This window comes from Paenibacillus sp. LjRoot153, assembly GCF_964253085.1.
Lineage (GTDB): Bacteria > Bacillota > Bacilli > Paenibacillales > NBRC-103111 > Paenibacillus_E.
In genome coordinates this window covers 6,280,343-6,338,013 of record NZ_CAXUQH020000001.1, presented here as the reverse complement: position 1 = coordinate 6,338,013, position 57,671 = coordinate 6,280,343, and the positions used below count along the sequence as shown (strand labels likewise).

The 57,671-nt window shown below is 44.0% G+C and carries 44 protein-coding genes (1 of these 44 cut by a window edge); 38 read left to right on the top strand and 6 right to left on the bottom strand.

Going from position 1 to position 57,671, the window contains the following annotated elements:
• From ACSQ8P_RS27335 to ACSQ8P_RS27275, 13 genes are all read left to right on the top strand, one after another.
• A protein-coding gene (locus ACSQ8P_RS27335) for a replicative DNA helicase (RefSeq protein WP_436238073.1) crosses the window boundary here: on the top strand, positions 1-1,350 show its 3' portion. It extends 177 nt beyond the left edge of the window; the window shows 1,350 of its 1,527 coding nt (coding positions 178-1,527); its start codon lies off the left edge, out of view; the stop codon is at positions 1,348-1,350.
• Positions 1,334-2,095 carry a DUF6063 family protein gene (locus ACSQ8P_RS27330; protein ID WP_436238072.1) on the top strand — a complete coding sequence of 254 codons (762 nt, stop codon included), beginning with the start codon at positions 1,334-1,336 and terminating at the stop codon, positions 2,093-2,095. The genes ACSQ8P_RS27335 and ACSQ8P_RS27330 overlap by 17 nt, the downstream gene beginning before the upstream one ends.
• Positions 2,079-6,509, top strand: coding sequence for a chromosome segregation ATPase (locus tag ACSQ8P_RS27325; protein ID WP_436238071.1), 4,431 nt, complete (start codon positions 2,079-2,081; stop codon positions 6,507-6,509). Before ACSQ8P_RS27330 ends, ACSQ8P_RS27325 begins: the two co-directional genes overlap by 17 nt.
• Positions 6,510-6,916: 407 nt before the next feature.
• Positions 6,917-7,750 (top strand): (2Fe-2S)-binding protein, encoded by an 834-nt coding sequence (locus ACSQ8P_RS27320; protein ID WP_436238070.1) that lies wholly within the window; start codon positions 6,917-6,919, stop codon positions 7,748-7,750.
• Positions 7,751-7,873: 123 nt separating this feature from the next.
• On the top strand, positions 7,874-10,519 hold the full coding sequence (locus ACSQ8P_RS27315; RefSeq protein WP_436238069.1) for a LuxR C-terminal-related transcriptional regulator: 2,646 nt from the start codon (positions 7,874-7,876) through the stop codon (positions 10,517-10,519).
• Between the two features lie 94 nt (positions 10,520-10,613).
• Positions 10,614-11,861 carry an NAD(P)/FAD-dependent oxidoreductase gene (locus tag ACSQ8P_RS27310; RefSeq protein WP_436238068.1) on the top strand — a complete coding sequence of 416 codons (1,248 nt, stop codon included), beginning with the start codon at positions 10,614-10,616 and terminating at the stop codon, positions 11,859-11,861.
• A 140-nt stretch (positions 11,862-12,001) separates the two neighbouring features.
• A complete protein-coding gene (locus ACSQ8P_RS27305) occupies positions 12,002-13,864 on the top strand; it encodes an FAD-dependent oxidoreductase (RefSeq protein WP_436238067.1) in 1,863 nt (620 codons plus the stop codon).
• 375 nt (positions 13,865-14,239) lie between these two features.
• Positions 14,240-15,709: a methyl-accepting chemotaxis protein gene (locus ACSQ8P_RS27300; RefSeq protein WP_436238066.1), complete on the top strand. Its 1,470-nt coding sequence runs from the start codon at positions 14,240-14,242 to the stop codon at positions 15,707-15,709.
• A gap of 105 nt (positions 15,710-15,814) precedes the next feature.
• Positions 15,815-18,403 carry an EAL domain-containing protein gene (locus ACSQ8P_RS27295; protein WP_436238065.1) on the top strand — a complete coding sequence of 863 codons (2,589 nt, stop codon included), beginning with the start codon at positions 15,815-15,817 and terminating at the stop codon, positions 18,401-18,403.
• A 169-nt stretch (positions 18,404-18,572) separates the two neighbouring features.
• Positions 18,573-19,193, top strand: coding sequence for a hypothetical protein (locus tag ACSQ8P_RS27290; RefSeq protein ID WP_436238064.1), 621 nt, complete (start codon positions 18,573-18,575; stop codon positions 19,191-19,193).
• Between the two features lie 287 nt (positions 19,194-19,480).
• The gene (locus tag ACSQ8P_RS27285; RefSeq protein WP_436238063.1) at positions 19,481-20,839 is read left to right on the top strand and encodes an ABC transporter substrate-binding protein; all 1,359 of its coding nucleotides are present in this window, start codon (positions 19,481-19,483) and stop codon (positions 20,837-20,839) included.
• Between the two features lie 69 nt (positions 20,840-20,908).
• Positions 20,909-21,808: a carbohydrate ABC transporter permease gene (locus ACSQ8P_RS27280; RefSeq protein ID WP_436238062.1), complete on the top strand. Its 900-nt coding sequence runs from the start codon at positions 20,909-20,911 to the stop codon at positions 21,806-21,808.
• Positions 21,805-22,650 (top strand): carbohydrate ABC transporter permease, encoded by an 846-nt coding sequence (locus ACSQ8P_RS27275; RefSeq protein ID WP_436238061.1) that lies wholly within the window; start codon positions 21,805-21,807, stop codon positions 22,648-22,650. The genes ACSQ8P_RS27280 and ACSQ8P_RS27275 overlap by 4 nt, the downstream gene beginning before the upstream one ends.
• 255 nt (positions 22,651-22,905) lie before the next feature.
• On the opposite strand, the gene ACSQ8P_RS27270 is transcribed toward ACSQ8P_RS27275, so the two are convergent.
• Positions 22,906-25,077 (bottom strand): glycoside hydrolase family 88/105 protein, encoded by a 2,172-nt coding sequence (locus ACSQ8P_RS27270; RefSeq protein ID WP_436238060.1) that lies wholly within the window; start codon positions 25,075-25,077, stop codon positions 22,906-22,908.
• 304 nt (positions 25,078-25,381) lie between these two features.
• Between ACSQ8P_RS27270 and ACSQ8P_RS27265 the strand changes: the two genes are divergently transcribed.
• The 3 genes from ACSQ8P_RS27265 (at position 25,382) to ACSQ8P_RS27255 (ending at position 28,965) form a co-directional block, all read left to right on the top strand.
• Positions 25,382-26,140, top strand: coding sequence for a response regulator transcription factor (locus tag ACSQ8P_RS27265; RefSeq protein ID WP_436238059.1), 759 nt, complete (start codon positions 25,382-25,384; stop codon positions 26,138-26,140).
• Positions 26,137-27,933 carry a sensor histidine kinase gene (locus tag ACSQ8P_RS27260; protein ID WP_436238058.1) on the top strand — a complete coding sequence of 599 codons (1,797 nt, stop codon included), beginning with the start codon at positions 26,137-26,139 and terminating at the stop codon, positions 27,931-27,933. Before ACSQ8P_RS27265 ends, ACSQ8P_RS27260 begins: the two co-directional genes overlap by 4 nt.
• A 75-nt stretch (positions 27,934-28,008) precedes the next feature.
• A complete protein-coding gene (locus ACSQ8P_RS27255; protein ID WP_436238057.1) occupies positions 28,009-28,965 on the top strand; it encodes a 3'-5' exoribonuclease YhaM family protein in 957 nt (318 codons plus the stop codon).
• Between the two features lie 391 nt (positions 28,966-29,356).
• On the opposite strand, the gene ACSQ8P_RS27250 is transcribed toward ACSQ8P_RS27255, so the two are convergent.
• Positions 29,357-29,818: an Lrp/AsnC family transcriptional regulator gene (locus ACSQ8P_RS27250; RefSeq protein WP_436238056.1), complete on the bottom strand. Its 462-nt coding sequence runs from the start codon at positions 29,816-29,818 to the stop codon at positions 29,357-29,359.
• Between the two features lie 270 nt (positions 29,819-30,088).
• Between ACSQ8P_RS27250 and ACSQ8P_RS27245 the strand changes: the two genes are divergently transcribed.
• The 11 genes from ACSQ8P_RS27245 to ACSQ8P_RS27195 all read left to right on the top strand — a co-directional run bounded on the left by ACSQ8P_RS27245 (position 30,089) and on the right by ACSQ8P_RS27195 (position 43,286).
• Positions 30,089-31,474 carry an amidohydrolase family protein gene (locus ACSQ8P_RS27245; RefSeq protein WP_436238055.1) on the top strand — a complete coding sequence of 462 codons (1,386 nt, stop codon included), beginning with the start codon at positions 30,089-30,091 and terminating at the stop codon, positions 31,472-31,474.
• 25 nt (positions 31,475-31,499) lie between these two features.
• Complete coding sequence (locus ACSQ8P_RS27240; protein WP_436238054.1) at positions 31,500-32,495, top strand: aromatic ring-hydroxylating dioxygenase subunit alpha; 996 nt, start codon at positions 31,500-31,502, stop codon at positions 32,493-32,495.
• A 208-nt stretch (positions 32,496-32,703) separates the two neighbouring features.
• The gene (locus tag ACSQ8P_RS27235) at positions 32,704-33,789 is read left to right on the top strand and encodes an ABC transporter substrate-binding protein (RefSeq protein WP_436238053.1); all 1,086 of its coding nucleotides are present in this window, start codon (positions 32,704-32,706) and stop codon (positions 33,787-33,789) included.
• A 24-nt stretch (positions 33,790-33,813) separates the two neighbouring features.
• Positions 33,814-35,193 carry an amidohydrolase family protein gene (locus ACSQ8P_RS27230; RefSeq protein WP_436238052.1) on the top strand — a complete coding sequence of 460 codons (1,380 nt, stop codon included), beginning with the start codon at positions 33,814-33,816 and terminating at the stop codon, positions 35,191-35,193.
• A gap of 9 nt (positions 35,194-35,202) precedes the next feature.
• Positions 35,203-35,925: an NAD(P)H-dependent oxidoreductase gene (locus tag ACSQ8P_RS27225; RefSeq protein ID WP_436238051.1), complete on the top strand. Its 723-nt coding sequence runs from the start codon at positions 35,203-35,205 to the stop codon at positions 35,923-35,925.
• 100 nt (positions 35,926-36,025) lie between these two features.
• Positions 36,026-36,838, top strand: coding sequence for a creatininase family protein (locus ACSQ8P_RS27220; RefSeq protein WP_436238050.1), 813 nt, complete (start codon positions 36,026-36,028; stop codon positions 36,836-36,838).
• A 38-nt stretch (positions 36,839-36,876) separates the two neighbouring features.
• Complete coding sequence (locus ACSQ8P_RS27215; RefSeq protein WP_436238049.1) at positions 36,877-37,680, top strand: ABC transporter ATP-binding protein; 804 nt, start codon at positions 36,877-36,879, stop codon at positions 37,678-37,680.
• 20 nt (positions 37,681-37,700) lie between these two features.
• The gene (locus tag ACSQ8P_RS27210) at positions 37,701-39,044 is read left to right on the top strand and encodes an FAD-binding oxidoreductase (protein ID WP_436238048.1); all 1,344 of its coding nucleotides are present in this window, start codon (positions 37,701-37,703) and stop codon (positions 39,042-39,044) included.
• A gap of 99 nt (positions 39,045-39,143) precedes the next feature.
• Positions 39,144-39,959, top strand: coding sequence for an ABC transporter permease (locus ACSQ8P_RS27205; protein ID WP_246320194.1), 816 nt, complete (start codon positions 39,144-39,146; stop codon positions 39,957-39,959).
• Positions 39,960-39,998: 39 nt separating this feature from the next.
• Positions 39,999-41,240 carry an amidohydrolase family protein gene (locus ACSQ8P_RS27200; protein WP_436239615.1) on the top strand — a complete coding sequence of 414 codons (1,242 nt, stop codon included), beginning with the start codon at positions 39,999-40,001 and terminating at the stop codon, positions 41,238-41,240.
• A gap of 138 nt (positions 41,241-41,378) precedes the next feature.
• Positions 41,379-43,286: an ATP-binding protein gene (locus ACSQ8P_RS27195; protein WP_436238047.1), complete on the top strand. Its 1,908-nt coding sequence runs from the start codon at positions 41,379-41,381 to the stop codon at positions 43,284-43,286.
• Positions 43,287-43,326: 40 nt separating this feature from the next.
• Here ACSQ8P_RS27195 and ACSQ8P_RS27190 read toward each other — a convergent pair whose 3' ends face one another.
• The 3 genes from ACSQ8P_RS27190 to ACSQ8P_RS27180 form a co-directional block, all read right to left on the bottom strand.
• Positions 43,327-43,566, bottom strand: coding sequence for an NHLP leader peptide family RiPP precursor (locus ACSQ8P_RS27190; protein ID WP_436238046.1), 240 nt, complete (start codon positions 43,564-43,566; stop codon positions 43,327-43,329).
• Positions 43,567-43,640: 74 nt separating this feature from the next.
• Positions 43,641-44,579 carry a hypothetical protein gene (locus tag ACSQ8P_RS27185; protein ID WP_436238045.1) on the bottom strand — a complete coding sequence of 313 codons (939 nt, stop codon included), beginning with the start codon at positions 44,577-44,579 and terminating at the stop codon, positions 43,641-43,643.
• The gene (locus ACSQ8P_RS27180) at positions 44,576-46,861 is read right to left on the bottom strand and encodes an AraC family transcriptional regulator (RefSeq protein ID WP_436238044.1); all 2,286 of its coding nucleotides are present in this window, start codon (positions 46,859-46,861) and stop codon (positions 44,576-44,578) included. The genes ACSQ8P_RS27185 and ACSQ8P_RS27180 overlap by 4 nt, the downstream gene beginning before the upstream one ends.
• Before the next feature lie 273 nt (positions 46,862-47,134).
• On the opposite strand from ACSQ8P_RS27180, the gene ACSQ8P_RS27175 reads away from it, so the two are divergent.
• The 8 genes from ACSQ8P_RS27175 to ACSQ8P_RS27140 all read left to right on the top strand — a co-directional run bounded on the left by ACSQ8P_RS27175 (position 47,135) and on the right by ACSQ8P_RS27140 (position 55,025).
• Positions 47,135-48,058 carry an ABC transporter permease gene (locus ACSQ8P_RS27175; RefSeq protein ID WP_436238043.1) on the top strand — a complete coding sequence of 308 codons (924 nt, stop codon included), beginning with the start codon at positions 47,135-47,137 and terminating at the stop codon, positions 48,056-48,058.
• A gap of 13 nt (positions 48,059-48,071) precedes the next feature.
• Entirely contained in the window at positions 48,072-48,962 is an 891-nt protein-coding gene (locus tag ACSQ8P_RS27170; protein WP_157257131.1) for a carbohydrate ABC transporter permease, read from the top strand.
• Between the two features lie 79 nt (positions 48,963-49,041).
• Positions 49,042-50,634 (top strand): extracellular solute-binding protein, encoded by a 1,593-nt coding sequence (locus ACSQ8P_RS27165; protein ID WP_436238042.1) that lies wholly within the window; start codon positions 49,042-49,044, stop codon positions 50,632-50,634.
• 135 nt (positions 50,635-50,769) lie between these two features.
• Positions 50,770-51,210: a MarR family winged helix-turn-helix transcriptional regulator gene (locus ACSQ8P_RS27160; RefSeq protein ID WP_436238041.1), complete on the top strand. Its 441-nt coding sequence runs from the start codon at positions 50,770-50,772 to the stop codon at positions 51,208-51,210.
• Between the two features lie 39 nt (positions 51,211-51,249).
• Positions 51,250-52,170, top strand: a complete 921-nt coding sequence (locus ACSQ8P_RS27155) for an AEC family transporter (RefSeq protein WP_436238040.1) — start codon at positions 51,250-51,252, stop codon at positions 52,168-52,170.
• Positions 52,171-52,268: 98 nt separating this feature from the next.
• A complete protein-coding gene (locus tag ACSQ8P_RS27150) occupies positions 52,269-52,571 on the top strand; it encodes a hypothetical protein (RefSeq protein WP_436238039.1) in 303 nt (100 codons plus the stop codon).
• A 35-nt stretch (positions 52,572-52,606) separates the two neighbouring features.
• The gene (locus ACSQ8P_RS27145; protein WP_436239614.1) at positions 52,607-52,975 is read left to right on the top strand and encodes a DUF423 domain-containing protein; all 369 of its coding nucleotides are present in this window, start codon (positions 52,607-52,609) and stop codon (positions 52,973-52,975) included.
• 85 nt (positions 52,976-53,060) lie between these two features.
• A complete protein-coding gene (locus ACSQ8P_RS27140) occupies positions 53,061-55,025 on the top strand; it encodes a putative bifunctional diguanylate cyclase/phosphodiesterase (protein ID WP_436238038.1) in 1,965 nt (654 codons plus the stop codon).
• Positions 55,026-55,068: 43 nt separating this feature from the next.
• On the opposite strand, the gene ACSQ8P_RS27135 is transcribed toward ACSQ8P_RS27140, so the two are convergent.
• Positions 55,069-55,560: a hypothetical protein gene (locus tag ACSQ8P_RS27135; protein WP_436238037.1), complete on the bottom strand. Its 492-nt coding sequence runs from the start codon at positions 55,558-55,560 to the stop codon at positions 55,069-55,071.
• A 143-nt stretch (positions 55,561-55,703) separates the two neighbouring features.
• Between ACSQ8P_RS27135 and ACSQ8P_RS27130 the strand changes: the two genes are divergently transcribed.
• From ACSQ8P_RS27130 to ACSQ8P_RS27120, 3 genes are all read left to right on the top strand, one after another.
• Positions 55,704-55,889, top strand: coding sequence for a hypothetical protein (locus ACSQ8P_RS27130; protein WP_436238036.1), 186 nt, complete (start codon positions 55,704-55,706; stop codon positions 55,887-55,889).
• Positions 55,890-56,323: 434 nt separating this feature from the next.
• Entirely contained in the window at positions 56,324-56,626 is a 303-nt protein-coding gene (locus tag ACSQ8P_RS27125; protein WP_056624253.1) for a YunC family protein, read from the top strand.
• 228 nt (positions 56,627-56,854) lie between these two features.
• Complete coding sequence (locus tag ACSQ8P_RS27120; RefSeq protein WP_436238035.1) at positions 56,855-57,643, top strand: basic amino acid ABC transporter substrate-binding protein; 789 nt, start codon at positions 56,855-56,857, stop codon at positions 57,641-57,643.
• Positions 57,644-57,671 lie beyond the last annotated feature (28 nt).

The window sequence follows — 57,671 nt, the reverse complement described above, 5'->3', positions numbered from 1 at the left end:
TTGATGCGAAATAACAAGGCTGGCGTCAAGGACTTAGCCGAGTTTCTTTTGAAAGTGACGGGGATCTTCATTGATTTGGATGAAGCTGGATTTGAGGACTTAGCTAGGCAGATCACGCAAGTGTTTCGCCCAACGACAGGGAAAAAACGGGATTTCACGTTTATGAACTGGGAATCTGGGGTGGCGGAGCATATTTATATATCGATTCTGAAAGCGAATGCCTTCGACTTAAAAACGAATACGCAGTACTACACGCTCGACGAGGATGGATTGGAGCTTATTTTTGCGACCAAGGAATTCTATACCGAATTCCAATTGTCAATTCATCAGTTAGTATTGCGCAAACAGTTGGAGAAGGGCGAGTTCGAAGGCGCCCTGCGGCAAATTAATGAAATGCGGATCGACGTGGAAGCACTACAGGAGCGGATGGTCAAGCTGGAACATGAGCTGAAAAGAAATATTGTGTCGGAAGAAACATTTGGACGATATAAAGGTCTGCTAGAAGATATATATTTGCGATTGCAAATGGAGAATGAGGAGTTTGAGGAATTACGACAATTCGTGAAAGAGACCAAGGATCGCGTTCAGGCACAGACCGTTAGACAGGTGGATCAACGACCTTATGAGTTAATTTTACGGATATCCAATGAGCTGGAGAAGGTACATGGCGAGCATTCCGTTCTTTTCCATCAGAGTATGGTGTTGAAATCACATGCCTTAGGTGCAGCGCAAGAATCCTTGTATTATACGGGACTCGATTCCTTTAATTTCGATCAGGATATTGCATCTCTTATCTTTAGTACGCCACTGCCTCCGGAGACGATGAAAGGTGTGATAGCCCCGTTCTTACCGGTTCAGGAGACCAAGATGTGGTCGCTTTTGACGGTGTGGGCCGAGCAAAACTTGCTGGAAGACAGCAGCGGACAGGAGCGGGATGATACGTTTCTGGAAATTGGTGGAGACAGCGAAGAATACCGGTACCAGACGATGCAGAAAAAGTTGTACAAACTTCTGATGGAGCAGCTTTTGCAATTGATGGAAGAGCAGGGCTGCGTCGAGTTGAAATCTTTTATCCAACGGTTCGAAGAGAGAGAAAGTGCAAGATTGCTGGGCGAGAGAGCTTTCTATGATTTTTGGATTTTTCTGCATCAAAGAAGCCCCCTTCGGGCGTTGGATCAGGATAAACAGCAAAATGAAGAGCAGGGAACGTTACTGGAAGATATGTATGCACTTCTGGGGAATCGCTGTTTGGTCGTTATTGAACAAAAGGAAATCATTCAAGTGAATGATAGGTTTAGCATACAGAATATGTTGATTTCGTGGGGAGAACAGGATGACAATCGGACTTGAAAATGGAACAGTAATGAAAGCTTTTCGAATCTATACCTTGCTCGCTCGTGATAACGAGGTAGGGAAAGAGTGGCTCCAAGAATACATGGCGGATGATGTGATACGCGGTCTTGTGGATCAATTCGCGCGAGAAGTCGATTGCGTAACGATCATTGCCGGCGAACAGTTGTATATGATTCCGGAGACACGGCTATCGCCTTTTCATATGAATAACGAAGTGATTAAACGAACTTATCTACGCGCGAACGCCGTGAACGCGGATCTTTATCTGATGTATGTCAGCATTATTGTGCTCATTGGCGCCTTCTATGATAGCTACCAAACGATGGAGCCAACGAGAAGTTTTATCGGGATCGAAGAGTGGACAGCGCTTGTGAATGAGCGAATTGCCTTATTGAAGACACATCCGGAAGCGGAATTAAAAGAGATGGAGAAGGAGTTCTCCTATAACTGGATATCTTTGATTGAAAAATGGGATGCCATGGACGATATCAAGGAGACGGCTGCAAGGCAAAGTGGGAATACGATCAGCAGGGTCAGCTTTATGGATTCTGTCCGTAAGTTTCTCATCACGCAAGAACTGGTGACTGACATTGGTAATCAGGAAATTACGTTGACCGAAAAGGCCAAAGTGGTTGTGCAGCGCTATTTTATGGAGTTGGAATATAACCGCGGCATTTTGGAGTTTTTATATCAAAACGATACGTTTGAGGGGGAGGGAAGCGAACATGCCAGCGATCTCTAAAATACGTTTTACGAATGTGGTCTATGAGGACGGAAACAAGCGCTACAACGACGAATTATTTCATTTCGATGGGCATAACGGTGCGATCCTGCTGGAAAATGGAGGAGGCAAGACAGTTTTCATCCAGTCTGCCATTCAAGCCATCCTACCGCATGAGGAGCTTGCCGGACGTAAAATAAAAGACACCTTAAGTCTCGAAAATGGTCCTGCGCATATTGCGATCGAGTGGATTTTAAGCGAACGGCCTCGGCGATATGTAGTGACATGCATCAGTTTATTTTTGACAGCAACAGGAATTGATTCGTATCGGTATGTCTATGACTATCCGGTGCTTGATCCGGATGCCATTGATCGGATTCCTTTTGTTAAGGAAAGCGCCGGCCATCTTCGAGCAGCAGATAGAGGCGAAATTCATGATTATTACCACCAGATGACGTTAAAAAGAATGAACGCGAAACTGCCTCCCACGATGAAAGAATACAAAAAAATATTGGAAAATGATTACCACATTATTGCCTCAGAATGGGAACGTATCGCGAAGATCAATAGCTCAGAGGGCGGTGTGGAAAGCTTTTTTGATGAATGTAAAACGATGAGCCAGTTGTTTGATCGCTTGTTGATCCCGACGGTTGAAGATGCCATGGCTGGATACGAACAAGGCGAATTCGCGAATAATTTTGAAATGCACAGGGACAGCTTCAAAAAATATAAAGAATTAAAAGAAAAAATCGAAGAAAATAAAAAAATTCTCGTTGAATTGGACCAGTATGTTCTTCGTTTTGCCAATATGGATACGAAGCAGATGGCGTATGAAGCCGCTCAAGCTGAAACGAAGGCTTATTGGTTGCTCGTGAATGAACAGAAAAATGAGGAAACTACCAAGCTCTCGCAGTGGCATCAGATGATGTCAGCATGTGACCAGCAATTGCTGGGATTGGCACGGAAGAAGGAATCGCTTCATATTGCGAAGCAAAAGCAGGAACAATCCGTGTTGGAAACAAAACTCAGATTGGTTGAGGAGGACGTTGAGTTTAAAGAAAAGCTTGTACGGAGTGCTAAAGAGAGCTATTATTCTTTGCGTTTGGCCGATTACAGGCAGCAGTGGACCTCTGCCGAGGAGCGCATGAACTATGTGCAGCGCGAACTTGCACAATTCGGTAATACCCAAGAAGAGGATGTTTTGCGGAAAGCATGGATCCAGAATGGCGGGCAAATTCGCAGTATTTACAGCAAGATGGAACAGGAATGGCAAGCTGAAGAAGAGAAACTCAGTCAGGAAGTAGCTGCTCATCAGAATAGGTTGAACCTAGAGGAAACGGTTCTGAATGAGCTTTCAAGTGAACTAGAGCTATTAAACAAACAGCTAATTGAACATAGATCCATTGTGCAAGCACGTGAGAAAGATAAAGACGAGCTGAGAGTCAATGTTCTGGCCAATCCGGCCGTGGAGAGCATGGAAGGCAGCATGACGGAATGGATTCAGCGATACCAGAAGTTGGATGAGGGCAATGTGCAGTTGGTGCAGAAGAATAAGGATTTGGCATTCGGTAAAAAGGAAAGTGAGAGTCAACTAGTAGGTGTGAGTGAAAGTCTTAAGATCGCCTACGTGGAACGTGCCAGTGCAGAGCACAACCTCGAAGCATTTAAAAAAGTGCATCAATCCATGCTTGAAGAAATCGCTTCGTACAAGTCTTCATGGGGGAGACTCTCCTCCGTTTATGAGAAGCAAAGTTCGATTGAAGAACGACTTAGAGAGGATACTGAAAAGCTGCTGCTTGAGAAGGAAGCTTACTTGCTGAAAGAGCGTCTAGCTTTCCGCTATATCGATGATTACAGCGCCCAGCCTACATTTTTTGCGGATGTTTATGTGGCAGGTTTGGTGGACAAGTGGAGAAATCAGTTCGCGTTATTGGAGACAGGTATTCAATATTTGCAGAGTTTGAAGTTAACTGAGCGGGCGATGACTCACCCCCTCTGGTCCGTAACGTTGATTACGACGGAAGGCGAGGTTGGACTAGTCACAAGCAAGCTGCGGCAATATGCCGAAGATATGCAGTTCCCGATTCAAGTGATCTCTTCTCGGGAAGCGGCGTGTTTGGCTAATAGTGATACACCGGTAGCCGCAGAGCATAGCGCGTGGGTTGAACCACAGCATTGGCGTGATAATGTGGAGGATATGGAATTCATCAACTGGAAGCATACGATCTCCCAAAAAGGTGAAGAAGTTCGGGCAGCGCGCAAAGAGAAGGAAAGTGATCTGCAGCGTACTTCTGATCTTCAAGCCGCTTTTGGCCGATTCCTGTTGGTATATCCACTTGAGGTTGTACAAGAAATGGAAAGGCGAGTAGGAATTACACGCGATTCTGTACGTGAGCTAGAGGGCCAAGAGGAGGCCATTAAGAAGTCCATAAGTCAGGTAGAACAGACGATTCAGCAGCATAATGCCGTACTGGACGAGCAAAAAGTGGAAATGGTACAGCTCCAACAATGGATTGAAAAAGGACAAAAATATATCGCTCTGGGCAAAGAAATCGTTACTTTGAATGTGGCCATTGACCAGCTTATAGAGCAGTCTGACGATCAACAAAATAAGCTGGAAAGCAGAAGGCGCTCGATGGAGCAAGTGAAGCTGCAGTGTGATGTTGTGAAAAGCAGAATGGGCGTTGTGAAAACGGAGAAAGCGAGTCTTCAAAGTCAGGATCTGTATATCGAATTAGGGGATGTGCAGCCCATTGAAGCGAATCATAGCTTAGATTGGTTGAAAACAGAAAGAAAAGATTTGCATCTCAAGCTCAATCATATTTCCCAAGGGCGGCAGCAGCTTGAAACGGAGTTAAGCCATGCCAAAGCAAGCAGAATAACGTTGGAGAGGGATATGAGCAAGCTTCGATTGGAACAAGCTGACTTGAATTTGAATGAGGAGCTTGCCTTCTCTGTGACGGGTGAAGATCAGATGTCGCAGCTATTGTCAGAGCTCAAGGAACACGAATCAAGATTGGCTCGCGATAAGGAAGAATTCGTGCGGGTTGAGAAACGATTTGATGAACTAACAACGAGGATTAAGTTACTGATCGAGCAGTATAGAGGCACGCATGCGGAAGAACGGCCTTTCACCTTTACAGAGTCGCTGAGCGTAGTGGATGCCCAAGTCCAGAGTGAGGATGCACGTCTGCAACAGCAGAAGTTGGGCTTACAGCAGCAACACACGCAAATCCAAGCGCAATTAAGTAAAATCGGAGAAGTGATCGATTACTTAAATCAATACAAAATCTTGCACGGGTTTGAAAATCCACTCATTCAGGCAGCTATTATCACGCAGGAGCAGAAAGCGGAATTTCCCAATGACAGAATGAAATCGGTACGGAAATCCGTGACGTCGCTAACTGCCCTGATGAAAGAATTGGAAGCAGAAGAGTCGTCTGTGAAAAAGGCCAGACTGCATTTTATTGATTTTTGCCGGAAACAAATCAAGGATGTCAAAATGAGAGACATGGCTGAGCAAGGTGTCGAGAAAAAGGATAACTATCAGGAACTAACGCAATTTCAGCAGAAAATGCACAGCCGAATCGAACGTGTCAATCATGTAGCTGAAGAGACAATGCGTACACATAATCAACAGCTCGAACAGTATATTATTCATGTGCACAGCCATTTGAAGTTGATCGCATCAGAACTACGAGATATTCCGAATAAAACGAGGGTCAAGGTCGAAGACCAGTGGAAGTTCATTTACTCATTTCTGATTCCAGAATGGGATGAACTTGAGGCTAAAGATCATCTGCGTAAGCATCTGGAATGGATTTTGAGCGAACTGGAAAAAGGACATTACCGCGATGATAACGATCAAGAAGTGAAATCAACGGTTCGCAAAGAGATCGAAAAATGGTTAGATACCAAGCAGCTTCTGCAGATTGTTCTGCAAGAAAAAGTGATGAAAGTATCTTGCCGTAAAGTAACCAATGAGAACAACGTAACGAAGGCTTCCTTCTCTTGGGAACAGTCTAATAATTGGTCTGGCGGGGAAAAATGGAGCAAAAATATGACGTTATTCTTAGGTCTGCTCAACTATGTCGCTGAAAAACGCCAACATATTCAAGCGAACATGAAGCGACATCGCACCGTAATTCTCGATAATCCCTTCGGTAAGGCATCGAGTGATCATGTATTAAGTCCTGTATTTTTTATCGCTGAGCAACTTGGCTTTCAAATTATCGCGCTAACTGCGCATGCAGAAGGAAAATTTCTCAAAGATTATTTCCCAGTTGTCTTTAGCTGTAGACTTAGACAAGCGGCAAATGGTAACAAGCTGGTCATGACGAAAGAAAAGGAAATTAATCAAGCTTATTTTCGTGATCATGCGCCGATTGCGTTAGAGCGTATAGGTGATGTTACGCAGATGGAGTTATTTATTTAGGGTGGGCTTTACTTCGTGAACAAGGCGGGATTGTATGCTGTATTTCCCCGTTTAATGGACATGAACGACGCTATTTCTAAAAAAGCAGACAGTCTCCTCGTGTAACGGACTCCAGCGACGTTATTTACTGTTTTGGAGGCAAAATTATGCCCCAAACAGGGGAATAACGGCCATGTTGTCAGTTAGAATTTGTAATGGCTACTTTGTCGCTTAATAACGTTCGCTGTGTCCGTTAGGCATGGGTTGGCTTTATAGTCCATTGTTTTACAAAAAGTCTGCTTAATCTCCTGTGGCTACGCTTCGGAGAGCAAGCAGACTTTTTAGATACTTCAAAGATGGAAGGAAATGATATACTAGTTCCTAAGAGAATTCGCTGGGTGAAATACGCTAACGACAAGGAGAGGTACATGAGCACATCGGTTCAGGCTTATATAGCTGAGAATTACGGAGTTATGCTGGAGTCCCATACAGATCCGCTTTTCACGATGGCAGGGCAGCTTCTTTTAACGGAAAAAGGGATGCAAGAGCTCATAACTGCTTACTCGCCGCTGATGAAAGCACTCGAACCCGCAGCTGCTGGAGCCTATTTGATCAGCCGTCTCGGAGGTCTGAATGCAGCGATGCAGTACATGATTACACATGATGAATTATTTGATCTTTCTCCTGAGTTATGGTCGCTGCAAATGTATCGAAGTGAGAAGGGGTTCATTGAGTTCCGCATTGTACTTCAAGAATTAAGAAAGCTTAACGGTCCGCCGTGCGGACTTCGAAGTGAATGGCGTGAAGAGCACTTATCCCACTGGTATGCTGGGACGATCCGGCCAATTGCCGAAGCGATCGCCGTCGCTGTTGATATAGATATTAATCATTTGTGGAAAATTATACCTATGCGCCTTCGGTTTATTTTTGGACAATGGAAAGAAGCGAATACATCAGAAGAATGGCATGCTCGTTATGAAGAGGACTATCTATTCGTTACGAAAGAGTTGAAAGGTGAGGTATTCGGCCGACTCCGGAACCCCTTGTATGTCAAGGTTGTGACTTTAGATTACCCTGGTAATCCCGGCGAGCCCGACACGAAAATTAAAATGAAGACGGCCTGTTGTATGTACTACCGAACGGAAGGCGGGCAATATTGCTATACGTGTCCCCGGATGAAACCGCAAGAGCGGGAAGAGCGCAAAGAGCAATTGCGAGTTCAATTCGCTGAAGCGGCAGTTGCTAGAATTGTTGCGAAATAACGCACTCATACACGTCCACTGGAACGGTTACAACAGTTTCCCAAAAGTCTGTCTCTAATCTCCCGCGGCTACGTAGTTGAGATAAGGTAGACTTTTTAGTTACTTCCAAAGGAGGACCTGTGTGTGCGAGGTCAGGAACCAAATGATGAATTGAGTAAGTCTTTATTCGACGACTATCCCCTGCTTACCACGAAATTATATATTCCGCATCAGCCTTCTTATTTTGTTGCCAGAGAACACTTGATGGAGAAGATGTCTAGGGCGATGGATTGCAAAGTGACTGTGGTCACTTCTCCTCCAGGTTTCGGAAAGACGACGATGGTAAGTCAATGGATTCTACAAGGGCAAATACCTGTAAGTTGGGTCTCGTTAGATCAAGGCGAGAATGATTTGCTTCGATTTTGGACGTATGTCATTGCTGCAATTAATCGGATTTGTCCCAGTGTTGGTCATAAATCGTTTTCTTTACTGAAGACAATGTCGTTTTCACCTGAACAAATGATTTCTTGGCTAATCAACGATTTATTTAACATCCCGGATCCAATCCTGCTTGTATTAGATGATTATCATTTGATTGAATCAGATGAGGTACATCGTTTAGTCGCTTTTTTTGTTGAGCGAATGCCCACTCAGATACACTTGTGTATACTCAGTCGTAAACAACCTCCAATCGCTCTTGGCCAATTACGTGTTAAGGGTCAACTCAATGAAATCAACCTCTCGGAATTAAGATTTACGGAACAGGAAATAGCAGCATTCTGGCATCGGCAAACAGGTGTCTTACCTAATGAAACATCACTTCAACTGTTGTCTGAACGTACGGAAGGATGGGTAGCCGGCCTCCAACTAGCTGTATTATCCCATTTATCAGGTCAACAGGATGCCTTGCATCAATTTAAGGGTGACCATCGCTATGTTGTCGATTATTTAATGGAGGAAGTTTTTGAGCACTTACCCGAGGGAACTCGTTCATTTTTATTAAGAACGTCCCTGTTGGAGAGGATGAATGCAGAGCTCTGCGCGGTGTTGACGGGGGAACCTGCTTACAAAGGACGATTGCAAGAAATGGAGAAATCCAACTTGTTTGTCATTCCTTTGGACGCTGAAGGTAAATGGTTCCGATATCATCACTTATTTGCCGATTTTTTACGCTGCCGTCTAAAACAGCATCATGCCGAAGAAGTTATTTCCTTGCACTTAGCAGCTTGCGAATGGTTCGAAAAGCACAATTACTTAGATGAAGCCATTGAACATGCCTTGGCAGCAGGTGCATTCGATAAAGCCTCTGAGATCATACTAACGATTGCGACTGAGTTGTTGAAAAGAAGGGAACTAACCACATTGCATCGTTGGTTGCTTCAATTACCTGTTCCCATCCGAGAACGCCCGGCCATACTGATCATTCAAATATGGACGGAGCTGTTCATGGGTCACCAAGAGCAGATGGATAAGCACGTGAAAACTTTGCAAAAGGAGCTTGACGCACCCACTAGTAGGAAGGATTCGCTTTACATTGGCATACGGGAAGATATGAAGGTTGTTAAAAACTTTCAGGCGATGCTGCATGGTGATTTTAAGCAATGTTATGCCATGTTGCAAGAGATGTATGATGATGAGAATCTCCCCAATATTGAAGGGTTGCCGATGCTATTTGGATTAGGTATGGAGCTGAATGACGGGACAATTCCATTCATCCGAAGTTATTATGGCTTTAACGGACAAATCAAGAAGGCAGAACGATATCACCGATTTTATGGTGAGTTTATTGATAAGAACGGGTTTTATGAGTTTCCGTTCACGGCTTATCAGCGGGCAGCTCTATGTGAGGTTTGTTATGAAAAAAATCAATTACCGGTAGCTTTACGTCTAGCTGAGGATGCCATCCGCATCGCTAAACGGAATAACGTAATCGGGGCTTATGTTCCCGCAATCATTATACAGTCGAAAATACTGTGGGAGAGAGAGGATAAAGAAGAGGCGATAGCCATCATTCACGATGCGTTGGATCATCTTAAATTGACCCATCTTCATCATTCACATTGGCACGGTTTATTGCATGCTTTCCTGACTCGATGTCGACTTGAGAACGAAGAGATGAAGGCGGTGGATCACTGGATGAGAACGTCGCCGTGGAGTAGGCGAATTGAGATTAATGGCGACCAAGACTTTGAACTTCTGGTCTATATACAGGCATTACTAGCCAAAGAAAACTGGGCAGAAGCACTTTCTTGGTGTGAGCAGCTCCTAAAGAAAGCGAGAACCTCCAACCGAATCATGACGGAGCTAGAAGTTCTATTAGTACTCTCGCAGATACATGGGAGAATGAACAACCCTCATACCTGTATGCTTCATCTCCATCAAGCTCTAATCCTGGGTGAAAGGGAGGGCTATCTTCGCATTTTTATCGATAGGGATATTGAACATTTGTTGCGTCAATATGCGGATGTGCGGAAGAACAAGTACATGGTTGAAGTACAAGCAGATGGGGTTTCCATCCACTATCTTCAAGTCGTTCTATCTCTTTCCATGGAGAGAAGACAAACTGAACGAGGAAACCATCGCGAAGCATCTTCCGTGTTTATGTTGACTGTTCGTGAAAAAGAGGTCTTGCAGCTTCTAGTAGAGGGATTGTCCAACAAGGACATTGCTGAGAAATTAGTACTTGCGCAAGGTACGGTAAAGCTTCATCTTCATCGGGTGTACAGTAAGCTCCAAGTAAGCGGGAGAACGCAAGCGATTCAGAAAGCAAATCAACATCGGTTACTTTGAGCACAAGATATAACCATCGTATATATCCTTCGTTGGATGGCTCCCTCCTTTACTTCTGATAAGCTAATAGCATTCAGGGGTAAGGAGGAAGGGAATGTCAGCGAAAAATTATGATGTTATAATAATCGGTGCGCGAGTTGCCGGTTCAACGCTAGCCTATGAGTTATCGAAGGTCGGTTACGAGGTGCTGATTGTGGATCGAAGTACGTTTCCAAGTGATATCCTGTCTACGCATAATTTCTTTAACAATTCAGTAGCCATGCTCCGCGAGATGGGGGTATTGGAGGCATTGCTTCAGACGGGCACTCCCATGTATAAACGGGCTTTTATTCAAATGGACGAAATGGTCGTGGATGGAGCTTTTCCCGAGGTAGACGGGGAAACGCACTGTTTATGCGTGCGACGAAAGTATTTGGATCAAGTTCTATTCCAGCATGCTTGTGCTCAGGAGCGTGTTACCGCTCTAGAGGGATTTCGGGTCACGGAGTTGCTGTATCATCAAGATACGGTGTCGGGGATTACTGGCATGAATCGCGATGGCAGGGCGGAGCAGTTTACGGCCAAGCTTGTTGTCGGTGCCGACGGCCGTAATTCTACGTTACGAAGATTGGTGAACAGTGAAAGGAAAATGGCGGTTCCAACGGATTTCGCCTCGTATGTGGGGTACTTTTCTAATTTCCGCCAAGAGGGCGAGCCCTGTGTGGAATTTTATAAAATCAAAGACAATATAGCTATTGTTTTTCCAACAAGCGATGATCTTTTTGTAATCGGGATTATGTTTCCTTTGCAAAATAAAGAATGGAGCGAGAAATTCCGAAATAATCCAGAAGCGGGGTTGCGTGAGCTGGTAGATAAGGGGTTCGACAGCACGAATTTCCCGGAGCGGCTTCGAGATGCCTCGCTAGAAGAGCCAATTAAAGGGCTGCTCGGTTATGATAATGATTGGTTCCAAGGTATGGGTCCTGGATGGGCTCTCGTTGGGGATAGCCTTTCATTCAAGGATCCTGCGGTTGGGCAAGGTATGCATGATGCGATCTATGGAGCGCGCTTATTGAGGGACACTTTATCAGAAACAAGAGATTGGGAAACCAATTGGAGCCAAATGGCTGATAAATACCAGACTGCTTTGGAGTCGAAAATGATGTCTCGTTATCATCTGGCATGCCAAACGACGAAGAATACACCCGTTACAACGGAACAGTCGTTGGTAAATCAATTAATAGGCAGTAATTCCGAAGCATCGCAGGCTTTTCTTGGCATTTACAATTATGCCAATGAACCCGAATTGTTACAGCAGACAATTATGCGATTACTTCAGGCAGGGGTTGGCTTAGAAGAATGAGCCACTGACAAAAATGGATCATCCCAATTTCGTTAGCGAAATCGGGTGGTCCATTTTTTGTCACTTTTCTGTTGGTTTTTTTCTTTAATATGCATACAATAGGGGAAAGCACTTATTCGATGCAGCAGGGTGATGAACTTTTGAAAAATGGGTTAGCCAGTAATATGAAATCGACAATCTTCTTCGGCATACTCGTACTTATCGTGATAGCTGGCGGGATGTTGGGCTACTTCGGACTGCTCCGAGACAGCGATGGAGGATTTACCTTACATACGCATTCGACCTTTCAACCAGATGTGGTTGTCATGGGAACAGAACTAGAAGGCATGTATCTTGCCCAAAAGGCGAAGAAAGAAGGACTCGACGTATTAATCCTCGAAACGAAAGAGAGATTAGGCGGACAACTCATTCAGGGAGAAATGCTCTATCTCGATGGAACCTACGATGATGAAGGCACTCTGCTCATGCAAGGCGGAATGAAGGAGCTTTTTCAACAGTACACACAAGGAAGTATCCGCACGAAGACGGATTTTGCTCATTATTTTCACAAGCTTATAGAAGGCATTCCTGTTGAGAAAAATATCGTGCTTGACGACTTGAGAGTGACAGGCAATAAGGTCAGTTCTCTTGCCTATACCGACGGTGATGGAAAAAGGCGAATGGTGAAGCCTTCTTATTTTGTTGATAATTCGGATGACGCTGCGTTGATTCGCAAGCTCGATGTGCAGCCGCTTCCTGGGTTGGAAGCGCTATATGGGAGCAAGGAACGCGAATATATGAGTGGCACGTACATGATGAAATTTAAGGGAGTCGACTGGGACAAGTTTCAAACTCAGTTTTGGAAAATGACGAAGGTCGAGCGAGCGCATACATTCGGACCCGAAAGCTATGTGAATTCGCACATTGCTTATGGGTTTCCGCCAATCGTATCTGCCTATGAACTGCACAACAAAAACGAGCTTAATCTCCGAGGATTGAACATTCTTAATCAAGGTAACGGAGAGATCATGATTAACGCGCTTCAGGTATATGGCATCGATCCAAGCCGGGAGGAAACGATCGAACGGGGGATGCAGCTCGCGAAGGAAGAAATGCCTTTCATACGCGATCATCTACGCAAACATATGGCTGGCTTCGAGAAGTTGGAACTAGGCGGAGAGCCGAATAATCTCTACGTCCGCGAGTATAACCATTACCCAACAGAATATGTGCTGCAGGCATCGGATTTAATGAGCGGCCGGATGTTCTGGGATAATGTCAGCATCGGTGGGTATTTCATGGACATTCAAGGCTCACGCTCCAATCGGGAAGGACTAGCAATCGGGCGACCGGATAAATATGGGATGCCTCTGCGAAGCTACTTGCTGCATGATTATGACAATGTCGTCACCGCGGGGAAGCTGGTTGGTGCAACCGCAGTGGCTTACGGAAGCGCTAGAATTCAGCCGAACGGGGCAATGGCTGGGGAGACTATAGGCGTATTAATGGCGCAGATGAAGGGAAGAAGCCTGAAGGCGACGACCCCAGAGGAAATTACTCGACTTCATAAGCGGATGGAGCATACCTATCAGATCAAGCTGCATGATCAGGTTGCGAAGGACAAAATTGCTCATCTCTCAGAGGGGGAGCGAGCTGAGTTGGACAGAGGAAGGATTACACTGCTGAAAGGCAATAAAGTCGCGCATCATTTGCCTTTTATCCGAATCAGACTTGAAGGTCAAGCTGTCACTTACAACGGGATCAAGCCAATTGTCATTGGAGACATCCCCTGGGTGCCACTTAGTCAAACGTTCGAGAAACTAGGCCAAGGTGATGCTACGTATGATGAAGAAAATAAACGCATTCAATACACGTTTATGGGAAGGACGGGAACGATTCCTTCGGCAGATGTGCAAGTGCTGAACAATTTCGTACTCGTAAGCTGGGCGAAACTTGCGGAAGAACTAGGCTACCATTGGGATTGGAATGAGGCTCGTGACGAGGTAATCGTGAGGCGTTTATGAGAAAGGGAAAAGATCAATCTAAAAAGGACCGTCAGGATGAACTTTCCTGACGGTTTTTCTTTATTTCTGAAACACCTATGGAACCGAGTATTTTTATATGTTATATAAATTAACATTAAATGACTATTTTCAATCTAAATAGAAAATAAATGACAAATAAACTGATATAATGTTACATATGTTGACATAAAATTCAAGTGTCGACTATAATGTTCTTACTATCACAGGAGTGTGATTGTAATCTTCTCTAGCACATTATCGTGCTAAATCGGCAAAGAAGCCGCGCTGACATCTCATTTCAAACAGGTGCCTTGTGGCTTTTTGTGTTTTCACAATTACGAATAAATGAATAAATAATTAATGGAGGTTTAGCCCATGATCAAGCTATTGCACTTAGCCGAGTATAATCAGATTGAAAGCAGTCTAAGCAAATTGGCGGACGGCGACTTCCGTGTGAATAGTGACGGAGTGGCTGTCAAAGAGAGATCTACCATGATGCCTATCTTGAAGAGAACGATCCGCAGTTTAAAATCACTCGTACGGGTGGTTGACCATTCTTCCAGAGAACTCCATATAAAGATGGAGGATACGAGCGACAAATCTGCGATGATTTCTGAACAAGTGGAAGGAGTTACCTCTACGATCCGCGAAATTGCAGTTGGCATGCAGGACGCATCGGAGCATGTTTCTGACATTGCAGATGAAATGAATCGAATTCATTACTTTCTTCAAGAAGTTAAAGGAAAGAATGGATCTATTGTGGATTCGTCGGAAGGATTGTCAGAAGATGTTTCTTTAGGAAAAAGGGAAATGTCCTCCGCAATGGAACAAATGCGCTATATTTCCGGTGAAAGCGTTCAGGTGCAAGAACGGATGAATCGTCTTGGTAAGGCAATTGAGAAGATCGCTGATATTACAAGGTTGATTGAAGAAATCAGCAGTCAAACCCAATTGCTCGCATTAAATGCGAATATTGAAGCTGCTCGTGCAGGGGAACAAGGGAAGGGATTTGCGGTTGTCGCTAAGGAGATTACCAAGTTAGCGGTTCAAACCAAACAGGAGACTTTAGGCATCCAAGAACTAATTGGGACTGTGACCCAAAGTGCTGATGTATTGGGAGAGTCTATCAATAAGATAGATGTTACGATTGGAGCCGGTGTACAAACGCTGGAAACTGCTGTTGACAAATATAAAAAGGTAGAAACGTTTCTCGTGCAAATCGTTGGCGAAATGAGAGAAGTTGACGGAAGACTAGAGGGGATAACTGGCAGCACGTTATCGATTACGGATTCTGTCAATCAAACTTCCGCGATGATCCAGCAAGTAGCTGCCGGTAGTGAAGAAGTATTGGCATCCGTTGAAATTCAACAACAAAACCTATTGGATATTAATGAAAACATTCAGGAATCGGCTCTAAAAAGCTTGTCACTCCGTTCATCGGTTTCCCAATTCAGACTACCCTCGGGGCATGACAGTCATCCCCTTCAAATTGAAATGAATCGTTGGATTGAATGTGCTATGGCTATTCGTGCTGTGATGGTTTCCATGATCGAATCGCGTGAGATTGAGAAGATAAAAGCATGGCATCGAAAAAAGGAGACGAATGAGGCTCATTTAGAGGTTTGCTTTACTAATATTTCAGCAAAAGTGAAAACAGAAAAGGATCGTCATTATTTTGAGGCGTTGTGTGCAGCTTGGAAAGAATTTGGTGACATTAAAGACCAAAATGCGAATTGGATGTTGGAAGGGAAATATGATAACGCGAAGCAATCTTTAATTACCAAAGGGAGAATCTGCTTTAAGAAGACGATGGACTTAGTGACCGAGTGGATGGAAGAGGGATAACCCATCGTATATTCCGATGCGCAATGAAAATAGGATATGTCCATGATTCTCTTCACAGGAGCAGAAGCGGGAGCGAGAATTCTTTTTTTGCGGGGAGATATATAAATGAGCGGAAATCTTTTTTCGGCAGTTAACATCATGAAGCGGTTAAAATATTGGCAAAAGTTTTTATTGATCGGCACGCTGTTTTCATTGCCGATCATACAGACGGAATATTTACTTTTTTCCGGTATCGCGAAGGACATTCGTTTCGTTCAGAATGAGAGATTAGGAATTGAATATACCAATCATATTCGTACGCTTCTGGAAGCTCTTCAGCAGCACAGGGGGATCGTTAACGCTTTCTTGTCCGGAGATAGTTCGTTTCAGGATAATATCGTTCGGCAGCAGACCAAAATTGAGGAAACGATCATCGAAATCGACAAGGTTGATCAAAAACTAGGCAGTAGTTTTCATACAACAACACAATGGAAGGCCATTAAGGAGAAGTGGTTTATATTAAAAAGCAGCTTATCACACTTGCAACCGAATGAAAGTTTCGCTTTAAACAGCGACATGATTAAAGAGAGCTTCGAATTACATACTTCAATTGTATCGAACTTACTTGCTGTAATTGGAAATATTAAGGATTGGTCCGGCTTGAAAGTTGACCCCGAACGTAACAGCTATTATCTTATGGATACCCTCATCACCAAGCTTCCCTCCATCATAGAAACGGTAGGACAGACAAGAGGTATCGGAGTAGGCATAGCTGCAAAACAAGCCATAACAGAAGAGGAAAAGACACAACTCATTATTCTGTCTGGCATCATCCGTTCGTCGCTGAGCGGATTATCTGATATACCCTTTGATTTTGAAAATTCCAAGCTGAACGAAGAGCTTAATACGCATATCCAGGAAAACGTCTTGGAAACAACCTTGTTTTTAAAATATCTTAGCAATCAAATTATGGATACGACCCGAATTAATGTACAACCCTCCGAATTTTTTAATAGGGCAACGAAGGTAATCGATTCTGGATTTAGACTCTACGATTCAGAATCCCCAGTGCTTGACCGGTTACTTCAAGAACGTATGCATCGGCTGAATGTAAAAAAAGATTATATAACCCTTTTTTCGTGCATCATCATCGTGTTGCTGCTCTATCTTTTTATCGCGTTTAATGTTTCCGTACTTCAAACCGTTCTAGCGCTAAAGAAAGCTGCCATACGTATTGTGGGGGGAGATTTGACCGCGCGACTAGACGTTGATTCCAAGGATGAATTGGGCCAAGTATCGATGGCCTTCAATAAGATGATCGACGCTTTCGATGGGATGATATCTGAACGTACACGTCATGAAAAGCAAATTGAACGGCTCGCGTTCTACGATGCATTAACTGGACTGCCAAACCGCGTCTTATTTAGCGAGAGACTCGAATTGACTCTAGCAACAGCCGAAAGATGTCGTCATATGTTTGCCGTAATGTTTCTAGATTTGGACCGCTTCAAAAGTATTAACGATACCTTAGGACACGATGTAGGTGATCTGTTATTAAAAACGGTTGCAGATCGATTGAAGGCGTGCTTGAGGGTAGAGGATACGATTTCACGGATAGGTGGGGATGAGTTTTTACTGATTATTCCTAGGATTAATGGGGCCGACACTGTCAGTATGACAGCTGAGAAAATTATTAATCGCTTTTCCGAGCCGGTAGTGATAAACGGACATGAACTTGTTGTTTCCGTTAGTATTGGCATCAGCTTGTATCCGTTCGATGGGAAAAGTCCTGAGAGTTTGATAAAAAACGCAGACACGGCGATGTATTATGCAAAAGGTGAAGGCAGGAATAATTCTCAGATCTACAGCAGTAAAATGAATGCACTGTCAGAAGAACGATTGCGTATGGAGGTAAATCTGCGAAGAGCACTCGAACGAAATGAGTTTATTATTCACTACCAACCGCGTATTACCTTATCAGACAGAACAATTTCGGGGATGGAAGCGCTAGTACGTTGGGAGCGTCCTGAATCAGGACTTGTATCACCGGCGGAGTTTGTTCCTCTCGCTGAAGAAATTGGCTTGATCGTCCCGCTTGGGGAATGGATACTCAGGATGGCTTGCAACCAAAATAAACAATGGCAGAATAGCGGTATAGATCCCATCCGAATTTCAGTCAACATCTCAGCTGTCCAGTTCCACCGGGATGGATTTGTGGATGTCGTGAAGCGGGCCTTGTACGAATCTTCATTGGAACCCAAATGGCTAGAGTTAGAGCTGACAGAGAGTATTGTCATGAATAATGTGACAAAGAGCATTAATAAATTGAATGAATTGAAAGAGGTTGGGGTTCATATCTCCATCGATGATTTTGGCACCGGGTTTTCCTCACTAAGCTATTTAAAGCACTTCCCCATTGACACTCTGAAAATCGATCGCTCCTTTATCAGGGATGTTCCGGAATCCCCTAAAGATATCGCTATCATCAAGACGATTATTGCTCTCGGTCGGAGACTTCAATTAAAGGTAGTTGCAGAAGGCGTCGAAACGAAAGATCAATACACATTCCTGACTTCCCGAAAATGTAATGAAGGACAAGGCTATTTCTTTAGCAGACCTCTACCGGCCGATGAAGCATTGAAATTACTGGGAGCACCACAAGTAGATAGTGACCCTAACTGGTTCTTTCCTCAAAAGCGCAATGTCGAGCGCTAGAAATGCTCGGAATATGGTTTTCATACTAATCGTGCTTCAGAAAAAAATCTGCGCTTCTCCAATGGAGAGGGGGCAGATTTTTTAGTTGCCAATGTTTCCCCATGCCCACACCATCCCCTGCCATAAGCAATAGTCTAATTTATATGGTGATTGGGGAGCGTGTATACAGATGGATATATACGGAACGGGTCAGCGACTCGTCAAAATCAAAAGAAAAGCTAGCTTGCACGTGGCAAAGCCAATCCAACAACGCGTGTATGCCATTCGTAAGGTCGCTACAGTTATGTTACCTTTCTATCGTAAGTTGGCGATTAGCCGTACGTTCTCCGTCCAATGGGCGAAGGCCGTGCGGGAGACCGATATTGCACGGATGAATAAACTGCTGCGCTCAGTCATCGGTTCAGAGCCACTTTCGGCACTGGCGTCGAATGGCGTGGGGTGGTTCGTCGATTTTCCGCTGCCGAAACCGCTTCTTGTGATCACGAATGGGACGACGATTCGTCCAGGTCAAGTACAGTTCACGTTCAGTTCCACGATTAATCGCGCGATCGCGAAGGCAGTCATTCCCCTATATCGGGAAATTATCTGCAATCCGAGTTATGCGGCGCTGCTGGTGAAGGCAATCAATACACAGAATGAGACCTTGTTGAATCAATTGATACGAAGTACAGTAACGAGTCGGAGACTTGTTTCTGTTCGGATTGATTTCTCTGGCTTCTTCCTCGGGTTCAAATATCCAACGAGTAAATATGTGTATGTGAATGAGGTATTTCGTGAGTATGTCATGTGATTGGATAAGCGTTGGTGGGTGCCTCGATCTCTGTGTTTGCAGGATCATGAGGTGCTTGGCTGCTTGACAGATAGACAAGCCCAGCCGTGTCAATTTCCCTCATCGGGAAACCTATCTCCTTCAGCGTTCCTTCCTATCAATAATGGATGTGCTTTTGCAAACGCTTCATTTGTGATAGTTTTTATCAAGGCAGCGTCATATATTTCCCTCATGCAGGATGATATTCTCTTAATAGGAAAGAACGAAGCGCACATAGATCAGATCAAACCATTCAGGAGGCAGTGTATATGAAGAAAAAATGGGGTAAAATGCTCGGCAGTGTAGGGATCATGACGGTACTTGTCTCCGCAGTTGTTGGATGTAGTAGTGAGAAGGCAGCGGTAGAGACGACGAAGCCGGCGCAAAGTACAGAGACACCTAAAGCACAAGCAAAGCCTGTCACCCTACGGTTTGCCTGGTGGGGCTCCGATGCCAGACATAAAGCCACGTTGGCGGCTATTGAATCGTACACGAAATTGAATCCAAATGTGAAAATCGAAGGCGAGTATCAAGGCTACGACGGCTACCAACAGAAGATTATGACGCAAATTGCTGGTAATTCGGCACCAGATCTGATGCAGTTGGATTACCCGTGGCTGCCCAGCTTATCCGCGCAAGGTGATATTTTCGTAGATTTGAGCAAAGAATCTGCAATTGATCTCAGCCAATTTCCGAAGAAAATTTTGGATGAATATGATTCGGTGAATGGCAAGCTCGTTTCCTTGCCTATGGGTACCAACGGATTTGGGACGATGATTAATAAAGCCTTCTTTGATAAAAATGGTCTTTCCACTGACACGGTATGGACGTGGGATAAACTCATCGAAGCAGGGCAGAAAATTAGTCAGACCAACAAGGGGAACTATCTTTTCGCGCTGGAGCCAGGTACGACAACGGGTGGGCTAGGTGAGTTTATTTTAGGTGAATACTTATATTCCAAAAATGGTACATACTGGGTTTCCGATAAACCTGCAATCACGGCATCCAAAGAAGATATCTCCGAGGCATTGACGATGATGAAAAAGGTATTCGACAGCGGCGCTGCGCAGCCATTGGGAGATGCAGCTCTGTTCAGCGGTAAAATGGAACAAAATCCGAAATGGGTCAACGCTGAAATTGGGATGACCTTAGATTGGTCTTCAACAGTTGGTAAGTATAAAACGGCTGCGGGCGAAGGTAAATTCGCGGTAGGTATGCCGATATTTGCCAAAGACGGCAAGGCTCAAGGCGTGAAGACGAAGCCTTCGATGATTCTCTCCGTGAACAAAAAATCAGCGAACGCAGCAGAAGCTGTGAAGTTCAGCAACTGGCTGTTAAACAGCAAAGAAGCCGCACTCATCCTGTTGGATACACGTTCTGTGCCGACCTCCGAAATCGCCAAGAAAACATTGGTCGAGGCGAACAAAATCGATCCGAATGTTGCGAAAATGGTGGATAATGCACTGAAAAATCCGACATCACCACCGCCGATTGTTCAAAACAATCCTGAGGTTGCCGACATCATCCGTGATATTTGTGAGAAGGTTGTCTATGGCAGCCTTACCCCTGACAAGGGTGCGGATCAGCTCATTCAACGTGTACAAGATAAATTCAAAGACTTGAAATAAACCGATAGGGTGATGTGCCAGTCGAGACATCACCCTATTCTATTCCACATAAAGTCAGGTGAAATCGGAATGAGTAGCTTACTTAAATTGACTAAAAAGAATATCGGTCTCGTCTATATCGCACCTTGGTTAATTGGTTTCTTGATCTTTCAGCTGTATCCTTTTGCCTCGTCCTTCATCTATTCCTTCACGGATTACAGCATTACGAATACCCCCAGCTTTGTTGGATTCAAGAACTATATCACGATGTTTACGAAGGATACGGCCTTCTATCATTCCTTGATCATCACACTTCTGTATGTCGTTATTTCTGTTCCGATGAAGTTGGTTTTTGCCTTGCTTGTGGCCCTAATGTTGAACACGAATATGAAATTCATTAACTTTTATCGGACTGTCTATTATCTACCATCCATTCTTGGCGGAAGTGTGGCTGTCTCCATCCTGTGGCGATATTTGTTCATGAAGGAAGGGATGGTGAATGGCATCCTGAAAGCGATGCATATCCCACCTGTTGATTGGCTTGGAAGTCCCAATATGGCGCTATTTACCTTGAGTTTGTTGTCCGTTTGGCAGTTTGGTTCCTCCATGGTTCTCTTTCTAGCAGGCTTAAAGCAAGTTCCGAATGAACTCTATGAAGCTTGCAGGGTGGATGGTGCTTCCAAAGTTAGAATGTTTTTCACGATAACGCTGCCGCTCATCTCGCCAATTATTTTCTTTAATGTCATCATGCAAATGGTCAATGCTTTCCAGGATTTCACAGGAGCATTTGTCGTAACCAATGGCGGGCCAATGAATTCAACGTATTTGTTTGCGCTCAAGCTGTATGACGAAGGCTTTAAGTTTTATAAAATGGGGTACGCATCAGCGCTCTCATGGATACTATTCATTATCATTTTGGTCGTGACGTTGATAACGTTCAAGTCCTCCAAGCGCTGGACGTATTACGAGGATGGGGGTGACCGCAAATGACATTAGCAGGCGTAAGGATGAAGCGTGTTTTCAATATTGCATTCCTCACGATTTTTGGATTGATCATGGTGTATCCGCTCATTTGGCTGTTTTTTGCCTCGTTCAAAGCGAATAATGAGATTTTCGGGACGCTTAATCTTTTTCCTAAACATGTCGTCTGGAACTCATATGCGAAAGGTTGGCAGGGAAGTGGGCAATTTACGTTCGGTGTGTTTCTATTCAATACGATCAAAATGGTTGTCCCTGTCGTACTGTTTACACTGCTATCCAGCACAGTTGTTGCCTATGGCTTCGCACGATTCACCTTTCCACTGAAGAACGTGTTGTTCGCGATCATGATCTCAACGCTCATGCTTCCCAATGCGGTTATCATTATTCCGCGCTATATTTTGTTTAAGGAGTTTGGCTGGTTGAATAGCTATCTACCTTTTACGATCCCGGCATTATTCGCTTGTTATCCGTTTTTTATCTTCATGCTTGTGCAATTTTTCAGAGGCTTGCCGAGGGAGTTAGACGAGTCCGCAACGATTGACGGGTGTAATTCGTTCTCTATTTTGACCCGAATTCTACTACCGTTATGTAAACCGGCGTTATTTTCGGCAGCGATATTTCAGTTCATCTGGACATGGAATGATTTCTTCAATTCTTTGATTTACATCAATAGTGTGAAAAAGTTTACACTGGCGCTCGGGCTCCGCATGTCGCTGGATGTCAGCTCAGCCGCAATGTGGAATGAAGTGATGGCGATGTCCATTGTGGCCATTGTACCTTGTGTGATGATTTTCTTCTTTGCTCAAAAATACTTCGTGGAAGGCATCGCGACAACCGGTTTGAAGGGTTAAGGTTTGGATTAAAGGGATGCTGCGCCAAGTGAGATTAACTTACTCGGCGCAGCATCCCTTATTCTACATGGTGGAGTTAGTCGATATAATCGACTAACTCGAGGGAAATCAAGGTCTGCACTTGTATGCGCAGCTACATGAGAATCTGGATATATTGAACCTTTTCTGGTTATTCTGGTGTTTCAAAGAACAGGGGATGTTTACTATACTAGAAGAAAAACCTGCAGATTCTGCAGGTTTTTCACTTCTTTCCGTTCAACTAACAGTTACCTTACTCTGGGAATTTCCCGTCAGCAATTTCACATATTCAATGCCACAAAGCATCACGATCCCGATACCGTGTGTGTCATTGAGAATCCAGCCTAGCTCCTCCTTGTAATAAGCGGGTGTAAAGGAATAACCGGAGCCTCTGCATACGCCATAAATATTGCCGGTGGCATCGATGGCGATCTTGGTGAGTGCTTCCCAACCGAGGGTGATGGCCTTCTTGTAAGGTGCGATGTCGTCCAGCCAACCGTATCGAATACCTCGGCTAAAGGCGTAGGTGAACATAGCGGTGCATGAGGTCTCTTCATAGGAGGTGGGATCTGTCAGCACCTGATGCCAAAGTCCATTAACGCCTTGCAGCTTCAGGTATCCTTCAGCCAGCTGTCGGAAAAACTGAATGAGCTCTGGTCGCTTACTATGATCCTGCGGGAGTACAGCGAGCAGCTCGGATAGTGAGAAAATGACCCATCCATTCCCACGTCCCCATGGTACATAAGTGGCGGTTTCATATTTGAAGTCATACACGTGTGACATAGCTTGTAACTCTGGTATGTACAAATAGGGCTTGAACAAGAGAAACTGTCTGGCAGCTTCGTCGACACAGCGGATGTCACCAGTTTGTTTATAGTAACGGGTTAAGAAAGGTGTGCTCATGTACAAATCATCGGCCCACAAGGTGTTGGTCTGGTATTCACCATCTCGTTGGCGATAAAAGGCACCATTCTCCTTTCTTTCTTGGGTATTCATGATGTAATCTGCGATGGTATGTGCAATAGTTAAATAGATGGGGTTTTTGTTGGTTTCATAAGCTTCTAGCATAGCTGAACCGAATGAACCGCAATCATCGAGCATGTTCAATTCGACGAGTTGATGATTAATAGCAGGGTAACCGTAGGTATCTCTATCCCATTTGGCATACGCATAGAGCTGAGTACACGCATCGATATGACGGGTTACATAGGTGAGGATATCCGCTCGCCCAAGCTCCCGGCCTGCCTGGAGCAGTCCGTATAAGGTCACGCCAAGTGGGTAGTTCCATTTGGCGAACAGTTCATTTTCCAAATAGGGCCGTACGCCGTAACCTTCCGCTGATTTCCAATAAGCATTCTCATGCGGTTCGAAGCGATAGAGAGTTCGAATGCTCTCAGGTTTCTCGATTGGTTCATCTAGAGGACCTAGATAAAGCCACGGTGATCTCGTTCCCTTGATATCTACGGGTAAGCGAAAGTCACGCGAGGTACCATTTATTTCAGCGAATACTTGATAGTTCCATGCCTTCTCGGAACATGTGGATTCGATTATAATATCATGCTTGCCAGCAGAGAGCGTGAGCGTAACTTCGAAAGCGCCATGGTCTGATGTAACGACAGGCTCTTGATCCACCCACATGCGGATATTGCCGGCGGAAGTACCTAGCAGATGTAACGGGTCATCGTTATCCTCATCCAAGTAGACGGAGCTCCACGCATACGCTAGTTTCACAGATTGTGCGCCAAATAACGTAGCGAGGGAGCTGCTAGGCGTCGATTCCTGCAAACGTGGGAGCCAATCCAGACCCGTTTCCGCTTCTAGGCTATCTACAGCAGGCACAGTCCCATCCGTATAGTCGTGGGGCACATTAGCTAAGGCGTATACCCAGCCGCCCATGCCGGTTCGTTCTTGAAAAGGAGAGAGGAAATGGATCGGAAACCATTTGCTATTGCTGGAGCCGAATCGGCAGCCGAATCCGGATGAAGTTTTGATTAGCGTGATGAAAAAGGCATTCCAACCTCTTTTTAACGGGACATTCAAAAGTTTATGATGATTCACATTCACATCGTCGGCCATCGTCGAGCGGTAAAATAAACTGCCGTTAACGAAGATTCTAGTTGGTCCGTAACAACTTAACGACAGTTCAGTTAAGGTTTTTTGGTTGCTATACACCATGGCATACGCATGACCGTAGCTGCCAAGGGGGCTTTCTGGAAAGCTCGTATTCAAATTCAAATCACTGCGTCCATCCTCCATTTGCATGATTGTATCTGGATGGATCGTTCGGAAGGTAAAGCCGCTAGGCGGGTTCGCGCTAATATACTTATTGGCAATCGTTTCGATGATTGTAGGAACATGATGGCCTTGTCGGTAGTGAATACTTTCTTGGAATTCAAAGTACGTTTGCATGGTGGCAACCCCTTCACCTAGATAGGATGGAAATGATATGCAACAATGATAGCAGTACTTTCGCGATTACAAAATTCATTTGGTTAGATATAAACTATCAAATGTAGAGCGCTTTGCAGGGGATGTCGGATGATGCGTATTATCATGTCTATTGAGGATATGGACGAGAGGGGAAGGCGTGCTGTATAGTTTTTGCAATGGCGATGTTCGGCATGTGTGGCATATAGTAGGGGGATATTTACAGTTTTGGAAGCGCTTAAATTAAGGAGAAGTAAGAAATGACGGGCTAGGTATGGAGGTTGCTATGTACAGATTACTAATCGTGGATGATGATTTTGAAATAAGAAATGGACTATGCAAATATTTCCCATGGGACTCTATTGGATTTCAGGTCGTAGGTGATGCGGAGAATGGGAAAGAAGCTTATATGTTTATCCAAAATAATCCAGTAGACGTTGTCTTATGTGATATCAAAATGCCCATCATGTCGGGGGTTGATCTAGCTGCAGAGCTTAGTGTCCATTATCCCAAAATTAATATTATCTTCTTTAGTGCTTACAAAGATTTCGATTATGCTCAAAAGGCAATTGAGGTTGGTGTGAAACGGTATATTTTGAAATCCACAAATTTCAATGAACTGGTTCGTGTTTTCACGACGATTAAGACAGAACTGGATAGCCTGAACCAAACAGCAACCCCATTGCAAGCGAGGAGTCAGCCGGAAGATCTATCTAATTTTGCCGAGAAAATGATCCATACAATTAAAGAACACGTGGAGCAGAATTATCAGCATGTGACCTTGGAGGATCTGGCGCGAATCGTGAATTTGAACCCAGATTATTTGAGTAAGTTTTTCAAAAAACACGCAGGCATTCTTTTCTCTGAATACTTAACGCAGGTTCGCATGCAGCGAGCAGCACAGTTTCTGGATGATATTCAATATAAAACGTATGAAATCAGCGAAATGGTCGGCTATAGCAATGCTTTTAATTTCACGAGGGCGTTCAAGAACTACTATGGCATGAACCCGAGGGATTATCGCAATAAGAAGGAGTTGAAATGAGGAAGAAGTTTTTTATCAAAAGCCTAATCCGCTTAATTATTCCTTTATTGATTCCATTGATTATTCTGGGGGCATTTTCCATTATTACGACGCAGCGCTATATCAAAAAAGAAGTCAATACGTCCAATTACAAAACGCTTGAACAAACGAAAAGTACAATTGAATTGCTTTTTGATGAGCAGGAATCGCTGCATTATACCTTTAATTACAACGCTCGATTGATTCAAAAGCTGAAGTCTGTATTGCGGAATGAAGAATTGAATCCTTATGACATTGAGGCTTATGGAACGTTCATGAGCATGATGAATTCTCCAGCGAACATTAAACCCTATATTCATTCGATCTATCTGTACTTTTCTAATGACAAAGGGAACTTCCTTGCCTCCAATGAAGGGATTACGAGTATTACCCAGTTCTATGATACGTCATGGTTCCGGACGGCGAGTGCTATGACGAGTGAAAGTAATCTTGTTATCCAAAATAGAACGATAAAGAGATTCTCCTTTGATAAAACCGAAACACCGGTCGTGACGATATACAAAAAAATATATGCGCCAGGCTCAACGAAGCCTGATGGCTGCCTTGTGATGAACATTAAAAAGGAAGATATAGAGAAAGTGATGAAGGATTTCTTATATCTTCCTCATCAAGCCATTTTTCTTCTGAATGCCGGCGGTGAGGTTATTGCGAGCTCGAATGAAGAGGAGCTGGATGTCAGTAATTTGCTGGACGCGGGCCAGCTTCCTTCCGACATTTACGAGAAGACCACTTCGAATGAAAGATACATCATATCAAGTATTGCTTCTACCCAATACCCAATGACGTATGTGACCGTATCGCAGGAAAAGTATTTCTATCAGCTGCCCATTAAGCTCATGTATGTGACGTTTACACTGCTCATTGTCTCCCTCATCCTAGGATTCGTGCTTGCGTACTATGTGTCGCGGAAAAATTATAACAATCTCGTAACGATCTTACTGACGATTGACAAGGCAGAGCGGGGACTGCCGATTCCAGAGTTGACGGTTAAGGTAACAGATGAGTACAGCTTTATCCTGCAAAATATGATTAAATCCTTCATTGAACAAAGCTATTTGAAAGTTCAGCTGTCAGAGAAGAAATATAGGCTGCAAGCGATGGAAATGATGGCGCTCCAATCCAATATTAATCCCCACTTTTTGGCGAATACGCTGCGAACTATATTCTGGAAATCAATGGGCTTGACCGGTGGTCATAACGAAGTGAGTCAGATGATCGACTATTTGTCGGAGGTTGTGCAGTATTCGATTAGTCAGGGGAATAAAATGGTAACCTTGGCCGAGGAGATTTATCATACGAGCAATTATATTGAAATTCTCAAAATTCGCTATAAATCGAAGTTTCAAATCATTTGGGAATACGACGAGGCGATCACACATCATAAGGTTATGAAGCTTATGCTGCAGCCACTTGTAGAGAATGCTATTTATCATGGGATTAAAGAAAGTGAAAGCTTCGGCTACATCCGAATCCGAATGAGAGCTCGCGGGCCCGTTATTGCGATTACGATATTGGACACAGGCGTTGGAATGAGCAGAGCGAAGCTGTTGGAGCTCAAGGGAACATTAAAAGCGGAGGAACAAGTCGAGCACATAGGCCTCTTTAATACGAGCAAACGGCTTCAACTCATGTTCGGGGATAAGCATCGTTTTCACATTCGGAGTAAGGTTGGGTACGGCACGGTGATTGACATTACCTTCCCGGCAGAAGAGGAAATGGACATGGAAACGGATGCCGAGAAGGAATCGGTATAAATTTCTAGGTATGCCACTAATCAATTAGGCGTATTTCGTAGTATAATGTTCCTATTGATTATTGGAGGCACATACATGACATTAATTAAACATTTACAAGCACCAGATGAATTTACGGGCTTTTACTTAATTAAAGAGTTGGAAATTAAACAGACGAATACAACACCTGCCAAAGATTTCATGGATATTGTACTCTGTGATGCGAGTGGACAGGTATCCGCAAAAATGTGGGACGTCAGCGCTGCGGATAAAGAGACCTTTTTCCCAATGACCTTAGTGAAGGTACAGGGACTGGTTCAATTGTACCGCGAACGCTTGCAAGTGAAGATTGGGAAGATTCGCAAAGCACTGCCGGAAGATGGTGTGCAAATCACTGATTTTATCCGCTCTGCGCCGATCAGTCCAGCTGATCTGATTCATACGATGAATGGCGTGTTGGCGAGTATTACGAATCCAACTATTCAGTCTATCGTATCGTTTTGTGTGGCGAAGGTCGGGGATAAGCTGGACCATTATCCAGCGGCTAAGACGCATCACCATGCGTATTTCGCAGGGCTTGCCTATCACATCGTGCGAATGCTGGAGCTTGGTGAATTTATTTGCAAACAGCGTCCATTTCTCAATGCGGACTTGATCAAAGCAGGCATTATCCTTCATGATATCGCGAAGCCAGAAGAAATGATCGCGCAGCTCGGCATCGTTTCCGACTATAGCGTGCAAGGGAAGCTGCTGGGTCATATCTCCATGGCGTCCAATTGGATTACGGAGGCTGCTCTGCACCTTGGGCTAGATCTTCAATCCGACCCCGTTATTGGATTGCAGCATATTGTCCTTTCCCACCATAACTTGCCGGAGTGGGGAAGTCCTGTACTGCCGCAGCTACCGGAGGCAGTCGCACTTCATTACATCGACTCGATGGATGCGAAGCTGCAAATGGTCGAGGACACGCTGCTCATCACACCGGAGTCCGAGTCTTGGACGCCGATGATCCGCGGGTTAGAAAACAAAGCGATGTATCGCTTGAAGCTGTAAGCTAGCGGTGGAAGCTGTTCCCAAGTAGAGGGATCTACTTGGGAACAGCTTTTTGTGTTTGGGGGATAGCTTGTGGGGCAACCCGCACCCGCAGCCGCACCCGCAGCCGCACCCGCACCCGCAGCCGCGACCCAGCCTAGGCGCTCATTTAAAAGTTAATAGATGGAAAATATGTAGTTAATTTCATGTTATTCTTAGCTTTATTTGAAATAACTGTAAAAAATACAGCTATTTTCAGTCGAAACCGCCGAAATCAACCGAATCCAGAGAATTAGATGTACGTTCTCCATCTAAACTCTAAATTTCAACTGAAACTGACGAAATAGCTGGAGTTCTTCCAGCTAATTGCTGCAGACAATCCAAGCCAGCTAGTCGCCTCCGATAGTCCAAATCAAAGCTCCAAACCCGTTCCTTGTTTGAACCTTTTAATCACCATTTGGGTGTTCACGCGCACAACGCCGTTCAACTTGTAGATGTTTTTATAGAGGAATTCCTCTAATGCAGCATCATCCTTCAATAAGGCATGCATATGCAGGGAGCTGGTTCCTGTCATTTGGTAGATCGACACCACATTCGGGTCCGCCGAAAGCGAGTTTCCAACTTCCTCCGCGTAGCGCGGCTCCACTTCCACTTCGAAGAAAGCACTAACCACCTTCCCTAGCTTCGTTGCATTCAAACGAATCGTAAAATTCTCGATAATTTGATTGTCGATAAGGTTTTCAACACGTTTTTGAATCGCGACACGCGATAGATTCAAAATCTCACCTATTTTCGCATAGGACATTCTACTGTTCTCGTGTAGCAACTTAATAATTTCTTGATCGACTGGGTCTAAATCGTGCAAATCTAACATGAACCTCACTCCTCATCATAATCTGAAAATATATACAATTGCTCAGTATTCCTTGATCTTCTCAAAATATGTCGCTAAAAACGTCAAAAATACAACGAATGTTAATCGATTATCATGATATTTTTGAAAAAACGAAACTATTTTTGTGATGTGCATTTACACATGGTGTTGACCATATTCGGAAGTGTACATATAATCATGTTAATTAATATAACACAAATAAAATACAACAAGTTAAGTGTTAGAAAATATAACGCGAGGGGCTGTCATATGTCCAAAAAACTCATCTACAACGGAACCGTCCTGACGATGAATGCTACGAACCAAATGTTCAAACCAGGCTATGTGTACATGGAGCATGATGTGATTTGTGAAGTTGGCGAATGGAAGTCCGATGGCAGATTAGATCATCTTCTCCAAGAGGCGTCATACCGTTACAACGCAGAGGGAAAAGTAGTGATCCCCGGAATCGTGAATGGTCATACACATCTGTTCCAAACGTTTATGCGTGGCGTATCGGATCACTCTCCCTTAGCTCAATGGCTGAAAGAGATAATTTGGCCCATGAGTCTCGCGATGGAGCCGGAGGATTTCTATCTGGCCGCATTGATTGGTTGTATTGAGAATCTGAAATCAGGGGCTACGTATATGATGGATCATCACTATATCCACACGTACCCAGAGAATGATGCCAGCGTGCTAAGGGCAATGGTCGATTCGGGAATTCGTGGACATTTGGCACGAGGAGGCTCCGACTTAGCTGGGGAAGTTCGCCTGCGAGAGACCGGTGAGCAGATTTTCAATGCCACTGACGCATTACTTGATCAGTGGGAAGGTGCAGCGAACGGTCGCATCCGAATAGCGCTAGGACCACTCAACTTATATGGTTGTTCCCGAGAATACCTCGAACGTGCAGCCGTGTTCAGTCGAGATCGCAGGCTCATTTCTCATGTACATGTCGCAGAAACAAGTGAACAAATCGATACTACGATGACGCGATATGGCCTTAGAAATTTGGAGCTACTAAATGAAGTCGGCTTACTCGGCGATCAGACACAGGTTGTCCACGGTGTTTGGCTGGATGATGGGGAGCTTGAGCTAATTAAAGATAAACAAGCATCCGTCATCCATTGTCCCGTTTCCAATATGTACCTAGCTTCCGGCGTTGCTCGGGTACCTGAGATGTTGCGAATGGGCATCAATGTAGCCCTAGGAACAGATGGACCTGGCAGCAACAACTGCCAAGATAATCTCGAAGTGTTGAAGTTTACTGCGTGCTTGCACAAAGTGAATGAGCTGGATGCCACATTGCTGCCCCCGATGGACGTGCTGCGAATGGCGACCGTGAATGGGGCAAAGGCAGTTGGCCGAAGCCAAGATCTAGGCAGCTTAGAACCAGGGAAGAAAGCAGATCTAGTCACAGTAGATATGATGAAAGCCCATATCAGCCCCGTGCATCGCGCATCTTCGGCACTTGTCTATAACGCCAACGGCAATGACGTCGATTTGGTGATGGTAGGCGGGCAAGTAGTTGTGGAACATGGGAAGAGCACATGGATCGATGAGCAGGAGATTTTGAGAAGAGCGCAAGCCAGAGTTGACGTACTTAGAAGCAAGTTAGCGGGGCAGTATCCTATTTTTGCGAATCAAATGTAGGTCCAATTAGAGGAGGATGAATTCTATGGCATTACAACGTCTACATGATCCCGTTCTTGAAAATGATTGGCATGCGGTGTACCTTGCATCTGAGCTGAAAGATCAACCGGTAGGTGTCATCATTTTAGGAGAAAGAGTAGCTCTTTATCGCTCAAGCCGAGGCGTTCACGCCATGCAAGATCTATGCGTCCATCGCGGAGCGATGTTATCCAAAGGGTGGGTCAAGGATGATGTGCTGGTCTGTCCGTATCATGGTTGGCAGTACGACTCCTCTGGACAATGTGTTTGTATTCCTGCACAGCCTAAAGGGGAGAAAATCCCACTTCGGGCGAAAGCTGTTACGTATTCATGTGAAGAGAAATATGGCCTCATCTGGGTGTGTATCGGTGAACCAGCAGCTCCTATTCCACATTTTGAGGAGTTTGCGAATCCGGAGTACCATCCACTTCCTTGCGGACCGTATAAGGTTGCCGCAGCTGGAACACGTGTGATTGAAAATTTCACAGACTTCGCTCACTTAATGTTCGTGCATCAGGATTTACTAGGTCACCCAGATTATGCCGAGCTTCCTGATTTCCAGGTTGTGAAGGAAGAGGATCGTATCTATATCGAAAATATTCCAATTTTCCAGCCTGTTGCGCATTCTGGTTCAGATAAAAGCGAGGGCACCACATATGTCTATAGGAAGGAAGTATATCGGCCACTGTCTGCTAGGTTATCGAAGGCGGATCCGAGTAATGGTCAAACGTTATGGATTATGCTTACCATACTGCCTGTAGCTGCTGAAGAATGTGTCGTCTTCATGATGGTTTCTCGTAACTACGCGTACGACGTTGATGATGCGAACTTTATTAAATTCCAAGACATCGTGTTTGAACAGGATGCCAGAGTGATTGAGACGCAGAAGCCTGAGCTGCTGCCTCTAGATCTTCAAGTCGAGCTGAATCATAAAGTGGATCGCTTCTCGATAGCATATCGTCGTTGGCTGAAAGAATTAGGTGTGGTGGTTGGGACGATTTAATTGCATCTTAATGTTCGGTTTTAAGTGTTATTATTCACTTTACAATAAATATACAGTTGTAAAAGTGATGAAAAGGCGTACTTTTATAGTGAATAAATACAAAACGTCAGTCTATTCGTTGACGAAAACAAGCCGTGAAACGTATATTTGACTCAAGGTTACTACGATGTAGAGACATAGAAAACCAAATATGGAGGGGAAGTTAACCATGAAACGATTTCAACGTACTCTTGCACTTGCAATGAAACGCCCAGGAGCTGTATCCCTAAGTTTAGTGATGATTTCTAGTTTGCTAGCCGCATGTGGAAGTTCCAGTACTCCCGTTTCCTCGTCAGCGCCAACACCAGCGCAAGCGGCAGCGGCGGCGGCCTCTCCTGCAGCATCGGCGGCACCAGCCGCCAAACCGATTGTTCCAGCAACGGTGGTGTTGAACTGGTTCGCGGAACCTGAGCATGGCGGGAATTTCGCAGCATTAGCGAAAGGGTATTACAAGGATGCAGGTTTCGATATGACATTGATGCCAGGTGGTCCTTCCGTATCCTCAACACAAATCGTAGCTTCTGGTAAAGCCCAATTCGGGATGGCGAATGGTGATGACATTTTGGTAGCCAGACAAGAAGGAATACCTGTAGTAGCTATTGCAACCTCGATGCAGAAGAGTCCACAAGCTTTGTTTTATCATAAAGATGCCGGTGTGAAAGATTTCGGAGATTTAAATACGCATAAAGTGTATGTAGCATCAACCGCGAGCTTCTGGCAATTTATCAAAAACAAATACAAATTAACAAACGCACAAGAAATGAAATATACAGGACAATTAGTGAACTTTGTGAGTGACAAAACGGCACTAACGCAAGGCTATGTGACCTCAGAGCCATTCACGATGGATCAACAAAAGGTTGACTACGGTACGCTGCTCGTTGCCGATTCTGGTTATAAAATTTATGCTGGCGTGTACTTCACAACGGAGAAGATGATTGCGGAGCATCCCGATCAAGTTAAAGCTTTCGTTGAAGCGACGGTGAAGGGCTGGGATTACTACAAAGATCATTCCGATGAGATTAACCCAAGCATTCAAACGAAGAACCCGGATATGGGCCTCGACATGATGAAATACAGCGCAGCGAAGGAAATGGACTTTGTATTCGGTGGCGATGCAGCGACTAAAGGCACAGGCATTATGACCAAAGAGAGATGGGAAGAAGTGCAGAAGCAATTAGTTGAAGTGGGCGTACTGAAGACTGCTGAGAATATTGATAAAGTGTTCACAACACAATTCTTGCCTAAAAAATAAACAAAACTTTGGGAGGTGGCGGCATTGGCTTCTAACAACAACATCGATCTATGTAACGTCAGATTGCCATTATTAAATGAAGTGGAATTATATTGTCTCTCGATTCGCGATGGTCATTGGATGCATATTCGCATACAAGAAGCAGATGCCGCTGCTCCCATTTCAACGATGCTTGAGTCTTGGAATCCTGACCAACAGCTAGAAACGTCGAGCATCACAACACTGGATCTTCAGGGTAAAATCCTACTGCCAGGCTTTGTGGATTCGCATATGCATCTTGACAAAGCGTTCTCGTTAACAACAGTTGAGAATATCAGCGGTACGCTGGAAGAGGCTGTTCGCAACTACTCAGCGGCATCGCCTACGTTCTCGAAAGACGAGATCAAAGCCAGAATGATGCGATCTGCGCTGCAGGCTCTGTCTTTTGGAACCACGCATATTCGCACGCATCTGGATTTCAATCTTCGATTTTCACGTGACATCGCTTTACGCACAATTGAAGCCGCACTGGAAGCCAAAGCAGCCTTAGCGCCTTACATGACTTTGCAACTTTTCCCAATGTGTCCCTATAATTTCATGTCGCTGGATAATGAAGCCATTGAGGAAGCCTTACGAATGGGTGTGGATGGCATTGGTGGCGCACCGCATTTATCGTTAACACCGAAGGAAGATATTGATTTTATTTTCAAAATGGCAGAGAAATATGATGTACCGATTGATCTGCACTGTGATGAAACCGATAATCCACAGATGCGAACTGTTGAATATGTGGCAGCGCGTACGAAAGAGGCAGGCTACGAGGGCAGAGTGACCGTCGACCACTTGTGTGCACTAGCCTCGATGGGCGATGAGGATGCAGGCAGTATCATTGACAAAATGGCAGAGGCCAAGCTCAAGGCAGTTTCTTTGCCTGCGGTTAACTTGTATTTGCAAGGCAGACATGATTCAAACCCTGTGAGAAGAGGCGTTACTCGCTTGAAGCAAATTCACGAGAGAGGCATTCCAATCGCGGTTGCATCGGACAACATTCATGATCCTTTTCACCCCTTCGGGCGAGGGGATTTACTTCAAATCGCACTGATCTCCTCCTATGCTGCACATATGGGCAGACCCGCAGATCTACGCACATTGCTGCGGATGATTACGGAAGCTCCCGCTAATGTTCTTGGACTTGCGGCCTATGGGATTACAGAAGGTCGTCCAGCCAACTTCGTTATCGTCGATGGTCATTCAATCGAAGAAGTATTTACCATGCTTCCTGAGCGCAGGTGGGTGTACAGCCACGGACGCTTCGTCAGATCACCTGGTACGAAAGCGGCGTGGAACCACAATACGTTAGCCCAGTTCTGGCAAGAGGCAAGTGAAGCCGTATCGTTCCAAAAGCCCGAATTCGTGAAGGGGTGAACCATCAAGATGGCTAATCTGTTGGTCATTTATTACAGCGCCTTTGGTCACGTATATCAGATGGCGCAAGCCGTTGCAGATGGTGCCAGTCAATCAGGTGCGCATCCTGTAAGAATTGTGCGTATACCCGAAATGGCTGCGAATGTGAATCGTGTGATCACACCTGATAAAGACAGACGTCCTGCCATGCAGGAGAAGACAACTAGCTCCACTACGTTATCAAAGCAATTTCGTTTAACGGATCGGTATCAGAAGTATGAAGCTACACAAACGCTGCAAATAGAAATTCCAATCGCAACAAATGATGATCTGCGCTGGGCTGATGGGATCCTCTGGGGGTTCCCGACGTATTACGGCTCTATGCCGGCGCAAGTTAAATTGTTCCTTGAGATGGCTGGAGATCTTTGCATCGAGGGTGCCCTTGAGGGCAAACCGACCGGCATATTTAATAGTACAGCATCCATCCATACGGGGCATGAAGCAGCAATATTAACCGCAATGGTACCTTTTTTTCATTTCGGTATGATTTTTGTGGGATTGCCGTATTCGGAAAATCCGGAGTACTTAACCGCTGATGCAATCGGCTGCTCGCCTTATGGGGCATCTACCTTAGCGGGACCGGACAGTTCCCTTTCGCCAGATCCTAGAGAGCTGCTGATGGCAGCGCGATTAGGTGAGCGAGTAGCGGACATTGCGGCGGCTATCAAGCAGTTTCAAATCAAGAAGAGCTAGGGCGCTTAACACTTTAAATTCGAAAGTAGAAAGAACCCCTCTTGAAGAGTTTGGTTCTTTTTTCGCAAATAGATGATCAATCTTATAGGAGGTGCTCAGCATGACATTCAATCGATATCAAGGGAAAGCCTGGGATAAGTGCTTCTTTCCAAGCCTTAGTAAACTTCAAGTAGCTGAGATTCCTAAAGAAAATGCATTAATCGTGCTGCCAGTCGGAGCTGTTGAGCAGCACGGTCCACATATGCCGGTGTTTACCGACACATTAATCTCGGAAGTGCTGTTGACAGAAGCTTTCGAGCAGCTTCCTGACGATGCGAATATATGGCTGCTTCCAGCGATCCCCTACGGAAAGAGCACAGAGCATCTAGGCCATGCAGGTACGATCACCTTATCGGCAACAACGTTAATGGCTGTCGTGATGGATATTGCCAAAAGCCTGCGGCGAAGCGGCTTTCAGAAGCTCGTTCTCGTTAACTCGCATGGTGGGAATACGGATTTGTTGAACATGATGGGTAGGGAAATTCGCATCGAAACAGGTTTAGCTGTGTTTCGCTTAGATCCCGGTGGGCTCGGCGGCGCAGATGAATGGATAACACCGCTAGAGAAACAGGCGGGCATTCATGCAGGTGATATGGAGACATCCATCGTCATGGCGGCGATGCCGCATTGGGTGGACATGGATGTAGCACCAACAGAGTATCCGAGTTACCCCGAATCTCGTTATCTGGCACTTCGGAATCGCGCCTTCGCTTGGGTGATGGATGATCTTTCACATACCGGCGTCTCTGGAGATGCAACAACGGCAACAATGGCCAAAGGCAAGGCTATGACGGATAAGTTTGGGACTTATATCGCAGAGGCGCTGCTTGAATTTCAAGCATTCGATATGCAATCGCTCAAAATCAGCAAGTAGATCTGGTAAGCCACTAACACGTATAGGAGATGACAAGCATGTCGAAACATTCTTCTCTAATGGATACAGCTAGCCCCCAAACCTCAGGATCTACTTTCGTAAGTATGACGAATCTCTCTAAGACCTATCCTAACGGAACGATTGCCTTGCAGGATGTCAATCTGACCATTCAAGAAGGTGAATTTTTATGCTTTGTAGGTCCATCGGGATGCGGGAAATCGACGATTTTTAAAATCATCACAGGCTTATCCAAGCCGAGCAAAGGCTCATTAGATGTCTTTGGAACAACACCGAAAGAAGCGCGCAAGCAAAGTGACATCGCTTTTGTGTTTCAAGATCATACGCTGTTACCCTGGTCGACGGTTGAAGCGAATGTGAAGCTCCCGCTAGAATTACGCGGAGTGGATAAGAAGACCCAACAACAAGAAGCGGAGCGAGTGCTTGAGCTTGTTGGATTGAAGGATTACATGAAAGTGCTGCCTAGGCAGCTTTCAGGCGGTATGAAAATGCGCGTATCCATCGCGCGAGCGCTCATTTCTAGGCCGAAGCTGCTGCTGATGGATGAGCCGTTCGGTGCATTAGACGAAATTACGCGTCAAACGTTGCAAATGGAGCTACTAACTATTTGGCAGCAGGATAAATCGATGACCGTGCTGTTCGTGACACATAATGTGTTCGAATCGGTGTTCTTATCAACAAGTGTAGTTGTGATGACACCTCGACCAGGTAAAATCTCAGCACGTATTGATATACCTGTTCCTTTTCCAAGAGATGAAACGTATCGAACAACAACGCAATTCAGCGATATAGTGCGCATCGTGAATGATGCTTTGGACCATTAAGACGAGAGGGTGATGACAGCATGTCCACGGATGCGGAAGTTAAATGGGTTCATGAGATCGAAGAGCAGCTAGGGAAAGAAATCGTATCCATCGATCAAGAAACACGAGATAAGCTCTCCAAGGATTATTTCTGGTACTCTCCTGTACTTAATCGCCAGTTGCAGGGGATAGCATCGGCTGATGTAGTCGTGCTGCCTCGTAGTGAAGATGAAGTGGCCAAGGTTTTGGTTTTTGGATATCGCCATGGCATTCCCGTGACGGTACGCGGTGCTGGGACTGGAAACTACGGTCAGGCCGTTCCCTTACAGAAAGGGATCGTTCTGGATCTAAGCCGCATGGATGAAATCCTCGAGATTGGACTTGGCTTTGCCCGTCTGCAATGCGGAGTTCGTCTAGGCGTAATTGATAAGAAAGCACGTGAAGTTGGGCAAGAAATTCGCATCTACCCTAGTACGTATGTGAAAGCGACGGTTGGAGGCTTCGTGAGCGGTGGTTCTGGCGGTATTGGTTCAATCATGCATGGCAATCTGTGGGATGGCAACGTCCATGAGGCTGTGATCTATACAATGGAAGAAACACCACAGCGCCTCGTTGTTACAGGTTCTGAATTGTTTAACTATATTCACAATTATGGGACTACCGGTATTTTGACTGAGGTCACCATTCCACTTTCACCGCGGACTGAATGGACACAAGCCATTGCCCAATTCCCTACTTTTGAGCAGGCGATGCAGTTTGGTGAGGCTCTCGCTCGTGAAGAAGCGATTCCCAAACGTCTCATTGCACCGATGGAATGGCCGATTCCTTCCTATTTTGTACCCTTTAGTAAAGTAATTATGCCAGAAATGGCTGCTGTTATGTTGGAGTTTGCTGAAGAAACACTGCGGTTAATAGATATGCTTGCGAAGCGGTTTGGAGGTCATGTCGGTCATGTGATCGAGGCCAAAAACTACCGTAAAACCATAGGTGTATCTGACTTTACATGGAACCACACGACTTTGTGGGCGATGAAAACGGACGCATCGATGACGTATCTGCAAGCGGGCTTTAAGACGGATAGCTACTTGGAGCAGATCAGGCAAATCAAATCCAAGTTCGGCGATGAAGTGTATCTGCATGTCGAATGGGTGCGCAGTGGCGGGGCCGTGACGCCATCGGCACTCCCTGTTGTAAGGTTTACAACGGAAGAACGCTTATATGAAATCATCGACTTTTTTGAATCTGTTGGTGTCAAAATATTTGATCCACATACCTGGGTGCTCGACCAAGGTGGTCGTGGCGAAGTAGGCGGTATGGAACGTAAGAAACGGGAGAATGATCCGAAGGGACTTCTCAATCCTGGCAAAATCATTTGTAAGTCATAAAGAAGGGGGAGATGTGCAATGGCTGTCGATTCGAAGTACCTACAAATACTGCCTGATGAAATATTTCCCGCTCGTGAGCGTGCGGCTTGGATGAGTCGCATGGAGGAGGGCGTGTCATTTAGTCGCCGCTTGCTGATGTTGCTCAAACAGCTTGTGCCGCCATTAGTTGCTTTCGTCGTCTTTATTGGCGGATGGGAGCTGATCGCAGCCTTGACGCATGCGCCAGTATATCTTGTTCCTAAACCATCGGATATTGTGAAAGCCGCCATTGAGAACAAGAGCGGGCTTTGGGTATCCGTGCGAACGACAACCTTCGAAGCTGTTCTTGGTTTTATTCTCAGTATTATTCTAGGAATAGCGGGAGCTATTCTGCTTGCCAGCTCGAAGTGGATTGAGAAAAGCGTGTATCCATACGCAATTATATTACAAACGATTCCCATTGTTGCGATCGCACCATTGATCGTGATCTGGTTCGATGCAGGTATGAATGCGATCGTGATCATTACGTTCTTAATCGGGTTCTTCCCCATGCTATCAAATACCTTAATCGGACTCAATTCGACGGATCAAAATATGAGCAATTTATTCTATCTCTATAATGCCAATGGCTTTCAAACGATGTGGAAGCTTCGAATTCCGGCCGCACTTCCTTATATTGTGGCTGGCTTGAAAATTTCTTGTACCTTATCTGTTGTTGGTGCCATTGTCGGGGAATATATTGCCGGAATTGGCGGCGGGCAAGGTGGATTAGGCTATGCCATCACATATGCAGCTGCGCGATTAAAAACGCCTTACTTGTTCGCATGCGGGTTATCTGCTTCCGCGCTGGGGATTGTTTTCTTCCTGTTAGTGAATGCCTTTGCCAAATGGCTCCTAAGCTCATGGCATGAATCAGAAATGAAACGTGATAATTAATCGCGTAGCGATAGTTAAGAGGTGATTGTCTTGCTTGATATGGTCTATCGTCAAGTGCGTTTACTCGGTGATCCCACCTTCCAAGGTCCTATAGACATCGGCGTGGCAAATGGTAAAATCGTCGCGATGGGTGAAGTTGCCAATCACGGCGAGCGAGAGGTTGACGGGACGGGGCATTTGTTACTGTCACCTTTCGTGGAGTCACACATTCATTTAGATACCGTGTTAACTGCGGGGGAGCCTGTTTGGAATGAGAGTGGTACGCTGTTCGAAGGCATTGGTCTTTGGCAGAAACGAAAGCTGACACTAACATATGATGACGTCATGGCGCGGGCGGAGAAAGTGCTTCGGATGCAAATCTCATCGGGAGTCCTTCATGTACGGACGATGGTGGATATTTCAGATCCAAGTTTGACTGCATTAAGAGCGATACTAGCGCTTCGAGAGCATGTGAAGCCTTACATGCATGTGCAGGTTATCGCCTTTCCGCAGGATGGGATTCGTGCCTGTCCCGATAACGAACGAAGGCTCGAGCTTGCCTTAGAGCTAGGTGCAGACGGGATAAGTGCAGTCCCGCATTTGGAGCTTACGCGGTCGGAAGGCGAAGCCTCCTTGGAAATCTGCTTCCGGATAGCGGAGAAGTATGGATGCTTCGTTCACGTATTCTGTGATGAAATGGATGATCCACACGCCACATTTTTAGAAAATGTTGCACATTTAGCCATTCGTTCGGGCTTAAGAGAACGAGTAACTGCCGCACATGTGAATGCGACAGCTTACTATAGTGAAGCGTATTTTCAGAAAGTACTGGGCATCGTGGCCAGGTCGGGGATTCATATCGTATGCTGTCCGCTGATCAATAGTGCCATGCAAGGGCGATTCGACAGTAGTCCCAAAGGTCGCGGTATTGCTCGCATCAAGGAGATGTGGCTGGCCGGCATCAATGTCAGTATCGCTCATGATGATATTCGGACGCCCTTCTACCCTCTGGGTACGGGGAATATGCTGCAAGCAGCACATATGGCTGCACATTTAGCCCATATGACGGGGCGCGAGGAACTAGCTGAGCTCGTTCGGATGATTACTATACGAGCTGCCAAAACATTACAACTTAAGGATTACGGTATTGAATTAGGTCTGCCTGCTAGTTTCATTATGCTTCCTGGTGAGACGGCAATGGATCTTATTCGCAGGCAACCTACGTGTCGTAATGTCGTTAGTCAGGGTCAACTTATTACCGAAACCTTGCCAGCCAAAACGTTTTGGTTCACTGACAATTAAGGAGCGCTCGCCTGTTGGAATGGGGCGAGTGTTTGATTTTGTTTGTAGAATGTTTACCTTGTTAAGAAGGAAAGCACATAACCCCGTCGAATTCAATTAATGTAAATTACTTACAGGCATCTGGGGGAAGGTGAATACATGCAACAATGGCTTCAAAAACATCTTTTGCGGTGGAAAATAGGGTTGGTTATCATCATTGGCTTATTATTTATGGCTAATCATGTGATGGCGGAGCAACCTAATGGTGTGGAAGCGATTCCGAACTGGGAAATAAAGTGGGGGAGGGCCGATGATAAGATTCAAGATATCATAGCATCGTCACTTGAAGATCGATGGATGACGATCGAAAGTGGAGCGGAAATGCCGGATAAACCAAAAGATGTTTCTACTGCTTGGGTCCGTATCCAACTACCAGATCAACTTCCGAAGGACTACGGCATGTATATTGATGGAATATATGCACAACAGGTATCAGTTTATATAGGTGATAGATTACTTAATGAGGTAATATTTGACTTTCCTTACGATGAGCAGCGGAGCTTGCTGCCTATAAGTGCGGAGGACGGAGGGGGGAGTGTATATTTAAAGCTTCAGACAAGCATGGACCGATTGGGCATACATTCCGAGATCCGATTGGATCATTATACCTCCCTGACACATACATTCATATTTCGCGATTTACAGAATATCATTCTCGGATTTGCATTTCTTTTCATTGCTGTAATTATGCTAATTTGTTCCTTCTGTCTCAAACAGAAACAACGGGCAAGCTGGATTTCACTTAGTCTAATCATACTTACATTAGGTACGATCTTTCTTACCTACTCCCCTTTTCTTTATGCTAATTTCACTCCATTTGGTGCTTTAATCCTGAATACTTTTGACGTTTCTTTAGCTGTATTTTTGCCATCACTTATTTATTTTTTTGAGAAAATATTTGATAATGGCAAATTTAAATGGATTCGTATTTTTCGGAAATTTCAGATAGGCTATTCAGCTTTTTGCCTTATTTTAATGGTATTTAATCAACTCAATCACTATCAGTTTATCAAAATATATTTGTTTTTCACACTAACCATGTTAAGTATAATTATGATTTTCCAATTTATTTTAATTATTAGTTTGTCAATCGTTTTTGTCATTCGAGGCAACCGAGAGGCTGTTATTTTCTCTTCGGGCTTCGCCATATTTGCCTTGATGGGGACCTTTGATCTCATTCTTTACTACACGAATAATCAAAAATATCAGTTCTTCCTATGGAAATTTGGTGTGGTTGGATTTATTATTGCACTCATCGTGATCTTAGGCAGGCGTTTCGCAATCAATCAGGAGCAGATGTCGAACTATTCGAAGGAACTGGAATTTTATAATCATCAGCTGCAGCTTTCCGAGAAGATGGAGATGATTAGCTCCTTAGCGGCTTCGGTCGCCCATGAGGTGAGGAATCCATTGCAGGTTACTCGAGGGTTTCTGCAGCTTGTAGCCGCTAGAACGGATGATAAGAACAAGGAATATATGACGATTGCCATCGAAGAATTGGATCGGGCTTCGGTCATTATTACAGATTTTTTGACATTTGCGAAGCCACAGCTCGACGAATTAGTGGAATTGAATGTAAGCAAGGAAATTAGTCAAATTGAAGGTATTATAGTCCCATTAGCAACGTTGAATGGCGGGCGAATTATAGTCAATGTTCCTTCTGATTTACACATTTGCGGGAATTCATCGAAGCTTAAGCAAATCTTGATCAACATTATTAAGAATAGTATCGAAGCGTTTCAAGTCGATGGACAAATACATATATGGGCTTACGAAAAGAATGAAGAGGTTTTCATACATATTAAGGATAATGGTGAAGGAATTGAGCCTATGCAGCTGAGGAAATTAGGTGAGCCTTACTATTCCACGAAGACGAAGGGGACGGGACTAGGGTTAATGGTGACGTTTCGGTTGATCGAGATTATGAAGGGGCATATCGAGTTTAAAAGTCAAAGATTCTTAGGTACAGAAGTGATTATACGTTTCCCATATGTGACAATAAATTAAGAAAAGGTGTTCCGCTAATTGAGCGGGACACCTTATTATTTTACCAAACTGCTTCTACCGCATTAGATGTAACAAGAATCTTAGCTGGATTTGTAGGGATTACTAGAACAAATTCTGTCGAAGTTTCTTCAACAGCTTTAACCTTGATGTCATCAGGAAGTGTAATGTTAAATGCTTGTTTCAGCGCTGCTTTAGGGTTGGCTAGAAGTTGTTGTTTAAAGGCTTCATCTTCCCAAGCTTTTTGAATAATTTTTGCTTTTACGCTATCATTTGTGGACATTTGTAATCACTCCTAGTCATTTGGGTAATTTTTCCTACAAGTAAAAGTATACCATGGATATTTCTATTAATCTATCAAAATCTATCAGAATTAGACAAAAAATAGTAGAATCCACCAGAGACTAAAGACGCTCTTCGTTCTTTGATTTCGTGGGCAACACGATGGATATTTTGCACTAGAGAATCATGGAAGGCTAGCAGCTGCTCCATACCAACAGAAAGGTTTAGTAGATGCTCGTGATGGGAATCAGCGGTCTTACCATAATCCGCGAAGAAATCATGGACATAAAGCTGCTGCTTGACCATTTCAGGTGTAAGGGTATCGGCTGTCGAAAGCTGCAATTGCTTGCGGATAGATGCCAATAAGCAATTATACGATCCATCTGCTAGATCCTCTTCCCAGTCAGACCAGTCATCCAACATTTGAAGTGTTACAAGGGTTTGTTCGACGGCATTGGTAACTACAGGGATGAGATCATCTTGGTTGGCAAGGAGTAGAGCACCCGTGCTGGCATTTTTAACTGGGCTAGCTTTCTTGGCAATTTGAAATTTGTCCTCGTGGAAATAATCGGATTGAAGTTCGTTCGTGACACTCTTCGACCATTCTAAGATATAGATTTCGTAATAGTCCCAGAAAGGGGAATTAGATGGGAATAGCTCCCGATAAATGGACAGAAATTGGATATGAAATAAGTTTGCGAGCGGCAGCTTGCTTGTATGTTCACCCTTGCTAGCATCCATAATATCGTCTTGTATGAAGTAATACAGCATGACGAAGACATTCGCAAGGGAAAGCTTGTTAAACGACTCCGCAGACAGCTGGCTGATGTCTTTCATCCAATATGGAAGAAGATAACAAATATAATTTTTGCTACTGCTCTCTTGGGTTGGGTCAAACTTAGCTAAATAGGTAAGTCCTAGCTGGTCCAATGGAGACGGGAATTGGCGTACAGCTTCCTTTGCTTCTGCAAAAATAAGAGTTAATTGATTCTTATGAGCATTTAGCCAATTCATCGTTCTTCAATCCCTTTCTGATGAAGCGTATTTTCATATTTGAGTTGTTTGCGGAAATCGTTCGGTGTGATCCCATTATACTTTTTAAATAAGCGATAGAAATAAGAGTCGCTCGTGAAGCCTGTCTTCTCCGCAATTTCAGCAACGGATAGCGATGTGTTTAAAAGCAGATCCTTGGATTTGCTCATGCGCACATCTTGAATCACATCGGTAATGGCAGCCATCGTGTGCTGTTTGTACAAACGGCTGATATAAATGGAAGACATTGCGAGCTCATCTGCAATCGAGTTAAGAGACAAGTTCTGATTCGCATAATCCCGATCAATGATGTCGTTCATTTTCTTGATCAGTTCCACATGCTTAGAGCTCCGCTTTTCATCTAGTTTTTTCTGTAGTTGCCTGAATACGTCAATGAATTGTGCGTTAATTTCTTCAATGGTGTCAACATGTGTCAGCGAAGCGACAGCAGCATCCAAGTAAAGTGGGAAAGCAAGCGCGTTATTCTTATTGATCGTCGTAAGTACATTATTGACAGTTAACGTCAGATGGGAAATGGCCAAATGGACGACTGTGTAAGGATATAGCGATGTTTCATTCACAATGTCGGTATAAAGCAGTTCGGCCTCTTCCGAGTCGCCAGTCATAAGGCAATCGACCAACTGTTTTTCCTTCTGAGATGGAAACTTGTACTCTTTGGTGCGATACGCAATGATTTCGTCAGACCAAATGATACAGCCATGTCCTCTAAACAAACGATGATAAGAGGCCTCCAGCAACTGCTTATAGAGTTGGAAGCACGGTATGGCTTCGTCCTGCAAAGGGCTTACTGTAATCGAAACGGATAACTTAATGAAGGAAGAAATAGATGTTTGCATATTTTGAAGCAACTCAGTGAAAGCAGCAGGCTCCCATTGGAAATGGGCTTCTTTCGAAGAGAGAAGTAAAAGGATATGATCATCTCCCATATCGATGCCTTCCGCGTGAAAGGTGGAGGAGCTGATTTCGGTACCGATATTCATGATCGCATAGCGAAGCAAAGTAAGTTGATCCTTATAGGTTCGAATGTTTTCTTCATATTTATCAATCTTAACCATGAGAAGTAAAGACGGATGATCAATAGTGATTTTGGAGCCGAAATACGTTAATTTCGATTTCAGGGATTGTGGGTGATAGGCATCTCTGCCCAACATAATATTTCTCAGGAAATTTTGTCGTAAAATTTGAAGGTTATCGCGCTTTTCGATTTCTAATGTTTTTAAGCTTCGAATGACCTTATCAATAGGACCGAATAATCGTTTGGACATGAAGAACGAAATAAGCAGCCCGACTAGAAGAATACTAAGCGAGATATAAATCGTTTTGAGACGCATGTCCCTGATCTCTTTCGTGATAATTGTGTAAGGGGTTGTGCGGACGTAACGCCATCCTAGGGAATCAGGAGCTGTATACGAAATTAAAGACTTATTCTCATTCACGGTGTCGACCAAATAACCTGGTGAAGAAGCATTAGCAATAATTTTCTGGATGTAGCTTTTATCCGCGTAATTGGAAAGTACAGGATTTGATCCATCGGTTGAGATCAGAACGCCTTCTTTATTAATTATAAATTCGTTGCTTGCCCGATTGTTTGCGATTTTTTTCAATGATTTATTGAAGAATGATTCTGAGATATTGACGACAACGGCAGAATTCAAGGAATTATTCAAATTGATGGCATCATAGCACAAATAGGAATAGATCCCAACAGTTGTTGTTTGAAGTGTACTTACATCGGTTGACTTGAAGGTTCTTGGAATCGGCAAAAAAGGAATATAATCGCGAAAATGATCGAGGATATCGACCATACCAGGATCGCCTAAGTTAGCTTTTGTTTGGATGCCGCTCTGAAAGTTGTTTGAGCTGACATAGAAAAGCTCTGAGGTTCCGTTATACACATATATGGAATCGATAAACGGCATCGCTAGCCGATATAAATTCAATTGTGCCATACTGCCTTGGACATCATAGATATCTGGTTTATCGTAAAACAACAATTTACTGATGACGAAATCACGATAAATTTGAAAGGACAGGGATGTTGCGGTCTCCGTGATGGTCCGAATTTCTTGACTTGTTTGGAGCAAGGAGTTGGAGTCGGATTCATATACTTGCTTCAGCGCAATATTGTCGAAGTTAACGTAAAGAATCGTAGAGGAGACAAGCAAAGTAATTACAATGGATAAAACAATACTGAGAAGTATGTTGCGATACATAAATTTGCTCTCTTGATTTCGAAGTATCATGCTATCCGTCCCCCCCTTAGGTAAAAAAAGTATATCCCAACTTTATACGGCTTGCAATGGAATCGGATAGTCCAGGGGCTGAAAAAGCACTAGAAACGCCGATTTTTCCATGAAAGTTTACATTGTGCATATGCAGATTAGGCCGTTTTGGGTAGGTTCGTTCATAAATGTTAGGAGATCTTCAGTATCCTTGACGGAACAATTCTGTCTATAATTCGAGTATGGCAACCGACAAGATAAACAGGACATATTAACGCAGGGAGGTTTTACAGCATGATCCGGAAGAAAGGATTTTTCTATGAGTTAAACAAAAATAAATTGTTGTTTCTCATGATAGCGCCAACATTGATCTTCTTCTTTATTAATTCGTACGTACCGATGGTTGGGATCTACTTCGCATTTACCCGGTTTGATTTTAATGGGGGACTTTTCGGAAGTCCGTTTGTAGGATTAGAGAATTTCGAATTCTTATGGAAATCAGGCGTGTTATGGACGCTAACGCGGAATACGGTGGCCTACAACCTGGCATTTATCGTGTTCTTAAATGCGACAGCCATCTTTTGCGCCATCCTATTAAGTGAAATGACTGGAAAGTTCTTTAAGAAACTTACGCAATCCGTGATGTTCTTGCCTTATTTTATTTCATTTGTTCTCCTGAACGCAATCGCTTACAACATGTTTAATTATGACACTGGCTTTGTGAATACGACGCTTAAATCCTGGGGTTCTAACCCGGTTGACATCTATAACACACCATCTTCATGGGTTTTTCTGCTGATTATGTTCTATGTATGGAAGAATGTGGGTTACACCATGGTGATCTATCTCGCCACGATAACTGGCATTAGTGATGAGTATTACGAAGCTGCTACGATTGACGGAGCGAACATCTTCCAGCGAATTTGGTACATAACAATTCCGATGCTGAAGCCAACCTTCATTATATTGCTTTTGTTCGCACTGGGCAGCATTATGAAAGGTCAATTCGACCTCTTCTACCAATTAATTGGTAATAACGGTATCTTGTACAATGCGACGGACATCTTGGATACTTATGTTTTCCGCTCATTGAAGGTTACGTTTGACATCGGGATGGCGACTTCAGCTGGATTGTTCCAGTCGATCTTCGGTTTTGTACTCATTATGACAGTGAACTATCTGATTAAAAAATCAAATGATGAATATGCACTTTTCTAGGAGGTGACTGCACTTGCGTACCAGAGGAATTGATTCCGTTACATTCAATATTATTGCCTATCTTGTTATTATCGCGTTTTCTGTGATTTGTTTGTTTCCCTTCCTTCTCATCATTTCTGGTTCCTTAACGGATAATGAATCCATTATACGAGATGGGTATCACCTTATACCGAGTGTCTTTTCATTGACAGCTTACAAGGCGGTTCTAACTTTCCCTGAAAAAGTATTAACAGCTTACGGGGTTACGATCTTTGTAACGGTGGTAGGGACGGCTCTAGGGCTGTTCATGATGACGATGGCCGGCTACGTGCTGCAAAGGAAAGATTTTAAGTATCGAAATAAGCTTTCCTTCTATATTTACTTTACCACGCTTTTCGGTGGTGGCCTTGTCCCTTGGTACATCATGATGACGAAATATCTGCAGTTAACAGATACGTACGCAGCACTTATTTTCCCTGGGCTTATGTCTCCCTTCCTTATTATATTAATGCGCAGCTTCATTAAGTCATCTATTCCAGAAGAGTTAACAGAGTCTTCGAAGATTGACGGTGCGAATGATTTCACGATTTATTACCGTGTAGTTCTTCCACTGGCTATGCCTGGGATTGCCACTGTTGGATTATTCCTGGCTTTACATTATTGGAACAGCTGGTTTTCGACATCGCTCTTTATTAATGATCAGAACAAATACGAGCTGCAGTATTTCTTGTATAACATCATTAACACGGCAGCTGCGGTTTCACAACTCGGTGTCAGCACGGGAGTAACGATGAGCCAGGACATTCCGTCGGAATCTACCAAACTAGCAATGGCTATTATCGTGACGGGGCCGATTCTATTCCTGTATCCATTCGTTCAACGATTTTTCGTTAAAGGCCTAACGATAGGCGCTGTGAAAGGTTAGAACTGTAACGGAATCATTCCGTCAGCTAACATAGATGGTTTCATCCAATTAAATGAGTACAAATAAAGGGAGGATTTACATGAAAAGAAATGCGAAGAAGATGTACAGTGTGTCAATGGCTTTAGCACTTGCCGGTTCCGTTGTAGCAGGGTGTAGCAGTTCCACATCCACAAGTTCTCCAAGTCCTTCTGCAGCAGCAGCAACGAAAGCACCCGAAGCTACAGCAGCAGCGGCTACAGCTAAGCCAGCAGGTTTAGATACATCGAAGAAAGTGGAATTGCAATTCTACATGTTAGGACCTGCACCGAAGGATCTTCCGGTCATTGAAGAAGAAATTAACAAACTAGCCTTGAAGGATTTGAACGCGACCGTTAAATTCAATTTCACAACGTGGACGGATTGGGATCAGAAATATAAGCTATTATTATCTTCTGGTCAAGCGGTGGATTTGATCTTCACAGCAGAATGGACACAATACCAGTCCTATGCTAAAAAAGGAGCCTTCCTGGCGCTTGATGAGTTGCTGCCGAAAGTCGCACCTAAATTGAATAGCTTCGTACCGAAAGATATGTGGGAAGCTGTCAAAATTGATGGCAAAATCTATACCGTTCCTGCCACATATAAAGAGTATGTAACGACAGGCTTCATCTGGCGTGAAGACCTCAGAGAGAAATTCAATTTGCCGAAACCGGATTCACTTGCTAATTTCGAAGCATATCTAGCTGGAATCAAGAAAAATGTGCCTGATATGGTACCATTAGCAGCGAATAGTGATGTAAAGGGCAGCCTCTCTGATCAGTACAAAAACCTGACAATCGATCCAATTGGAGCTGTTCCTTATGGGTTGAACATTGGTTATAAAACGCCAACTGAGGTTGGCTTGTATTGGGGCTCCCCAGAGCATTTGAATGAGCTGAAAACGATGAAAAAATGGCAGGATGCCGGCTACATTACGAAGAACGTCCTGAATACGAAGGATGCTATGACTGATTTGATTACAAGCGGTAAAGCAGCAGCGAACCTAGGAGATAATCCTAGCCGCTTCAATGACCAAAAGCTGAAAATTGCTTCTACACACCCAGACTGGAAGCTTGAGTACTACCCAGCGCCAATGATTAAAGGCCATGCAGAGCCGGTTCACCCGATCCATAATGGCTTCGCGATACCAAAAAGCAGTAAAAACGCCGAGCGTGCACTTGCCTTCTACGAAAAAATGGTAACGGACAAAACTTACAATCAATTGACTGAGTACGGTATCTTAGGCAAAAACTATACGGTTGATAATGGCTACTACACCATGATCGGTGATACGAACAGCAATGGTTTCCCTAGAGAAGCTATGCAGGGCTGGGCTTGGAGAAATCCTGAGTTTATGTTATTCGATAAAGGCTACGATGGCGTGAAAAAGATTTTCGCTGATCTGGATAAAATTGCAACACCTGATAAATACACAGGCTTTGCAGAAGACTACACAAGCTATCAAGCTGAAAGAGCGGCATTAGAGCAAGTGGAGAAACAATATCTGTATCCACTGGAAGCAGGTCTCGTTGCGGATGTTGAAGGCGGATTGAAAACATTTATGGAAAAAGCCAAAGTTGCAGGGCTTGATAAAATCCAAGCAGAATACAAGAAACAATGGTTGGAGTATGTGAAAAGTCAAAATATTAAATAAGTAAATTTGAAAAACGCGGATGTGTGCCCGATGGATGGGTGCTCATCCGCGTTTTGTATTGACAGTCGGGCGCTTTTTGTTTAAATTGGAAGCAAAACGATTGTTCACAATACGACGGAGGGAAAGGAAACGACAATGAGCAGCAGTGAATTTTTGAAGCTGGAGAATCAGCTTTGTTTTAGCCTATATGCGAGCTCCAGAGCGATTACGCGTATGTACCGCCCTTTTCTCGAGGAGCTCGGTATCACGTATCCGCAATACTTGGTTCTGCTTGTGCTTTGGGAACAAAAGGAAAGCACGGTGAAAGAGCTTAGTGAGAAGCTTGATCTGGATTCAGGAACACTGACCCCGATGCTCAAACGAATGGAGGCGCAGAAGCTGCTCGTTCGGAACCGTTCACAGGAAGATGAGCGGGTAGTCCTCATTCGCATCACAGAGGCTGGACTAGCCCTTTATGATCAGGCGCTATGCATTCCGCAGACGCTGTTCGCTTCGAGTGGTTTGTCACCGGAAGAAATTACGAATTTCAATGCGCAGTTGAAACGAATTATCACAAGCGTTAATGCCTCCATGTAAGGAGCATCATGGGGATTCTTGATGAATTGAGGCTATGTAATGAATTATTTCGTGTATATTCTAATCAATAATATTGTTCCGATTTGTATCATGATCGCGATTGGCGTGACCATGTATCGCGCCTTTCAGATTGACATTCGAACACTCTCGAAGCTTAATTTCTACGTATTTTCGCCAGCGCTAGTTTTTGTGAAACTGTATGAATCCGAAATGAGTCTTTCGATCCTCATGCAGGTGCTCTTATTTTTTGTCATTTTCTTCAGCCTCCTTTTCGCGATCATTGAAGTGATTATCCGCATACAGAAACTGCAGCGCGGCATGCGGATTGCCATGCGAAATAGTGTTATTTTCTACAATAGTGCTAATTATGCGCTGCCACTCAATCAAACCGTATTCGGGGGCAATGCCTATACATTAGCTATCCAGATCGTTATTATGATTATGCAGACGCTCATCCCTAATACCTATGGGATTTACACGTTAAATGCACATAAGGCTACTTGGAAAGCGACCTTGAAAACGATTCTATCGTTACCTGTCATTTATGCCATTCCGATAGCACTCTTATTGCGTTATTACCATGTGCCTGTGCCATCTTCGATCAACATCCCATTGAACTACATCGCAAATGCCTTTATGGCAACAGCGCTATTGACGTTAGGCGTACAACTTGGCGCCATGAAATGGACATTTCAGTTCTCGAATGTATTGTTGTCGAATATGCTGCGCTTGGCAATAGGTCCGCTGTTAGGCGCTCTTGTTGTTTGGATGTTGGGGATTGAAGGGTTGACTGCGAAGGCATTAATTCTGTCCTGCGCAGTTCCTACTTCATTAAGTAGTGTACTCCTTGCCATTGAGTATGAGAATGAGGCCGAGTTTTCTTCACAGGCTGTCTTTACATCGACACTATTTAGCATGTTTACGATACCCATTGTCATATATTTGTTGGATTTTATTTGAACATTGTGGGGAATTATGAAACTAGCAGGAATATCGACAATTTTCGGCGAATGGGTATATATACCTAAATACATCCAATTCAAGGGGGATTTCTTACGATGAGATACCAATTTTGCCAGTACGTCACGATTGTCGATATGAATGATGAGATTTTGTCTGAGGTGCTATTTGAACACGGGGAATTTGAATCAAATGCAGTCACAATTGGTTCTTCCGTTCTGATTCATCAGCTAGGTTTGAAGCAGTTCGACGTTGTCTATGACAAGCGTGAGGGAAAGACGATCCGTTATAAGATCGAAGATATTGAAGTGAATTTAATTGAGCAGCCAACTGTAACACGTGTATTCTTGGAGCCTGTTCGCTTGATTGTGGGCCAACATGATATTGGGGAAGTCGAGTAGTTCATTACAGCAGTGAAAGGAAATAAAGTCTTATGATGAAATTGTTTATGATTTTTGGAAGCTTGAATGCTTTCCTGTCTGTCGCATTGGGTGCGTTTGGCGCCCACTATTTAAAAACGAAAATTCCTGATAAGATCGATGTGTTTCAAACAGGCGTTCATTATCACATGATACACGCTATTGCTTTACTCGTGATCGCACTGCTCTCGGACAAGCTTGGAAATACTTCCTTGGTGAATGCCTCAGGGTGGGCAATCTTCATCGGAATTATCTTGTTCTCTGGCAGTTTGTATGGATTAAGCTTGACAGGTATTAAGGCCTTTGGGCCCATAACTCCACTAGGTGGATTAAGCTTTCTTGTCGGTTGGATCCTGTTAGCCATAGCAGCGTTTAAATTAAATTAGCAAATTGAGCCGGAGAAATCTGGCTCTTTTTCGCATTTCATGTCGAGTTAGCAGGAAATGGCACTACCTTTGTAGAAAGTAAACAATGATTAGAAATGTGAGCGAGATTACTTTACAGCATTTGGGAGCTAGATCGGATATCAATAAAGGTTTCCCTATTGAAGATAGAACCAAAGAAGGAGGCGAATTCGTGAACAATCGGCTCTATATTGTCGTATATGTCGTCGTAGCCATATGCGTTAGCATTTTCGTAAAGCCGTACGCCCCATGGATTTGTCTCTTGGGCGGGCTCGCATTGCTTTACGTACTGCGTGCTAAGAAATCGCTGCGACAACCGCAGATACCCAAGGAACTTCCTAGAGATCATGCGTATCTTAGTGTACTGGATTCTCTATTTGAACATAATCCCAATGCGATCGGGATCTTTAATGATGAAGGCAAATTCATTCGAATGAATCAAGCGGCAGAATCGATTCTGGGATACTCGGTCACAGACCTCATGCATCAACCTTTTACGGATATTGTAACGGATGAACAATTGGAGTTCACAGAGCGTCAATTGCAACAAAGTCGCAACGGACTTCCTTATACCTTTGATACGTCTGTGCAGCATCAGCGCGGTTATCGCGTCGATTTGCATGTAACAGCTGTTCCTGTCGATATCCATCACCATACGAAAGGGAATATTCTGATTTGTCAGGATGTTACGGAACGTAAACGCGGCGATGAGCAAGTCCGTTATATGGCCTATTACGATGATATGACGGGGCTTCCGAATCGACGGTTATTTAAAGATCATTTGAACGAACGACTTCGTCTATGTAAAGAAGAAGGTCATAAAGTTGCAGTGTTCTATTTGGATATTGATCGCTTCAAACTTGTTAATGATAGCTTTGGATATGACTATGGCAATATGCTGCTGCTCCAATTAGCGGAGCGGTTCACACGATGTTTGACCGCTGAGGATTTCCTAGCACATACGGAAGGTGACGAATTTGCCTTTTTCTATTCCAACGTTGAAGATGGGAATGATGTGATGACCGTCATTGCGGAGATCAATCGTGTCTTGGAGAAGCCCTTCCTCCTTGAACAATATGAGCTGCATGTCACGGCAAGCATTGGTGTCGCCATTTCCTCGGAAGATACAGATGAGGCTGACGTATTGATGAAATATGCAGATATTGCATTAGCCAGGGCCAAAGAGAAGGGGAGAAACGATTTTCAGATATTCAATTCGGACATGAAATCGGTTTCGATTAATCGTTTGAGGCTGGAGAATGAGCTGCGCAGAGCGTTAGTCAATGAAGAATTCATACTTTACTACCAACCTCAGGTGGATATAGGATCGGGGCGTATTGTTGGTGTAGAAGCATTAATTCGGTGGAATCACCCAGATAAGGGGATGGTTATGCCTAATCAGTTTATTCCGTTAGCGGAAGAAAGTGGATTGATCGTACCGATTGGTGAGTGGGTGCTCCGCGCGGCTTGTAAGCAAAATAAAACATGGCAGTCTGATGGGTATGCCCCTATTCCGATCTCAGTGAATTTATCGATGAGACAGTTCTTTCAGCATAATCTTAAAGGGAAAATAAGCCATGTTCTTGATCAGACCGAGCTGGATCCGAAATATTTGGAGTTGGAAATTACCGAAAGTATGACGATGGATGTGGATCATGCCATTCAATCACTTCTTGAATTGAAAGAGCTTGGTGTGAATGTGAGTATCGACGATTTCGGTACAGGCTATAGCTCGCTTTATTATTTGAAGAAATTTCCGATTGATAAGCTGAAGATTGACCGCTCCTTCGTACGAGATATTATGGTAGATCCGAATGACGCAGCCATTGTTGCGACCATTATAGCCATGACGCACCATTTGAATCTGAAGGTTATCGCGGAAGGTGTAGAAACAGAAGATCAATTGAAATTCTTATATCAGAATCGATGCAACGAGGTTCAGGGCTATTGGTTTAGTCCTCCTGTGGATCGCGTGGAGCTTGAGCATATGCTGCGCCATGGAATTGCTGTTGCAACTGCGTCAGGTGAATAGAAAAAGGTACCCTTGCGGATATTTAGCCAGGGTACCTTTCTTTTCAATTTGTTGCCACGTAATCATCGATTTCATTTAACTTAAATAGATATACCTTCTTCTCATCAACATGATAGACAGTCACATTCTGGCTGCTCGCGTCAAAATTGAGGATTCGACAAGGGAGACTCAGTTTAATACCTTGTGCTTTGACTACCGTCAAACGGATCAAGGTATTGTTCGTCTTGAAACTCTCTAATTGCTCAACAATGTGTTTCGCAGCTTCAGAATGATTCGTTCTGCTTGCTGCTGTTGGTGTAGGAATGACAGGCTTTTTATTTGTATATAAGGAAGCGGGACTTCCTTGTTTCGTGTTCAATTCAATAAGTTGACCAAGCTGGATACCTTGGAGGATTTTATAATCTCTGATCGTGTCTACATTTAACAAATGCAGGAGCTTTTCCATTGCAAGGCCATTGGTTTGATCTTCAATTAAAATCTCTACGGTGAATAAATGTCCATTCTTCGGACTTGTGTTTGAATCCCGTGGGTTCATCATTGCCTCCTAACTGCACTGAAATCGCACTTGTCTTAACTATATCATGATATCATAATCAAATGTAGCCTCGTTTTCATATATGGCTCTTTCCCGAGTAATTTCGAGTAGAAAAAATAAATGGTTGTTTTGGAGGTACCACATTGGATGATTATACAGCGAGAGAAGATCTGAGATTAAAATTGATAGAGGCAGAAGCCATTCTCAAAGAAGCAGAAGAAGAATATGATTTATTTGTAAGGCAATTAAAAATGTATGAAGACATTATTAAAGAACAGAAAGAAAAAATTCGAATGATTAAAGCAACATCCCATTTCCATCTCCAGTAATCTTGAAAGAATTTGGCATGAAGGAAGGTTGCGTTATGACATGGATCGTGCTCAGTATCCTCCTATTGAGTGTGCTACTTTTTGTTTATAAACTTACTTATAAAATTAGAGATAAGGTTGAGACGACGAAGATTATTCAGATGTCCTTACGCGGAAAGAAAGTTTCCAAAGTGAACAAGCAAACGTGCTCGTTTTGTCGCAAAAAGGATAAGAGGCTGAGCTTCTATTCAGACGAACAAGGAAGAGTTGTTGGTGTTTGTCCGGTATGTAGACCTCAAGCCGAGCGGAGAGCTTTAATGAGGTTATGAATTAGCCTTTTTTCACGATCTCACAATAAAATGGAAAAACACACAGAATCTTTACAGTGACCTCACACCGTACTAGCCGCAGGCGCATATACTACCGTAAGACTGCGAAGAGGAGCTGTGCAGAGCATGATGCGCGTAGAACCCATTCTTCTTGAAGGACATACAGCAATCGCGATAGAGGTTAAATTGCCGAAAACGACATTGCTAGTGGTGACAACGGATAAAGGTTACATTATGTGCGGCGCACTCGATGTGGCGCTGCTCAACGAGCGATTAAGTGACAGGAATATTGTAGCGGCGCGAGCTACCGGGGTTCGAACGATCGAGGAGCTTTTGGAAGCACCGCTTGAATCAGTAACCTATACGGCGGAAGACCTAGGTATTGTCGCTGGGATGACAGGACGAGAAGCTATACTTAAAATGATGTAAGACAGATTAATCGGCAAGCTCGAGCGCTTCGGTCACTAAGACCTAAGCGTTTTTTTGTATCATGCAAGATGACAAAGCCGTGTAGAACATCTGTGCATGAAACTGAAAATGAATAAAAATTCACACTTCCTGCAATTTCCTTTCCTTTTTTATGCATAGAGGTGTTGTCATTTTATTAACCAAGTGTTAATATATGATTCGTCCATTACATAGAACGGGGGAAAAATGATGAAAAAATTAATGATTTCTGTGGTAGCAGCAGCTTTAGTTTTAACAATGGCAGGTTGTGGCTCGAAAGATAGTGGTGGTACGAAAGTTAAATTTGCAACAGATGCAGCATATGCACCGATGGAATATATGGATAAAGACAAGGTGGCTGGTTTTGATATTGACTTCCTTGCTGAAGTTATGAAAGAAGCCGGTCTATCTTATAGTGTTACCAATACGGGCTGGGATACGATGTTGACGAGTGTTCAACAAGGTAAAGAGTATCAAGCAGGTATTTCCAGCGTATCTATTACTGACGAGCGTAAACAAACGTACGATTATACAGCTCCTTATTTCGAGTCAACGAACATGATTCTTGTTAAAGAAGGCAGCCCGATCAAAAGTGCAGTTGATTTGAAAGATAAGAAAGTAGCGGTTCAAATCTCTACTACGGCTGATACGCTTATGACGAAAATCATGGGTGCTGATAACAAGTCGCTAAAACGTATGGATAATAACACACTTGCATTGATGGAGCTTGAGAGTAACGGTGTAGACGCGGTTGTTGCAGATATTGCTATTATTCGTGAGTATGTTAAAAACAATCCAAACAAAAAATTCGTTTCGATCGCGGACGCGAAAAACTTCGAATCCGAGTACTACGGTATCTTGCTTCCTAAAGGCAGCGACCTCAAAGCGAAGCTGGATCCAGCAATTAAAAAGGTAATTGAGAACGGCACTTATGCAACAGTGTACAAAAAATGGTTCGGTCAAGAGCCAGATACGAAGAAATTGCTCGATCAAAAATAAAAGTTCAAAAGCATGCGTGATTTAACCT

What these genes read in the sequence shown, in the direction of transcription:
- ACSQ8P_RS27330 (WP_436238072.1), top strand. Translation starts at nt 1,334, where the DNA reads ATGACAATCGGACTTGAAAATGGAACAGTAATGAAAGCTTTTCGAATC.
- ACSQ8P_RS27325 (WP_436238071.1), top strand. Translation starts at nt 2,079, where the DNA reads ATGCCAGCGATCTCTAAAATACGTTTTACGAATGTGGTCTATGAGGAC.
- ACSQ8P_RS27320 (WP_436238070.1), top strand. Translation starts at nt 6,917, where the DNA reads ATGAGCACATCGGTTCAGGCTTATATAGCTGAGAATTACGGAGTTATG.
- ACSQ8P_RS27310 (WP_436238068.1), top strand. Translation starts at nt 10,614, where the DNA reads ATGTCAGCGAAAAATTATGATGTTATAATAATCGGTGCGCGAGTTGCC.
- ACSQ8P_RS27300 (WP_436238066.1), top strand. Translation starts at nt 14,240, where the DNA reads ATGATCAAGCTATTGCACTTAGCCGAGTATAATCAGATTGAAAGCAGT.
- ACSQ8P_RS27295 (WP_436238065.1), top strand. Translation starts at nt 15,815, where the DNA reads ATGAGCGGAAATCTTTTTTCGGCAGTTAACATCATGAAGCGGTTAAAA.
- ACSQ8P_RS27290 (WP_436238064.1), top strand. Translation starts at nt 18,573, where the DNA reads ATGGATATATACGGAACGGGTCAGCGACTCGTCAAAATCAAAAGAAAA.
- ACSQ8P_RS27285 (WP_436238063.1), top strand. Translation starts at nt 19,481, where the DNA reads ATGAAGAAAAAATGGGGTAAAATGCTCGGCAGTGTAGGGATCATGACG.
- ACSQ8P_RS27280 (WP_436238062.1), top strand. Translation starts at nt 20,909, where the DNA reads ATGAGTAGCTTACTTAAATTGACTAAAAAGAATATCGGTCTCGTCTAT.
- ACSQ8P_RS27275 (WP_436238061.1), top strand. Translation starts at nt 21,805, where the DNA reads ATGACATTAGCAGGCGTAAGGATGAAGCGTGTTTTCAATATTGCATTC.
- ACSQ8P_RS27270 (WP_436238060.1), bottom strand. Translation starts at nt 25,077, where the DNA reads ATGCAAACGTACTTTGAATTCCAAGAAAGTATTCACTACCGACAAGGC.
- ACSQ8P_RS27265 (WP_436238059.1), top strand. Translation starts at nt 25,382, where the DNA reads ATGTACAGATTACTAATCGTGGATGATGATTTTGAAATAAGAAATGGA.
- ACSQ8P_RS27260 (WP_436238058.1), top strand. Translation starts at nt 26,137, where the DNA reads ATGAGGAAGAAGTTTTTTATCAAAAGCCTAATCCGCTTAATTATTCCT.
- ACSQ8P_RS27255 (WP_436238057.1), top strand. Translation starts at nt 28,009, where the DNA reads ATGACATTAATTAAACATTTACAAGCACCAGATGAATTTACGGGCTTT.
- ACSQ8P_RS27250 (WP_436238056.1), bottom strand. Translation starts at nt 29,818, where the DNA reads ATGTTAGATTTGCACGATTTAGACCCAGTCGATCAAGAAATTATTAAG.
- ACSQ8P_RS27245 (WP_436238055.1), top strand. Translation starts at nt 30,089, where the DNA reads ATGTCCAAAAAACTCATCTACAACGGAACCGTCCTGACGATGAATGCT.
- ACSQ8P_RS27240 (WP_436238054.1), top strand. Translation starts at nt 31,500, where the DNA reads ATGGCATTACAACGTCTACATGATCCCGTTCTTGAAAATGATTGGCAT.
- ACSQ8P_RS27235 (WP_436238053.1), top strand. Translation starts at nt 32,704, where the DNA reads ATGAAACGATTTCAACGTACTCTTGCACTTGCAATGAAACGCCCAGGA.
- ACSQ8P_RS27225 (WP_436238051.1), top strand. Translation starts at nt 35,203, where the DNA reads ATGGCTAATCTGTTGGTCATTTATTACAGCGCCTTTGGTCACGTATAT.
- ACSQ8P_RS27220 (WP_436238050.1), top strand. Translation starts at nt 36,026, where the DNA reads ATGACATTCAATCGATATCAAGGGAAAGCCTGGGATAAGTGCTTCTTT.
- ACSQ8P_RS27215 (WP_436238049.1), top strand. Translation starts at nt 36,877, where the DNA reads ATGTCGAAACATTCTTCTCTAATGGATACAGCTAGCCCCCAAACCTCA.
- ACSQ8P_RS27210 (WP_436238048.1), top strand. Translation starts at nt 37,701, where the DNA reads ATGTCCACGGATGCGGAAGTTAAATGGGTTCATGAGATCGAAGAGCAG.
- ACSQ8P_RS27205 (WP_246320194.1), top strand. Translation starts at nt 39,144, where the DNA reads ATGGAGGAGGGCGTGTCATTTAGTCGCCGCTTGCTGATGTTGCTCAAA.
- ACSQ8P_RS27200 (WP_436239615.1), top strand. Translation starts at nt 39,999, where the DNA reads ATGGTCTATCGTCAAGTGCGTTTACTCGGTGATCCCACCTTCCAAGGT.
- ACSQ8P_RS27195 (WP_436238047.1), top strand. Translation starts at nt 41,379, where the DNA reads ATGCAACAATGGCTTCAAAAACATCTTTTGCGGTGGAAAATAGGGTTG.
- ACSQ8P_RS27190 (WP_436238046.1), bottom strand. Translation starts at nt 43,566, where the DNA reads ATGTCCACAAATGATAGCGTAAAAGCAAAAATTATTCAAAAAGCTTGG.
- ACSQ8P_RS27185 (WP_436238045.1), bottom strand. Translation starts at nt 44,579, where the DNA reads ATGAATTGGCTAAATGCTCATAAGAATCAATTAACTCTTATTTTTGCA.
- ACSQ8P_RS27180 (WP_436238044.1), bottom strand. Translation starts at nt 46,861, where the DNA reads ATGATACTTCGAAATCAAGAGAGCAAATTTATGTATCGCAACATACTT.
- ACSQ8P_RS27175 (WP_436238043.1), top strand. Translation starts at nt 47,135, where the DNA reads ATGATCCGGAAGAAAGGATTTTTCTATGAGTTAAACAAAAATAAATTG.
- ACSQ8P_RS27165 (WP_436238042.1), top strand. Translation starts at nt 49,042, where the DNA reads ATGAAAAGAAATGCGAAGAAGATGTACAGTGTGTCAATGGCTTTAGCA.
- ACSQ8P_RS27160 (WP_436238041.1), top strand. Translation starts at nt 50,770, where the DNA reads ATGAGCAGCAGTGAATTTTTGAAGCTGGAGAATCAGCTTTGTTTTAGC.
- ACSQ8P_RS27155 (WP_436238040.1), top strand. Translation starts at nt 51,250, where the DNA reads ATGAATTATTTCGTGTATATTCTAATCAATAATATTGTTCCGATTTGT.
- ACSQ8P_RS27150 (WP_436238039.1), top strand. Translation starts at nt 52,269, where the DNA reads ATGAGATACCAATTTTGCCAGTACGTCACGATTGTCGATATGAATGAT.
- ACSQ8P_RS27145 (WP_436239614.1), top strand. Translation starts at nt 52,607, where the DNA reads ATGAAATTGTTTATGATTTTTGGAAGCTTGAATGCTTTCCTGTCTGTC.
- ACSQ8P_RS27140 (WP_436238038.1), top strand. Translation starts at nt 53,061, where the DNA reads ATGATTAGAAATGTGAGCGAGATTACTTTACAGCATTTGGGAGCTAGA.
- ACSQ8P_RS27135 (WP_436238037.1), bottom strand. Translation starts at nt 55,560, where the DNA reads ATGAACCCACGGGATTCAAACACAAGTCCGAAGAATGGACATTTATTC.
- ACSQ8P_RS27125 (WP_056624253.1), top strand. Translation starts at nt 56,324, where the DNA reads ATGATGCGCGTAGAACCCATTCTTCTTGAAGGACATACAGCAATCGCG.
- ACSQ8P_RS27120 (WP_436238035.1), top strand. Translation starts at nt 56,855, where the DNA reads ATGAAAAAATTAATGATTTCTGTGGTAGCAGCAGCTTTAGTTTTAACA.